The following is a 55,135-nucleotide window of genomic DNA, read 5'->3' as shown; positions in this document are numbered from 1 at the left end:
CCCGGCGGCTGCCGAAGGCGCTCACGATCGACCAGGTCGAGTCGTTGCTGGATGCCGCGGGCCCGGCGCCCGCGACGGACGGCGCTCCGGCGACCGGCGCGGCGCCCGGCGACGTGCTCGGACTGCGCGATCGCGCGCTGCTGGAACTGCTCTACGCCACCGGTGCGCGGGTGTCGGAGATCGTGCGGCTCGACGTGGACGACCTCTCGCACGGCGACGTCGTGCGCGTGCGCGGCAAGGGCAACAAGGAGCGGATCGTGCCCGTCGGGTCGTACGCGCGGGCGGCGGTCGACGCCTACCTGACGCGCGCCCGCCCCGATCTCGTCCGCCGTGGCCGCGCAACACCGAAGCTGTTCCTCGGGGCACGCGGGGCGCCGCTGTCGCGGCAGAGCGCATGGCTCGTCATCCACTCCGCCGCCGAGCGCGCGCATCTCACCGCGCACGTATCGCCGCACACGCTCCGCCACTCGTTCGCCACGCATCTGCTGCAGGGCGGCGCCGACGTGCGGGTGGTTCAGGACCTGCTCGGGCACGCCTCGGTGTCGACCACCCAGATCTACACGTACGTCTCCGTCGATGCCCTGCGCGACGTCTACGCGACCTCGCACCCGCGCGCCCGCTGACCGCTCCCGGGTGAGAGGCCGCACCGTGACTAGAATCGGTGCACGACATGGGAAAGTCAGGAGAGTCTGTGGCGGGCAGCAAGCGGGGCGCGGCGACGGCCTCAGACAACGAGACCCCGATCGGTCCCACCGGGCGTCCGTACCAGGGCTTCCCGACCCCGCCGAAGCTCGACGGCCACGGTCCCGCGCGCATCATCGCGCTGTGCAACCAGAAGGGCGGCGTCGGCAAGACGACGACCACCATCAACCTGGCGGCGTCGCTCGCGGGTTACGGACGCAAGGTGCTCGCGGTCGACTTCGACCCGCAGGGCGCGCTGTCGGCGGGTCTGGGCATCCAGACCCACGACATCCCGACGATCTACGACCTGCTGCTCGACAGCAAGCGCGACCCGTACGAGGTCATCGTGACCTCGCGCGTGGAGAACCTCGACGTCATCCCCGCGAACATCGACCTCTCCGCCGCCGAGGTGCACCTCGTCAACGAGGTCGCGCGCGAGCAGACGCTCGCGCGCGCCCTCCGCAAGGTCGCCGCCGACTACGACGTCATCCTCATCGACTGCCAGCCGTCGCTCGGCCTTCTCACGGTGAACGCCCTCACGGCGAGCCACGGCGTCATCATCCCGCTGGAATGCGAGTTCTTCGCGCTCCGTGGCGTCGCGATGCTCATCGAGACCATCGACAAGGTGCGCGACCGCCTCAACCCGACGATCGCTCTGGACGGCGTCCTCGCCACGATGTACGACGCCCGCACACTGCACTCCCGCGAGGTGCTGGAGCGGGTCGTCGACGCGTTCGGCGACGACGTGCTCGAGACCGTGATCGGTCGCACCGTGAAGTTCCCCGATGCCTCGGTGTCGGGCATGCCGATCACCGAGTTCGCGCCCGAGCACGCCGCCGCCCAGGCCTACCTGCGGCTGGCGCGGGAGCTGGTCGCCCGTGGCGCCGTCGCCTGACGAGGTCTCGGATCCGCAGCAGCCGGCTGACGGCTTCCGCGTCTCGGTCGGCGGGTTCGACGGGCCGTTCGACCTGCTGCTGACACTCATCTCGAAGCACGAGCTCGACATCACCGAGGTGTCGCTGTCACTGGTCACGAACGAGTTCATCGCGTACCTGCGCGAGCTCGGCCCCGAGGAGGAGCTGGAGGAGGCATCCGAGTTCCTCGTCGTCGCGGCGACCCTGCTCGACATGAAGGTCGCGGGCCTGCTGCCGCAGGGCGAGCTCGTCGACGCAGAGTCGGTCGCGCTGCTCGAGGCGCGCGACCTGCTGTTCGCGCGCCTGCTGCAATACCGCGCGTTCAAGGAGGTCTCGGTGTGGTTCGAGCGCTGCCTCCAGCGCGAAGACCGACGTCACGCGCGCAGCGTTCGGCTCGACGAGAAGTACCGCACGGCGGCGCCGGACCTCGTGTGGACGCTCAGCGTCGACGACTTCGCGGCGCTCGCCCTGCTCGCGATGACGCCGAAGGAGATCCCGCACGTCGGGCTCGACCACCTGCACGCGCCCCTCGTCAGCATCCGCGAGCAGGCGGCGGTCGTCGTGACGCTGCTGCGCAACGCCGGATCGCTGAGCTTCCGCGAGCTGGTCGCGGGGGTCTCGCAGCCGGGCGTGGTCGTCGCGCGCTTCCTGTCGGTGCTGGAGCTGTACCGCCACGCCGCCCTGTCCTTCGAACAGCTCGAACCGCTCGGCGAGCTGACGCTGCGCTGGAGCGCGCAGCGCTGGTCCGACGAGAACCTCGCCACTCTGGGAGCCGACTATGACCGATGAACCTTCGCAGGACCTCGAGGCGGGGGATCCCGATGCACCCGCGTCGCGGGCACGCGATCAACGCGAGAGCGCACCGCAGCTGCCGGCGGCCGACGTGGCCCGGCGGCTGGAGGCGATCCTCCTCGTCGTCGACGAGCCGCAGAGTCTCGTGAGCCTCGCCGCCGCCGTCGGCTCGCCCGTGCCCGCCGTTCGGCAGGCGATCGAAGGACTCGTCGCCGACTACGACGGTGAGGCCGGGGGACCGGTGCGGGGCTTCGAGCTGCGCGAGGTCGGCGGCGGCTGGCGCCTGTACGTGCGCGAGGAGCACGACGTCCTGGTGAGCGAGTTCGTCAATGCCCAGGCGCCGTCCCGGCTGTCGCAGGCCGCGCTCGAGACGCTCGCGGTGATCGCGTACAAGCAGCCCGTCACGCGCAGCCAGGTCGCGTCCATCCGCGCGGTGAACGTCGACTCGGTGGTGCGCACGCTGCTGTCGCGCGGCCTCATCACCGAGCTGTTCACGGATGCCGAGACCGGCGCCATCAACTACGGCACGACCGACGCGCTCCTGGTGAACCTCGGGATCAACTCGCTCGACGAGCTGCCGCACATCTCGCCCCTCCTCGACGACGGGGCCGACGGATTCGACGAGGAGGCGCGGCGATGACCGAGCACGATCCCTTCGCATCGCCGGAAGGCGTTCGCCTGCAGAAGGTGCTGGCGAACGCCGGCGTGGCCTCTCGCCGGGTGGCGGAGCAGCTGATCGTCGAAGGCCGGGTGCGCGTGAACGGCACGGTCGTGACCGAGCTCGGCTCACGCATCGACCCCGAGAACGACCTCGTCGACGTCGACGGCACCGCGATCCAGCTCGACCAGTCGAAGCGGTACGTCATGCTCAACAAGCCCACGGGCGTGGTGAGCTCGATGAAGGACGAGCGCGGACGGCCCGATCTGCGCCGCTTCACCAAGGACTGGGCGGAGCGGCTGTACAACGTAGGGCGATTGGATGCCGAGACCAGCGGCCTGCTCGTTCTGACGAACGACGGCGAACTGGCGCACGTGCTGGCGCATCCCTCGTTCGGTGTGACCAAGGTCTACATCGCGAAGGTCGAAGGACGCGTCACGCCGCAGACGATCCAGCGACTCACGCGCGGCGTCGAGCTCGAGGACGGGCCTATCGCAGCCGACAAGGCCCGGCTGCTGTCGTCGTCGGCCGAAGGCGGCGGCTCGCTCGTCGAGCTCACCCTGCACTCCGGCCGCAATCGCATCGTCCGCCGGATGATGGCCGAGGTCGGGCATCCGGTCGTCGAACTGGTCCGTCGCCAGTTCGGGCCGCTCCACCTGGGAACACTGCCAGCCGGGCACGCACGCGAGTTGACTAAGGTGGAGCGGGGCGCTCTGCTGACTCTCGCGCGTCGCGCGGCGGGAGACGCCCCCGAGCCCCGCGACAGCTCCGACCCGCGGAGCGACCAGGAGAACCAGTGACCGAGTCCACGCCCCCGTCTGCGCGCGCGCGTGCCCCGCGCGTCCAGGGCACGGTGCGGATCGTCGGCGCCGGCCTGCTGGGGGCGAGCATCGGCCATGCGCTCAGCGCGCTCGGGATCGACGTCGCACTCGATGACACGTCACCGGCCCAGCTGCGCCTGGCCGTCGACTACGGCGCCGGCCGTCGTGCCGCCGAGGACGACGATCCGTCCCTGATCGTCGTGGCGGTGCCGCCCGACGTCACCGCCGACGTCATCGAGCGCGAGCTCGCCCGCTTCCCGCGAGCGGTGGTGACGGATGTCGCGAGCGTCAAGCTGGAGCCGCTGCACATCCTTCGCGACCGCGGCGTCGATCTGACCCACTACATCGGCTCCCACCCGCTGGCCGGCCGTGAGCGCGGCGGTGCGATCGCCGCCCGCGCCGACATCTTCATCGGCCGGCCGTGGGTCGTGTGCCGCGACGGCGAGACGCCGCCGAGCGACCTCGCCCTCGTCGAAGGGCTGGCGCTCGACCTCGGCGCGATGCCGATCGAGATGAGCCCCGAAGACCACGACCGGGCCGTCGCGCTCGTGTCGCATGTGCCGCAGCTGGTCGCGAGCCTGCTCGCCGGCCGGTTCGTCGACGCCCCGGAGGGATCCCTGGGTCTTGCCGGCCAGGGCGTTCGCGACACGACGCGCATCGCGGCATCCGCCCCCGAATTGTGGGTGCAGATCCTCGGCGCGAACGCGACGCCCGTCGTCGATGTGCTCGACGCACTCTCCGCCGACCTGCGCGACGTGGCCGACGCCCTGCGCGCCCCCGACGCCCCTGGTGCACGCCGGGCGGTGGCCGACACGATCCGTCGCGGCAACGAGGGCGTCGAGCGGCTCCCCGGCAAGCACGGCCAGAATCGGCGCTTCGAGCAGGTCGTCGTGATGGTCGACGACACTCCGGGCCAGCTCGGCCGGCTGTTCGGCGAGCTCGGCGAGCTCGACGTGAACGTGGAAGACCTGCGCCTCGAGCACTCGCCGGGCGCCCAGTTCGGTCTGGCCGAGATCAGCGTCGTGCCCGGCGCCGTCCGACGCGCCGTGGAGGGCCTCGAGTCCCGCGGCTGGAAGATTGCGAGCACCACCAATGACTGACCCCGCGACGCACCCCGCCGAGACGGCGGCTGCGCCCGGTGCCCAGAGCGCCCCCGTCGTGGTGGCGATCGACGGCCCGGCCGGCAGCGGCAAGTCCAGCGTGTCGAAGCAGGTCGCCCGCCGCCTCGGCTACGGCTTCCTCGACACCGGCGCCGCCTACCGCGCCCTCGCGTGGCTCGCGCTCGAGCGCGGCACCGACACGTCCGACTCGACGTCCGTCGTCGACGTCATGGGCGACTTCGATTACGCCATCTCGCTCGACCCCGACGAGCACTGGGTGCGCGTCGGCGAGAGCGACGTGACGCAGGCGATCCGCGAGCCGCGCGTCTCCGAGGCCGTGAGCGGCGTGGCCCGCGTCCCCGCCGTGCGACAGGCGGTCAACGTGCTGTTCCGCTCGATGGTGGCATCCTCGGGTCGTCCGGGTGTCGTGGTCGAAGGCCGCGACATCACGACAGTCGTCGCCCCTGATGCGCCCGTGCGCATCCTCCTCACGGCGGCCCCCGAGGTGCGCGCGGCGCGGCGCAGCGCAGAGCTGTCGTCGCAGGATGCCGCGGCCGTCGCCGCCGCCCTGCACAAGCGCGACGCCTCCGATTCGACCGTCGTCGACTTCCTGACTGCCGCGCCCGGCGTCGAGGTCGTCGACTCGACCCACCTCGATTTCGACCAGACCGTGGACGCCGTCATCGGCGTCATCCGCACGAATGTGCCTGCACAGACAGGAGCGCACGATGTCATCTGACAACCGTGAGGCATCCGACGCCCGCAACGCCGAAGAAGAGTACGAGGGCGGCGAGGATCACCTCGCCGAGAACCTCGCCGACCTCGACGAGGAGCTCGCCGAGCAGCGGGCGAGCGCGCTGCGCGCGGGACTCGAGGACTACGAGCTCGACGATGAGGACGCGGCGCTGCTCGAGGGGCTCGCGCTGGGCGAGGACGGGATCGAGTACCTTCCCGCGCTGCCCGTCGTGGCGATCGTCGGTCGCCCGAACGTCGGCAAGTCCGCGCTTGTGAACCGCATCCTCGGCCGCCGCGAGGCCGTCGTGGAAGACACCCCCGGTGTCACGCGCGACCGTGTGACGTACAAGGCCGAGTGGATGGACCGCCGGTTCTCGCTCGTCGACACCGGCGGCTGGGAGCCCGACGCCCGCGGCATCGACCGCTCGGTCGCCGCCCAGGCAGAGGTCGCGATCGACCTGTGCGACGTCGTGCTGTTCGTCGTCGACGCGATGGTCGGCGCCACCTCGACGGACGAGCACGTCGTGAAGCTGCTCCGCAAGAGCGGCAAGCCCGTGTTCCTCGTCGCCAACAAGATCGACGACTCCCGCCAGGAGCCCGAGGCCGCCGCCCTGTGGAACCTCGGTCTCGGCGAGCCCTACCCGGTCTCGGCGATCCACGGCCGTGGCGTCGCCGACCTCCTCGACGCGATCATGAAGGTCCTCCCCGAGGTGTCGGCCGTGGCGAAGCACGAGATCGGCGGGCCGCGCCGCGTCGCGATCCTCGGTCGCCCGAACGTCGGCAAGTCGTCGCTGCTGAACAAGGCGGCCGGCGAGGAGCGGGTCGTCGTCAACGACCTCGCGGGCACGACGCGTGATCCGGTGGACGAGGTCGTCGAGATCGGCGGGCGCCTGTGGCGCTTCGTCGACACCGCCGGCATCCGCCGCCGCGTGCACCTGCAGCAGGGCGCGGACTTCTACGCGTCGCTGCGTACGTCGGCCGCCCTCGAGAAGGCGGAGGTCGCGGTCGTCGTCCTCGACGTCAGCGAGCCCATCAGCGAGCAGGACGTGCGCATCATCGACCTCGTGCTCGAGTCGGGCCGAGCGCTCGTCCTCGCGTACAACAAGTGGGATCTGCTCAACACGCCCGCATTCGAGGACATCGAGCGGCGCCGCTACCTCGAGCGTGAGATCGAGCAGGACCTCGCCCACGTGGCGTGGGCTCCGCGCGTGAACATCTCGGCACGCACCGGCCGCCACCTCGACAAGCTCGTGCCGGCGCTCGAGACCGCCCTCGAGTCGTGGGATCAGCGCATCCCGACGGGCAAGTTCAACGCGTTCCTGTCGGAGCTCGTGAACGAGCACCCGCACCCGGTGCGCGGTGGCAAGCAGCCCCGCATCCTCTTCGGGACACAGGCCTCGACGCGTCCGCCGACTTTCGTGCTGTTCACGACCGGCTTCCTCGACCCGGGCTACCGCCGGTTCATCCAGCGTCGCCTGCGTGAGCTGTACGGCTTCGAGGGGTCGCCGATCGTCATCAACATGCGGGTGCGCGAGCGCCGCCAGCGCTGAGCAGGAGCGGGCACGGGGCCGGCGCGGCGGTTCATGAGTTCATGACCGCGGCCGGTGCGCGCACGTGTGGAAGGGTGGCAGGGTGACGATCGAACCTCCCGCACCCGGTGAGCCGCGGCGCCCGCACGGGCCGCGCGACCCCGGGGACGCGTGGGTGGTCGCCCCGACGGGCGAGCGGTACTGGGGGCGCTTCGGCGCCGCCGGGCTGCTCGCCGTCGACGCCGACCGTGGCGTGCTGCTGCAGCACCGCGTGACCTGGAGCCACTTCGGCGACACCTGGGGGCTTCCCGGCGGCGCCCGACATGAGGGCGAATCGGCCGGCGACGGCGCGCTGCGGGAGGCGGCGGAGGAAGCGGGGGTTCCGGATGCCGCGATCCGCCCGCGTCTTCTCTCGGTGCTCGACCTCGGCTATTGGAGCTACACGACGCTGATCGGCGACGTCCTGCGCCCGTTCGAGCCCACCATCAGCGATCCCGAGAGCCACGCGCTGGCATGGGTGGCCGTCGACGACGTGTCGCGGCATCCGCTCCATCCTGGATTCGCTGCCTCGTGGGACCGCCTGCGCGCCCTTCTCGGTGTGCGCCCCGCGGTGGTCGTCGATGCTGCGAACGTGGTCGGCTCCGTGCCCGACGGCTGGTGGCGCGACCGCCCCGGCGCCGCAGGACGACTCGTCGAGAGCGTCGCGGGTCTGTCGAAGACAGGCATCCCGGCGGCATCCCTCGACCTGCCCGAAGACGTCTGGTTCCCGGACTGGGTCATCGTTCTCGAGGGGCAGGCCCGGGCGGCGGGTGACGCCCCCGGTGTCGACGTGGTGCGGGCCGAGGCATCCGGTGACGACACGATCATCGACGAGACGCGACGGCTGGTGTCGGCTGGGCGCACGGTCACGGTCGTCACCAGTGATCGCGACCTGGTGACGAGGGTGACGGATGCCGGCGCCGCCGCTCGCGGACCGCGCTGGCTGCACTCGCTCATCCGCCCGGCTGCCTGACGCTCGGGGCGCATCGGCAGGGTCGGCCGCGGTCAGTCGCGGCCGCGGAGGCGGTCGATGTCGCGGCGCTCGCGCTTGGTCGGGCGACCCGCGCCCCGGTCGCGCACCGGCACGAACGCGGTCATCTCGCGAGGCGGGGGAGGAGGCGTGCGATCCTCGACCGCTTCGGCGGCGAGAACGGCGCCGACGCGTTTGGTGATGGTCTGGCGCACGACCAGGATGCGATCGAAGCCGCTGATTCGCACACGCAGCTCGTCGCCGGGCCGCACGGGCTGAGCGGCCTTGGCCTTCTCGCCGTTGACCCGCACATGCCCCGCCCGGCATGCGGCGGTCGCGGCAGACCTCGTCTTGTAGACCCGCACAGCCCACAGCCACGCGTCGACGCGAGCCGAGGCATCCGTCATACGTGCTCTTTCTCGACGACCGCCGGGGCGGCGCCTTCCTTGGGTATGCGCAGGCGGCGCGCCGAAACGACCACGCCGGCCGCGATCAGACCCTGGCCGAGGCAGTAGGTGGCCATCACCAGCGGGCTCGACCAGTCGGGCAGGACCTCGGGCATGAAGAGGCGGAACGCGAGCACGGAGTCTGAGGCCAGGAAGAACAGTCCGCCCCAGGCGATGAGCGGGTGGCAGCGCGCCGCGCCGACCGCCGTCGCCCCGAGGACGAGACCGTAGACCGCGACCGGCCCGAGCAGGGCGCCGAGGCTCGGCCACAGCACGGCGAGGAGCGCGACGTACCAGACCGCATAGCCGAGCGTCCAGAGCGGGACGCGCCGCACCGGGAGCACATGCCAGAACAGCCAGATGTAGCAGAGGTGGGCGAGGCCGAAGAAGAGCAGCATCATCGGGACGGTCGGCAGCCAGTCGAAGAGGGGTCCGGCGCCGTCGCCCAGCCACGACAGCGCGATGGCGATCACGAGAAGGGTGTGTGCGTGCGTCCACGCCCGGTCCGCGCCCCAGACGACCGCGAGGGCCAGGAACGGCATCAGCATCAGCTTCGTCGGGTCGGCCGCGTCATGTGCGCCGGCGGCGAGGGTGGCCACGTGCACGAGCGACATTGCCACGTAGGGGATGAAACCGATCAGCAGCCGCGACATGGTCCTCCTCGTCGAACGTGGCGACGACCATCGTCCCACGTATGAGCAGCCGTCAGGTCGAGACCCGGGTGGGCAGGTCAGGCGCTCAGATCGAGCGCCATGATCGGCCGATCGGGTGATGGCCGAGCGACCTCGCGGAATCCGGCCGACAGGAACGTCGACACCACGCCGTGGTACAGGTCGTTGGACGATTTCTTGCGGCCCAGAGCGGGGTCGACCGGGTACGCCTCGATGACCCGGGCGCCGCCGTCGCGCGCGAACGCGAGTGCGGCGTCGAGCAGCCGGGCGTTGAGTCCGGCCCCCCGGTGCTCCTTGCGCACGACGAAGCACGTGACCGCCCACACCGTTTCGTCGTCCCAGGGCTCTTCGGAGGCGGCGAACCGCTTCGTGCGTGAGAGTCGGACCTGTGCGGTGCGTGGTCCGACCCGCACCCACCCTGCGGCCTCGCCGTCGACGTAGGCGATGAGCGCCGGTGGCGGCCCGGACTCGATCTCGTCGCGCAGCAGTTCTCGGCGCTCGTCGGTGGACAGGGCGTTGAACTGCGCGTTGGTGATCGTCCACCACTGGCACTGGCAGTGACGCCCGTCGCCTCCGCCGGTGAGGGCCTGCTGGGCATCGTCGAAGCGTGCGGGCGTGGCGGGCTCGATCGTGATCTGTGCCATGCCGCGACGCTACTCCTCGACACGGACACCGGCTGGAGGGATGCACGAGACGACGCGCCCGGACCGGTGGCCGGTTCGCGGCCGGTCCGCGGAGCGGGTAGCATAGGGGAGTTGTCCGCGCTCCGGCTCGGGCATCGGGATGTGGCGCAGCTTGGTAGCGCACTTGACTGGGGGTCAAGGGGTCGCAGGTTCAAATCCTGTCATCCCGACCGGAGAGTCCCGGGAACCTAAGGGTTCCCGGGACTTCTTAGTTGGTGAAGCATGACCCTGTCACCGAATTCCTACCTAATTGACCGTCTTCGGCGCCTCGGCAATCAGTCGGCATCGGCACGCGCGAGTTCGCGGCGGTTGTCTCCGATTGATCGTGCGACGCCCGGCGCACCTATCTGGTATGAACGCAGACGACAGCCTCTCCCTCGAGATGTGGGGCTTGGAGCAGCTTCTCGACATCAACGAGCTCGCCGCCTATCTTCGCGTTCCCGTCTCGACGATCTACGAGTGGCGGATGAAGGGTCGTGCACCGCGAGCTCACCGATACGGCAAGCATCTGACGTTCGCTGTCTCGGACGTGCGTGCTTGGGTCGACGCTCAGCGAGAGCCCGAAGCGTCGCCACTCGCCGATCGGCGGTGACCCGATGAGCCGGCAGCGGCTTGCGATCGGTACATTCGGTGAGATCGGATTTCTGCCGGCCGCCGGGGGCCGCGTGGTCGCGCGGGCTCGCTACCGCGACTGGGACGGCCGCACGAGGCAGGTCCAGGTCACTGCCGCGACGGCTGCTCTCGCCGAACGCACGCTGAAGGTGAAGTTCTCAACGAGAAGCTTCTTCCAGCCCTCTACTTCCGTGCTCACGCCCGACAGCCTGTTCTCACAACTCGTCGACTACTGGCTTGACGACGTGGATCAGGAGGGCCGGGTGTCGACGACCACACGGCAGTTGTACGAGCGCAACATGCGAACCCTCGTCATGCCGGCGATCGGCAACCTGACGCTGCGCGAGATCGGCGTCGCACGTTGCGATCAACTCCTCAAGCAGCTGAACAAGCGAAGCTACAGCCGAGCGAAGCACGCGCGCGTCGTGCTTCGCCTGGCGTTCGGCCTGGCGGTGCGACATGAGGTCCTGCCGCGCAATCCAATGGACCACGTCGCTCGACTGACTCGGCAGACAAGCACGCCCGATGCGCTGACCCCTGTCGAAGTGACTGCCATCCGCACGGCGATCGCCGTGTGGGAGGCTGGCCGCGCGATATCCGGACCAAAGCCCGACGGGCAGCTCAGCGCAATCGTCGAGGTCATGCTCGGAACGTCCGCGCGCATCGGCGAGGTGCTCGCCATTCGACGCCGCGACGTCGACATCACGAGCGCGGTGCCCTCAGTTCGCATCGCTGGCACGATCGTCAGCAACAAGGGTGAGCCCACCCAACGGCAGGACCACCCGAAGACCGCGAAGTCTCGGCGCACAGTCGCGATTCCGACGTTCACGGCCGAGGCCGTCCGTCGACGTCTGGCCCGACTCAGCGATGCGTCGCTCGACGCGCTGCTGTTCTGTACCCGAGAGGGCACGCCCCTCACGACGAACAACGTGCGACGCCAGCTTCGACGGGTCATGGAGCTCGCCGGCATCACCGGGGTCACGCCGCACGCATTCCGCCGCACGGTCGCGACGGCGATCAATGAGCGGGCCGGCGTGGAGCTTGCGGCGGAGCTACTGGGCCACACAGATCCAAAGATCACCGTCCAGCACTACATCCGGCGCAACGAGATGGTGAACCCGGCGACGGCTGAACTTCTGGAACGTGCGTTCTCGAAAGAGGCTTGATCGCCGCAGGGTGGGAGTGGTTCGCGCACCTACAGGTATGACCGATCGAGAGCATGTCGACGCCGTCCTCGAGCACGTTGCGGTGCTCGCCTTCCTCTACTACCCGGACATCGAGGTCGACGACCCCACGTACCATCTGGGCGAAGACATTGAGTGGTGCATGGCGCGACTCGGCGATGTGTCTGACGTCGAGCGGGCGCGGATGCGGGTGTTGGTCGCGCGCGCGATCATCGACCCGACGGCGACGCGCGAAGAACTGTTCACCGCCCTCGCTGAACTCAGCGGCGTACTTGCGGTGGGCCACGATGAGTGACCCGCTCGATCCAGACGAGCGCTCGGCCCGGCTGGCCGCGCAGAGGAGGGCATGGAACGACGCTCACCCGACCTACTACGCCGACTACCGGGAGCGAAACCGTGAGTACATCCGCAAGACGAACCGCGAGCGCGAGCGTCGGCGCGCGCAACGCGAGCGAGATGAGAAGGAGCGGCGGCAGAAGGGCATCGAGCGGGCAAAGGAATGGGCACGACAGCATCCGGAGGAACGTCAGCAGGCACGCGAGCGCTATAAGCAGAAGCACCCAGAGGCGTACAAGCAGGCGCAGCGCGAGTACTACTACCGAAACCGTGAAGCGATCGCCGAGCGGCGGCGGGAGCGAGAGGCCGCGGATCCCGAGAAGGCTAACGAGGCCCGTCGGCGCTCGGTCGCTCGGGCGCGCGCAGCCGGGCGCGCAACCGAGTGGTCACCCAGTCCCTCCCAGCAGGAGTCGTATCGACAGCGTGAGAACGAGGCCAGGCGTCTGCAGCGTCGTCGCGCTCGTGCCGGACTGCCAGACCGACGGCTCCACCGCGTCCTGGCAGCGGAGCGGCGCCACAACGACAGCGCCGCAGATGCGTTCTTCGCCCGCAGGCGCACCGGGGACGAGATGGCGCGGATCAGGGATCAGGACGTGCCTACTCCACCAGAGTTGGTGCACGCACTACAGCAACACTCAGAGGCGCGCCGGGTGGCCCGTGAGATTCTGGCCATCGCCGACGTGTACTTCGCAGATCACGAGCTTGAGCTGCGGGCGCGAGTCGCCGAGGTTTCGCGGGCGCGCTTTCGGGCGGGGCTGCTCCCTCTCGACGTGTATACCGAGCCGCGCCGCCGCGCCCTTGAGGTAGCGAATGCCCATTATCGCGGCGGCGTCGTTTCTTCGCTCACCTCATCGCTCCCCATGTTCCAGTGGATGACGGCGGACTTGGCCAAGCGCGACCACGACATCCAGCTCTGACGGAGCCGACTATGCAGGCTCGTCGCGAGAAGGTGGCTGGATCATGAGCACGTTCGTGATGCCGCCCTGATTGACGCAATCCTGGGCGAAGTCGTGCACGTGCCAATAGAAGTCCGTTGGCGGCTCGAGGACATTCACGGTCGTTTCGACCCGGGTGTAGCGGTGCAGTGGCACCGACACGCCCTCATAGGTGAAACCCATGTTGTCCGTCGTCAGGATCGTCAACGGTTGACCACCCGTCCACTGGATCCCGAGACGCAAGTCGTACTCGTCGTTGTCGATCGTCTCGGCTGTGGTCCGCGTGAGGGCCATGAGGTCGGCGATGGCGCACTCAATGGCGGCAGATTGCACCTGCCAGCCCTCGAAGTAGGCGTCGCTGCTCATACGATGCCCGCCGACCGCCGCGGCGATCGTCACGGAACCATCGTGGTGAATGCTCACCCAAGCTTCTTTCCAGAGAGAGCGTTCATCGCTTGCCTTGTTCATGGCGACCCAGCGGCGCAATCCGGGACGCGGGTTGTCGAGGTCGACGTTTTCCAGAGGGTGGACGCCTCCGCGCCCGGCGTAGATGAGGGCCAACCCTACGGTCTTTGTTAACACCGCTCGTGCTTCCTCGCGCGTGAGTCGGTCGCGGAAGCGAGGGATACGTGGGTGAGCCACCGCGATTAGCCATGCGCGGTTGTCGGTATCCCGTCCTGCTGCGGCCTCGTCGAACAGCGCGTCCAACGCCTCAGTGGCGTGTCGGCGTTCCTCGAAGCGAGCCCGGTACATCGCTTCTATCTGGCGTTCCTTCATCCACACGGTGTCAGAATCGTTCCGGACTGGGGCTGCGAAGTAGTCGTTCTTGAAAATCAGGTGTGGCCCGTCGATGCTCGCGGGCACTTCCACCACCACGGCGCGATTGCCTTCCACGCCGAGGCGATGGACGTTGAGTCCGAAGACAGGGGGCGAGATGGCGGTGATCGCCGCGCTCCGTATGGAACGCTCGTATGCCTCGTCGAGCTCTCCTACATCGACTCGCTCGGTAGCAGCCTTCTGCGACTCGCGCACGCCGAACACGATCACCCCGCCGCCGCTGTTCGCCATCGCCGCAACGTCCTTCGGAAAGTCCGTCTGCGGCAGGCCTTTCGCCGGCGGTAGCTCCGACTTCCAATCGAGATCGTTCGCTTCGGCGACCCCCGCCGCGATCGCACCATCGAGGATTTCGTCGGTCAGCGGGCACGGCGTGAGGCCGAGCGCCCGGTGCAGCGCGGTGAACGTCATGCTCCCAGCGTAGGGACGAGCGCCGACGCTTCTCAGACTTCGAATGCGTGAGCGACTCGCCCTCCTGCGCCGCCACCCGCCGCATCACGAGAAGCGTCGCATGCCACTTCCCGTTGATACGCCGGAATGGCGAGGAGGCCTCGGAAACTACTCTGGACGGTGGGTCTCAGCCGCGATGAATGCGTCCTCAACTGCGCGCCGACGCGCGACGTCTTCGACGACGAATCGGCGGAAGTCGGCTGCCCGGTCGTCGATCGTGATCTCTTCCACCGACGGCGTTGGATCCTCGCCTGGCCACGCCGTCTGACGTGTCGCCCGATCGCGATCGAGGCGGGAGCCGCAGGCGGCGACCCAGTCGTGCAGGCGATCGCGAGCCTCGCTGAAGTCACGGTGCCAGCCGAGAGGGGCGGAACCGTGCTGCTCTTCGTCGTAGGCGCACAGCCAGTGCAGGTGCAGGGCGGACAGCTCCCAGACGAGTTCTGCGTGGCGATGCCACAGCGGCGGGATGATCGATGGTCCGATGCCGTAGGTGCGGCGCAGCCAGTTCACCCAGCGGTCGAGCTCGACCCACTCGAATGCGGCTTGGTCGGAGGTGAGTAGATTCCAGTTCACCGGGCGGGGGACGTTCGGCAGGCCCTCGGGCTCAGCGTCGGGGCCGTCTGGCAGCGGTGGCTCGAACTCGTACCCGGGGAAGCTGAGAGGCTCGTCGACGGTCATCGGGTGTCTCAGCGGGCGAGCGGTTGGACAGCTGGCCTTGCGGGCGCAGGCGCGGCTGCCGCCACGGGCGGAAGCGTGTTGCGGCGGCGCTGCAGGGTGTAGTTCGTGCGGGCGGAGTCGTGTCCGAGGCGTTTCGCGACGAACTCCTCGGATTCGACCGTGGTGCCGTCCACTTCCCGGGTCGACGTGTGCGTGTAGCCCTCGGCGATGAAGGCATCGCCCTTGTTGAACATCGCGTAAGCCCGTTCCGCGTTTCGCCGGAACATGACGAGGTCGTGGTAGGTGGTCTCGGTCTGGGTGAACGTGCCGTCGTCGTTGCGTTCGAAGTGCTCCTGGCCGATGCGCGCCCAGAAGCGTGCTTCGCCTTTCGCGTTGAACGCGAGCTGCGGTTCCGACGCGAGGAACCCGGAGAGTGATTGCTGGGTGTGGATGGTCATCGGATGCTCCTACGAGAGGCGGCTGGTCGGCGTTTAGCGGGAAGGTGCGTCGGCTATCCCCGCTGAAGTTGTTCTTCGACTTGCGCCCGTTCGGTGCGCAGTGATGTCGCGTCGGGGCGCGCGGTCCACTCGCGCATGCGCGTGACGATCGGTGGTGCCGACCTCAGCAGCAGCAACGCCGTGCCGTATGGCAGCGTGCGGATGACGTCCGGCGGCATGATGGGCACCCGGCGTGTCGAGCGCTGGTTGGAGCGCATGCCACGTTCGCCGACGGTGATCGAGTCGGTGATCTCGTCGCGGTCACCGATCAGGGTGGCGATGTCTTGGAGATCTCGCGATCCCGACGCTCCGCCGAGCACGACCTTGGCGATACTGGCATCCCAGATCGCGGTAGCGGCGTTGTCACCCCACCGTTGCCGTGCCTGGGCGAGGGACTGGAGCACGGGCATCGTGGTGATGCCGGTGCCTCCACCTTCCGCCATTAGCACGGGGAGTGAGGGCAGGGGCGCGAGGTTGCCGACCTCGTCGAGCGCGAGCAGCAGTGGGGGGTCGAGGCGCGCGCCCGGTGATCGTGCGGCGACTCGGCGGGCTGTTTCGACGAGGTCTTCGACGAGCGCGGCAACGAGGGACGAGGAGGCCCCGGCGCCAGCTCCCGTTGCGAGGAGGTACAGGGTCCCGTTGTGGCGGAGGAAGCTCTCCGGATCGAACTGTTCGTCTTCGCTCGGGCTGACGGCGTCGAGGACGCGTGGGTCGGCCAGCGCACCCAACGCCAACGACACGCCTTGCCAGATCGAGTCTCGGGTGCGTGGGTCTGCGTCGATCATCGCCGCGAGCGACTCGGCCCATCCCGTCGCGGCTGCCGGGTGGGAGGTCAGGACAGCGACGGCATCCTTCGCCGCGGCCGGGTCGAGCGTCCAGCGGAACAGTTCTGCGGGTGAGCGCCCGTCGAGCGCCGCGGCATGCAGGAGCGCCTGCAGGGCGGTGCGAGTCTTGCCTTCCCAGAACCCGCCGTTCTCCACACCGGCGCCCGACAGGCCTGTACCGGCGGCAAGGCCGGAAGCGCGGATCATCGCGGTGAGGGGGAGTTCGCAGCCGCGCACTGGCGACCACCGTAGGCCTGCTGGTACGCCCGGCGCGAGGTGTTGCGGGTCGAACACCGCGACCGGGCCGCGTCTCATCCGTGCGCGAATGGTGGTCGTGAGGTTGTCGGGCCTGGTGGAGGTCGTGACGACCGCGCCGGGTGAGTCGAGGATCGAGTTAATCACGATGTGGGCGCCCTTGCCCGAGCGGGGCGGGCCGATCACGAGGATGGAGTCCTCCACCGATGTCCACACCTTCGTTCCCCGCGCGGTGCCGACGAGGTAGCCGACGTCTTCGGGCCGTGGCGTTGCGACAGATGCCCGGAGGTGCGCGGCCCTCGACAGGAGAGAGTGATCGGAGGCAGCGCGGCGAATCTCGGCCGCGGAGGCGATGCCGGCGATGTGGTTGGGGTCGGGCCCGGTGTGCCGCACGTGATTTCGGATGCCGCGCCACGCCCACCATCCCACGGCGGAGATCAGCGTCACGAGAACCGCCACGACGGCCCAGTAGGCCGCGGCATTGAGTCCGGGGGAGCCGAGCGCAACTCCCGGATCAGCGGCGGAGCCGAAGACACCCAGCCCGGCGGCAAGGCCCCCGGTCGGCTGCGCGGCACCTGAGAGGAACGCGGCGATGTTGCCCGCGACACGCAACACGCCGGCGACGGCGACGACCCCGACGAGGGCGAGGAGCGCGAGGTTTGTCAGGCCGTCGCGGCCAGAGACATTGACACCGCCACTGCCGGTCATGTGATGCTTCCGAACACGCACGTGCCGGAGATGCGCCCGGCCAGGACGACCTCGCCAGTGGCGCTCGCCCGGCAGAGGTCCGGTTCCAGCAGTGCGCGTGCGGATCCGTCTGCGGATGCCTTGACGTGCCGCACGATGATCGCGACGGCAACCTCTTCGCCGGCGAGGAAGCCCTCATCGCCCTGCACGACGCGAGGCGGCGCGATCAACGGCGCCGCCTCGATGAGCGGTTCGGGAGCGCAGACGAGCTCGCCCGTTGCTCTTCGCGCATCGCCCCGAGAACGCGGCGGTGCGCTCGACGTGATCGAGCCCCGCAGCGGCCGGGTGATGAGGTCGGTGAAGACCGCGCCATCCGTCTCGTAGATGACGACGCGCACCGGCGACCCGTGCGCCCGCAGCACCGTGTCGATGATCTCCGCGAAGGACGCGCGGTTCCAGGATGGTCCGAAGCGCGGCGGTTCGAACGGTGTCCCGTCGACGGCGACGGTCATCGTGCCGTCCGGCGCGATCGTCATCGTGATGACCGGAAGAGCCGCGGGGGCGCGGATGACGTCCGATCGATCTCGTACTGCGTGTGCTGTGCTCATCTCACGCCCTCCGTCATGCGGCTCGTTGTGTCGAACGCGGCGAGCTCTGCGGGATGCATCTGGTGCTGCACCACGAAGCTGCGGTCCTTTATCCGCCAGAGACCCTGACCGGTAGCCAGGCCCGGCAGCAGGCCCTGCTCGGTGCTCGTCAGGCCGAGCGCGGTCGCTGTCGCCCCGAGCTGATCCGCTTCCTGCCGATAGATGATTCGGGTCTCCGCGTTGGCGAGAAGCGATGAGGCGATGGCGCGCATCGCGGAGCCCTGGTCGCCGACGTTGTCGAGATCGGAGAGCTTGTGGAACACGAGGAGGTTCGCGATCCCGTAATGGCGGGCGAGGCGCCATTGCGCATCCATACGGCGCAGCAGCGCGGGATGTGACATGAGTCGCCAGGCTTCGTCGTAGACAACCCACCGCTGCCCGCCGTGCGGGTCGAGGAGAGCGGATTCCATCCACGCGGAGGAGCAGGTCATGAGCACCGAGACGAGCGTCGCGTTCTCTGCGACGCGCGAGAGGTCGAGCGAGATCATCGGAAGGCTGGGATCGAAAGTGACTGTGCTGGGCCCGTCGAACAGCCCGGCCAGGTCGCCAGCAACAAGCCGACGCAGCGCGTGCCCGACGACCCGGCCGTCCTCGACGAGCCGATGGTCGGCGCGTTGGGAGGCGTCAGGAGAGAGGATGCGTTCGACGACCATCGGCAGGATCGGTGTGTCGCACGAGCGGACGGTCTCGGCGAGAGCGAGGTCGATCGCCGTGTGCTCGAGTGGGCTGAGTGGTCGATCGAGCACTGTTTCGGTGAGCGCGCCGATGAGGTCGCGGCGACGCGCGGCGACTTGCCCGGCCCAGCTCTCGTCGGACAGGCCAGCTGGGCGATGCCCTTCATCGAGAGGGTTGAGCCGGGTCGCCATGCCGTGCCCGAGCACGATCGCCTGTCCGCCGACGGCTTCCGCCACGGCGGTGTGTTCGCCTTTCGGGTCCCCCGGCACGTAGACCCGGCGACCGAAGGGGATAGAGCGCGTGTACAGGCTCTTCACGAGCGACGACTTGCCTGAGCCGACGATCCCGGCCAGCACGATGTTCGGCGCGGTGATGATCCCGAGTGAGTAGAGCACCCACGGGTCGTAGACGAACGAGGCACCCGAGTAGAGGTCTTGGCCGACGAAGACGCCCCGCGACCCGAGGCCACCTTCGGCCAGGAACGGGTAGGCGCCCGCCAACGTGGCGCTGGTGTCTTGATGGCGTGGCAGACGTAGGTGCCCAGGAGTTCGAAGCGCTGCGGGCCGCGCCTCGCCGGATTCGGGAAGGTAAGTGGTTGCGCGCTGCTCCGCGCGTAATGCGTCCGCTTCGGCACGGCCCTCGGCGGTTGTGGCGGCGCGTGCGGTGGCGTTGAGGCGTCGGGATGCCTTGCGCCGGGCGTGACGCTCCTTTCGGCGTTCGCCCGCGGGATCCACGAGCACGGTCGTGTGGACGCGTTCGCCTTCGTGCGCGTTCATAGCGTCATCCCGTCGCGACGGTGCGGTCTCGGAACGGAGTGGTGGGTACCGAACAGGCCGGTGGGCTGGAACGAGTCGGCGGCGTTGACGCGCGGCACGAGTGACTCCGAGACCGGCTCGGGGGTCGAGAGGGAGTCCCACGCGATGCGGCCGGAGTGCTGCGATGCCCGGTCGAGGGCAAGGCCGGCTCTCGCGACCAGAGTGGATGCGCGGCGTAGCGCGAGGGCGGCGGCGTGGGCTTCCTCGACCCCTGCCCAGTGGTCGCCGTCGTCGGTGCGGGCGATCGCGTCGGCGTTGGTGTGCGCCAAAGCGAGCTGATCGAGCACCTGTTCGAGCGATCTGAGTCCGCCCAGCAGGTCGCCGACCACCTCGTACGTCTGTGCCGGGTTGTCGAAGGTGCGTGTGGCGTGGGCGAGGGCGCGCAGGGCCGTGCACGCTTCTGCGCCGTCGCTGACGGGGTCTTGGAATGAAGGCATTGCGTCCCCTTGCGAGAGAGTCGTCAGTCAGGTACTTCGTGCGTCCCCGCGCGTCACACGGATCGGCAGAGAGGCAGGGCGGCGGCGGCGAACGCTTGCGCCTGCTGCCCGACGAGCCGTCGCGTCTCGCAGGCGGCTTGCACGGCCGCTTGCTCGATGGCCGCGACCGCCGCATCGAGTTCGTCGACGGTCGGCGCCGACACGGCGATGAGCCCGGTGAATCGCAGCACGCCGTGTCCGGCCGTCAGATCGGACTCCTGCTGCAGCACGTCGTTGTACTCGGCGGTGCGCGCGGCATCCTCAATCTGGCCGATCTTCGCGCGCTGCGCGGCGTCCGAGAGCAGGCCCACCTTCTTCTTGCGGATGTCCCGGGCGGCAAGATCGGCACGGACCGGTGTGCACGTCAAGGTGAATGTGCGTTGGATGCCTGAGGTGAGCAGCAGCGGAGACAGGAAGCCGGGGTAGACCTGCGACCGCGGCCACTCCGAGATCCACAGCACCGCGTGATGGGCCGAGTCGCTGTGCAGCCGGTCCCAGGTTTCGGAGACCGCGAGGGGACCGGCGGTCGCGAGGGACCGGCCGATGTCACCGTGTCGCTCGAGCGCGGGAGCGGCTGCGGGATCGTATGCGGAACGCAGCACGACTGCGACCTCACCGGGTGTGAGCCAACCGGTGGGTGTCAGGTCTGCCGCGCGAAGGGCCGCGGCAAACGTCGTCATCTCCTGGCGGAGCACGCTCGCCGCACCCTTCATGCCGCCCCCGGCGGCGCGGATCTGCCGTGCGGCGGCCCTCATGTCGAGCGCGAGGGACACTGTCGTCGCGTGCCGTTCACCTGCCGGCCCGGCACGTTCGATGAGTTCCCTGTAAGTCACCGAGGGCCAGGATTCATCGTCGATGCCGTGCAGTGTCCACCATTCCGCCAGCCCGCTGCCAGAGCTGGGAACGGTCCGCTCCGAAACCTGGACGCGCGCGATGCGCCCCGAGCGGCACACCGTGGCGAGCACACGGCCCCAACCCGTCACGCGACGTTCCTGTTCGCCGCTGTCGAGCAGTACGAACGCCGGATGCGTGATGCCGGCGATCACCGTCAGCGTCTGAGCGTGAGGGTCTTGAATCATGGCAGCGCCCGTCTCAGGGTCGACCCACTCGCGTAGCGCCGCGGCGTCACCCGGGAGCGCGAGGGTGCCGGCAGGACGCGGCTTGACCAGGTCCGCACGGAAGTGCAGTTGCCCGCCGATGCTCCGCCACATCCATCGGACTGAGATCGGCACCCATTCGATGAGCTTGCGGCCGCCGACGGCGACAAAGGCGAGCACGACGCTGGTCACCCATATCGGGGCTGTGATGACGAAGAGGTTGCCGCCGCCCGTGCAGACGGCGCTGGTGAAGGCCACCAGTCCGATGGCGAGCGTCACGAGCTGCGCCAGCGAAAGCCCGAGCATCACGCCTCGCTTGGGGAGCCGCGAGAACTGAATCGGATGCAACTGGTTCGCCCGAGGGGCGTTGTTCGCTGTCATGCCGTCGTCCTTTCGAGCGGGGCGGGAGTCGATCGCGGAGGGGGTGTCGCGGTGCGGGGCGGCGCCGGTGTGCGCAGCTGTGCGGACGGTTGCTCAGCGACTCGCGTGCCCGACGGCAAGGGCGATGCCTGGACCGGGGCGGCGCCTTCGGCCTGGCCCATCGCTGATGCTCCGGCGGCATTGCCGAGCTTGGGGCCTGCGGCGGCTGCTTTGCCGACCACCTGGGCGCCGACGACGACCGCGGCGGCGGGGCCGGCCGCCGCCGCGGCGCCTGAGGCACCGGCGCCCGTAGCGGCACCGGATGATCCCGCACCGGTGGCCGCCCCCGACGCCCCCGCGCCGGCTCCGGACCCGGCGGCGGTGCCCCCGGCGCCGGATGCGGCGGTCGTGGACGCTCCTCCCGACTGGCCACCGCCGTCGAGGATCGACTTGGCCGACTGCGCCGTCCCGGGTGTCACCGGCACGGGCACGGGGCGGTTGAGTGCACCCTTTGCCTCTTGCTCGGTCGACATCGCGTGGTACATGTCGACGCCGACGAAGGAGATGAACTTGTAGGTCATATACGGGGCGAAGGCTGCGACGAGCATGAGCACGACGCCGGCGACCGGGTCGCTGATGGAGGCGAGGTCCAGATCGATCGGTGCGGCGGCCTGGTTGATCGCGACGAGGAACAGCACAACGAGGACGAGCTTCGAGAAGACGAGGGCGACGACGAACGCGACCCATTTGCCGAACCAACCGCGGGCAGCATCCCACGAGAATCCGGCGAGGGCGATCGGGGCGAACACGATCGCCACCAGCAGCAGAGCTTTGCGGATGAGGAGCGAGAACCACACGATCGCGGTCGCGGCGATCGCGAGCCCACCGAGGAATATGGTCATGATCGCGCCGACGCCGGGGCTTGCGATGTTGATTGCGACGAGCCCGGTCGCCATCAGAGCGATCCGGTCACCCATCCCTTCCATCGTGTTCCCCGTTGCTTGGACGATCCCGATCGCCAGCTGATCCGTGATTTCGAGCAGGGTCGCGGTGAGGGCGATCGCGACGAACGATCCGAGCACGGACTTGCCGAGGCCCACGGCAGCTCGTGACAGCGCGGTCGGGTCGCGGTGCGCGAGCCCGGTGATCAGTTGCAGGCAGAAGAACACCAGCATGACGAACAGGGCGACGCCAAAGAGCAGGTTGTAGACCTGCACGTACTGGGCTCCGGTGACGTCGACGAGGGTGGTCGTATCGAACACCGTCCAGACGGCTTGAAAGAACCACGCGGCCGTCGACGCGAGTGTGTGTGCGAGCCAGTCGAAGGGCGCGGCGACGAGAGAGGTGACCCCTGCTCCTACGGCTTGACATACCTCGGCGATTGCCGGGATGTCGCACACGCCATCCACGCGGGTCGTCCTTCCCGATCGGTCGCGCCCTGCTCAGACGGACTGGCCGACGCCCCAGAAGAAGTTCACGAGCGTGACCGACGCGCCGCAGATGATGGCCGCGCCGCACGCCACGAGAACGCCGAGCTTGCCGCGAGATGCGAGGTGCGGGTTCGAGGAGTTCGCTCCGTACCCCCACGCAACGGCGGCGATGATAAGGGCGAGGACCGCGAGGATGAGCCCGACGGTCATCACTGCGCCGACGATCACGCGGAGTTGCTCGATGCCGGGAAGTCCCGACGCGTTGGGGTCGATGTCGATCATGACGGTGCTCCTTGTCTGCGCAGAAAAGAACCTGCGTACAAGGTGCGTGCGGCATCCCCGCGGTCGAGCGATCCCGCTTTCACGCGCGTGCTCGGCTCAGAGTTGCTGGCCGACCCCGAGGAGGAAGTTCATCCACCCGACACCCGCGCCGGCGAGCACTGCCGCGCCGATGGCAACGAACAGCCCCGCGCGGGCTCGCTGGGACGACTGGTAGTTGCCGCTCGCCGACGCTATCGCCCAGGTGACGGCACAGACGAGGATCGCGAGCACCGCGAACACGAGAACATACATGAGGAGCGCGCCGACGATGGCGCGGAGCTCACCCGCACCGCCCACTGCTCCCAAGTCAGGGAAGATGTCCATTCCGATCACCTCACGCGCACGCCGCAAGGCCAGAAGTGGCGGCATCCAGGCCTTCGGCGCCGTGCTGGGCGAGCCACGTGTTGGAGTCGATCGATGACTTGAATGAGCCGCCCGGGCGGATCTCGAAGTGCAGGTGCGACCCCGTGGATTTGCCGGATGATCCGACGTCGCCGATGTGCTGGCCAGCAGTGACACGTTCGCCGACTGACACGTGGATGCCGGTTGCCCACATGTGGGCGTATGCCGACGCGACCCGTTCGCCGCCGACCGTGTGTTCGATGAGGATCAGGTTTCCGTACCCGCCGTTCGGGCCCGCCCACGTGACCACCCCGTCCGCGATGGCCAAGATCGATGTGCCGTCGGCTGCCGCGTAGTCGGTGCCCGCGTGGAACGCCTGCAGGCCGGTCACCGGGTCGGTGCGCCTACCGAAACCACTTGCCCGCACCCACGTGCCACTTGGCAAGGGGAATACGACTCGGGTGGTCTCCGGCACCGAATCGAGCGATGTGCTTCCCGTGTTCGACGATGCGGGCGGTCGGGTCAGCGCCGAGATGATGGCCTCGGCGACGGGCTGGTACTGCTGGTATCGGTCAGGGAACGCCGAGCGTTCGACGGCCTGCGCCGCGGCGCCGGGATCTGCGGACTGCCAGCCCGCAATGTCGAGAAGCCCGGCGGGTGAGGGGAAGTTGGGGCCGGTCTCGCCGCCGAAGAACGCGCGCGCCTGGTACTTCGGATCCATTAGCTGGTCGACGCTGCCCCAGCCCGAGGTCGGCCGCATCTGGAACAGGCCGAGTGAGTCGTGGTCGCCCCCGACGCCGTCGTTGGGCAGCTCGAGGGATGCCGGGTGGGCGGCATTCGCCAGCATCCGCAGAGTCGACTCGGTGAGCGCGGCCATTAACCCAATGAGCACGCCCTGCCGTCCAACGCCCTCGATGCCGCTGCCGGTTGTAATGATCGTCGCGGCATGCGTGAGCTGCGTGTGGTCCAGCGTCACCGATACGCCGTCGCTGCGCACCGCGGTGAGTCTCTCCGGGACGCCTGTCACGACCAGCCCGCCAGCGGCCTGACACGTTGCCAAAGCCGCAGTCGAGAAGACGAGCGGAACCGCGATCAGGCCAGCGAGCGGCAACGCAAGCACGGCGATACCGAGAACGATCAGGAGCTTCTTCATGCTCATGCCCCGTCAAGGGAGCGGGTTGTCCACCTCAGAGAGCCGAAGCAGACGGCACACGTCGAAGCTCGGCTCGCACGCGATGAAGAGCGTGAACGTGATCGGTCGCGACGTCTCTTGCGGCTGTGTTCCCACGACGCCGGCGCGGTTTCGCGTTCCCTTGACCGTGTACGCGATCGTCCCCGGGAGCAGCTGCCCTGGTGCCGCTTGAGCTTCTGCCTCGGGCCAGGACGCCGGGACGAAGACCTCATCGATGGTGATCCACTGCCGGGTGCTGTAGGTGCGCAGGGTCGACCAGGCCGCCGCGGTCGGCAGGTAGCTGCGAACGTCGGCAGCAAGTCCCGCGGTCTCCGTACCCGAAGGATCCCCGGCATCGACGACGACCTGCGCGTGGTCGGCAGGGGTGAAGTCGGTCGCGGTGTCCCAGTCGATGAGAGCGCGAGCGGCATCGCGTGCGAAGGACTCGGCATTCGTCGTTGATCGGATGGGGGGAAGTGTGGCGCTGGGGGATGTCGGACCCGCAACGCTGGTCGAGGGGGAAGCAGGCGTCGGATCATCGGCGGTCGTCGGCGTCGTGGGTGCCGGTGCCAGCACGAGTCCGTACAGGCCGACACCGACGAGGGCGGCCAGAACAGCGAACCCGATCGAGACGAGCACGACGAGGCGCTTTCGGGGGCGAACAGTTGCGGTCATGAGGCGATCTCTTGTGTGAGCTGGGCGCGTGCCCTCCGTAGCGCCGCGAAGAACTCCACCGTCGCGGTGAGCGTCGATTCGAACTGCTCCAGCTGTTCGTCGGTCAGTCCGGTCGCCACAGCATCGACGTCGAAGTGGGTCCACCACTGATCGAGGTCCTCCCACACCCGCACGAAGGCCCGGACGGGGAAGACATGCGCGGACGCAGCACGAGCGCGGTTCGCTCGGCGACCGCGCTTGGCTTCCCTAACCCGCGCAAGTGCCGCGTTCGCCAATTGCTCGAGTTCGTCGGGAGGTTCGAAGTCGTCCGGTGCCTCGAAGTCCTCGAACTGCTGTGGCGGCTCGGGATCTATGAACTCACGGATCCGCGCGTGGGCCGCAGTGACGCTTCCACCCTGGTCGATGAGTCGCAGCTCCTCGGCGGCCCTCTCCTTGAGCACGGGGTCGGCGACCGGGTTGGCGACAAAGCGTTGCAGTTCGGCGATGCGTTCCAGCGTCGTGTACGACGCGCGGCCCGTTACCATCTGCGCGGCTTGCGTGCGGGTCTTGCCGGGCTTGAACTGCGGTGGTGCCACGGTGGCACCACCGCCCTTTCCGCCCTGCGGATCCGGACCACCGAAGCGCGTCGCGACCTGGCGGCGAGCCGCGTCGTCGGTGATGTAGGTCTTCAACTCGGTGTACAGCGCCGCGGCCTCGGTCGGCGTGAGCGGCTTGTGCAGGACGTTCTCAGCCTGCTCGGCCAGCAGTTCTGCGAGGCGATCCGAGATCCCGGCTCGCACCCACACTTTGATCGTCTTCTCGCCCAGCCGTTTCAGGGCTTCGAGCCGTCGTGCGCCGCACACCAGCACGCCTTCGGGTGTCACCGTGATCGGCTGCAGCAGCCCGTCACGGGTGATCGACTGGGCGAGCTCATCGATATCGCCGTACTCGCGGCGGTGACGCCTCCCGACGATGATCGACTCGATCGATCGCTCGAGCTCGATGTGGCCGACGCTTGTTCCCATGGTCATCGCCTCGATCGCTCGGTAGGGGCGGCGAGACTGACCGCGAGGACGAGGTCGTCGTCTGTCAGAAGAGAACGCAGCGGTTCGCCGATCAGTAGCCGGAGCAGGATGCCGCGGCCCGCTGTGGTCCGTGCGACCTCTGGTTCCGGGTTGCCGAGGACGGCGCGCAGCAGCCCGTTCCACGATGCTGACGACAGGTCGAGGAGTGTTCGTCCGTGGACGTCGCGGCGCAGGGACTCCCACGCGGTCGCGCGGGAGGGAACTTCGCTGAGCCGGGCGCAGATGTACTCCATGGCGGTGCGGGCGGGCGTGCGCGGCCAGCCGAGGAGTGCCATGAACGCAATCGCGTTCTCCACCGCCTCAGTGATGCCGACACCGTCGGATGTGGTGCCGTCAGCCGCGGAGTCTCCGGCGGGATCCACCCGAAGCGCAGGGTGGTAGTCGCTCAAGGGGTTCTCTCGGTCGCTGAATCGCTCGGGGTCGTGGAACGACGAGAACTCTGGCCTGCGCGCCTGGTACACCGAGCACAGCAGGCCGTTCGCACGTTCTTCGGCGATCAGCGTCACTTGCACCGCTCTGGTGACCACTGCCCAGGGATCTTCGGCATTGCGCACCGCGGCCGAGCGCATCGCATCGAAGGCGGCCGCGGCTGCGTCCCAGGGATCGAGCCCGTGCTTGCGGGCGAGCTTCGCGTACCGCCGGACGACGTGCCGCATGAGTGCTGCCGCTTCTGCGTCGCGGCGCCACGCGCCGTGATCTTGGTCGGCGAGGCGAGTCAGCAGGTCGCGCAGACCTTCCGAGCTTTCAAAGGCGGCTGGCGCCTCCGCCGACTCGGAAGCGACCGCTGTAAGCGGCGGGCGCTCAGTTGCGTCGACGGCCGGCTGGGAAGTCTGGGGTGACATGGCAACCTCGCTACCGACCGATTCCCGAGCGGCGGACGGCGCGATGGACCGTGCGACTGTTGCCGAATGCCTCCGCTGGCGGGAGGTGAAGAGCCCGTTCGCGGATCGCGCGGCGAGTGCTCGCAACTCCCTGAGTGGGAAGCGAGCGCATTCTGCGAGCGAGGGAGGTTTCGAGGTCGATGCCCTGACCCGCCACCCGCCCGGTGACGGCGGGAACGAGTTCCGTGGGCCGCATCCACACGACTTCGCTGCGAACTCGTTCGCTCCCGTTCAGCACGAGCGGCTGCTTCGCGAGTGACGGATCGCCGTGCCGCGCCAGCTCTGAGACTTCGTCGGAGGCCCGCTTGTTGACGAGTTCTCTCTCTGCGGTATCCACACCAAGCGGCGCGTGGGGGTGTTCGACGTGTTCGTATTCGTTCATGGCGTGGCTCCCTTCTGAACCTCAGGTGTGCGGATCGTCCCCGCGAACCATCGGCCGACTGTCGACGGGTGCACTCCGGTGGCACTCGCGATCTCCTTGTTCGACATCCCGCGCTGACGCATCACCACGGCGATGTCCTTGCGGGCACCCTGCTCCGAAACGTCCATCGGCGGGCGGAGCTGCATGATTTCCGTGGAAAGGTCTCGTGCCGCCTCACCTGTGGAGGACACGTCAAATCGGAATCGCTGAGTGAGGACAACGGTGAGGTGCGTGATCGCGAGCAGCACCAGCGGAGGGACTGCGGCGACGGATGCGGCGAGCACGGGTGGCACATCGGCATCGGCTGCGACGATCGCGTGGATCGAGTTCGCGGTGACCGACACTGCGGCACCGGCCACCAGCAGCATCCACGGATACCACGCACCCCGTTGCCCGGCGAGCGCGACGACGGCGACGGTTCCGACGACGATGATCCCGTCCACGATGAGCGGCCACGCCCAGGCTTGCGTCGGTGCGATCCCGGAGCGGCGTGCGAGATCCGCGAGAGAAGTGAAGGACAACCAGAACGCGCCGGCGGCGATGAAGACTGTGCCGATGATGGCCGTCCACACCGCAGTCCGCGCCGATCGCAGGTCCGTGGTGCCGGGGATCATAGGGCTATCTCCCCGTTGAGCGCGCGGGAACCTGTGCTTCCCGCGCGGATGCGAAAGGGCGCCACCTGCCCCACCCCCGTTCGGTACGCGGAGCGGATCGTCGCCACGATCTCGGCCTGGTGCAGCCCCGCGCGTTCGGCTGCCGGCCCGAGCGCGTGGCGCGCGTTCTGATCGGTGATCCCGTTCTCCGCGAGCCGGCAGGCGGCCCAGTACAGGGCACGGTTCCGCTCGCCCTCTCCACGAGTAGCCAGCCAGGACGCGATTCGTTCGACGTCGACCTCGCGTTCGGCCCCCGCAGGTGCCCGGATGGCTGGCGTCGGCCGCGGGTCCAGGAACTGTCGAAGTGCGGCGCCGTCGATAGGGGCGGCATCCCCACGTCCGGCACCGATCAGCTCATATGTCGACCTGTTGCCTTCGAACAGCACCTGCGACGGCGGCACGATGACGTAGGCGCCCTCGCCGCGGAAGTCGATGCCGGCACAGGCGGCCTGCCACGACGGCTGAACACGGTCGGGTTCCGCGGGGTAATAGGCATGCATCCCACCGGACGCCGTCTTGACCAGCGCCTGCCAGCGGTCGACGAGACCCTCCCGCCGCGCGAGCTCGAACGCGGCGAACCCCCGCACCCGACCGTGCACGTCTATGTCGACGACTTCGATACCGGAAGCCCGTCCGGTCGGCATGCCGATGTTCGCCTGGGGCCACCGCGCCCACCATCGGGCGACCTGGTCGCTGTCAGAGGTGGCGTCATGGAACCCGTGCTCGGTGAGCGGGCGCTTCTCTGCGGGCTTGCAGGGGAAGATCGGTACTCCGGCTGCAGAGAGCCTCTCCGCTCCCTCGCGCGGTGAGAGGCCGATCACTCCGGCGAACAGCGCGACGGTATCCATCAGAGATCCCGGATCGAGGCTGTGGGGCGGTCGGAGGCGTGCCGATCGTTCGCGAAGCGGGCACGGCCGAAATGTTCAGCCCGACCCGCGGCGGTCGGCAGGTGGGCACCGTGCTGCGTCGCTCTTGTCAGACCGGGCGGGTCGCCCGACCCGACCTGCACTGTCGGCAGTGCTTCCAGGATCGCGACCGCTGTCGCCCGCACGCGCTCACCCGTTGCTTGCACGACTTCCACAGGCGTCTTTCCATCGACGGACGTCGCCCATGTCGCCACGTAGGGGATGGTGTATCCCGCAGTGTCGAGACCGTGGGCTGCTCCGATCATCAATGCGACGGACTCCGCTTCGACCTCGCCGATCCCGCGATGGAGCACGGCATCCGGGTTGTCGGGGCCGTGCAGCATGACGTGGGCCAGTTCGTGAGCGAGCGTCTTCGTGCGCGCGGCCGGATCCATGTCGGCCCGTACGGCGACGCTCCGGGTGAGGTAATCAGTCATGCCGTTGGCTCCGCCGAGTTCGTGACCGCTCGCAACAGTGCGCAGCGAGTACCCATGACTGCGCACCAAGGACGCCAGCCCATCCCAGAGGCCTTCCGGGGCGTCTCCCGCGAGCAACTTCGGAGTCGGCCGGTGCGGGATCGGCGCGCCGCTCGTCTGCGAGGCATCCCACACGTATGTGGGCCGCACGCCAACAAGCCGTGAACGTACGACGTCGTTGGGCCTGGCAGACTCGCGGGGTGCGAGACGACGCCACGACTCCGCAACCTGCGGGGTGGGCGAGGCGAACCGCGCGAGGATCGGCGCGAAGATCATGTAGCCGGTCTGGCCGCGGTCGACCGACCTCCCGAGAGCAAGCCACTGCCGAAACCCTGCGACGTACGTCGGCGCCGGTTCCGTTACCCGCCCCTGCTCGAATGCTGTCAGGTGCTGCAGCCAGATCAGCATGGTGTTGTTGAACGAACGAGCGCGGAATCGAGCAGCGAACTCGAGAGCCCGAACCCAGTCGCCGCCCGTCACTAGCGTGGCCACGGCTTCCGCGAGTTGCGCGTGTAGCCGTTCAAGCTTCGCCTCAGTGAGGTCCTTGCGAGTCATGGTAAGGGCGCCTCCTCCGTCTCAGCCGGCTTTGGCGGCTTCGTGTGGGAGGTACGCGTCAACTCACCGTCGCGTCGGCGGCAGGCGGGGGAGTGGACATCGGGGGTATGCGTACATAGGTGCACCATACGCCTCGTGTGCTGAATTAGGTAGCAACAGGTGCGGAATGCGTATAGCGATACCCTGCTGTCGTGGGTAGAGGTTCCCAGGGTGAGGCTGGCGCATGGTCAATGGATCTCGTGCGCGCAGTGTCGACGCTTCGAGATGCCGCCGGGATGACGAACCAGGAACTGATCGACCGGGCGGGGATGTCGGCCACATACTTCTACGGGCGACTGCGGGGTGCCGCACCCTTTGATGCGAACGACATCGAGAAGCTCGCGCAGGCACTGGGGACTCACCCACACGAGATCTCGCGTGTGGCAGCATCTATCGGCGACGCTCGCGAGATCGAGCCGATCGTCGACACGGACGCCAAGGAACTGGGTCGCCGGCTAACCGCGGTATCTCGCGCGCCTCGCCTGGACGGATCCGCATTCGATATCGACGGTCTTGTCAGTGAGCTCGCCGAACGTGGAGTCGCGCTGGATCGCGAAGAGTGGTCTAGCCTGCTCGCGGGTGACTCCAGCACACCTATTCGTGTGAGGGTGCTTGAAGGCGTCGGGGCGTATGCCGGGGTTCCTACGGCGTACCTGCTCGACCTGGCTGACGCTGCCGCAGTAGAAGCAGCGGAAGCGAACTTCGAGTTCCGCGAGGCGCTGAAGGCGTCGGGCGCGGACTCGGTGTCAGCGCGCGCGGTCGGCGAGATCTCGCCCGCCGCATTGCGGGCCATTGCGCAGACCCTCAGGTCGATCTCTGCGCGTTAGCGCATTCACCTGACCTCTACTGCGCATCGGCGTACAGTGGAGAGCATTCGAGCGATCGCTGTGCCGAGGTCGTGATCGGAGGTCGGGCGTCATGAGCTATCGCGCATCTCGACATCATGAAGAGTTGCGCGCCCGCGCCGAGGCGCAGCTCGAGCGCCTCCATCTCCCAGCCGACGTAGAACTGCAAGACATCGTGAGGCAGGTCGCGGCAGCGACCGGTCGACGAATTGACATCGAGCCGGTCGGCGATCGGGACTGGGAGAACATCACCGGGCTGGTGCTACTGACAGCCGATTCGGCCAAGATCCTCGTGCGGAAGTCCGACCCTCGCTGGTACCAGTTCCACACAGTGCTGCACGAGCTGTCGCATGTTCTGTTCGAGCACGCCGGGTGCGCGACTCTGCCCGTCAAGCATCCGGGATCTCGTCATGTGCGCGCAGGTCAGACCGTGCTCGCGCGCGGCATCGTCACTCCGGACTTCGAGGTCGACCTGGACTTCGCCGACACTGAACTCGTGATCGAAGCCGAGGCGGAGAAGCTGTCGCAACTCCTGTCGCGGCTGCTGCTTCGACCTCGCCACGGCCATGACGAGGCGGTGTTCGGCTGATGGTGCTCAGTATCGAAGCAGTTGCATTCCTCGCACTGCTGCTTCTCACCCTCATCCGGTTGCCGTCCGCGATCCGCGAGCCATCGAGTCGACTGACCTGGATCGCCACGATCACCGGGCTCGCAGCAGTCTTCATGGTCGGAGTCGTCGTTCCGTTGCCGATCATCGACGGCTGGCTCGGCGGAACGAACGTCGCAAACCTCGTCCAGAACATCCTCGCGACGACCGCATTCTGGTTCGTCATGCAGGCGGCGCTCACGCTCGATGGCAGCAGGTTCAATCCGCGCAGTCTTTGGGAGCTGCCCGCGATGTTCCTCTCCTTCACCATTCCATTTCTGTTGATCGCCGATCGTGGATCGACGACGGACGACTTCATAAAGGAGACCGCGGATCAGCTCGGCCTATGGGCATACGCATCGCTCTACATGGGATGCGTCGTCTTGATCATGACCCGGATGCTTCGCGGCATCCACGGGCGCACGCCTCGGCCGTACATCCTCATCCGCATCGGCGCCTGGGGAATCCTTGGGGCGAGCCTCATCGAGATCGTCTACCTCACCCTGCGCGTCGCCGGCCTGGGGCGCACGCAGCCCGTCGAAACAGTCGGGGCTCTGTTCACGATTCCGTTCTACGGGGGTGTCGTCCTGGTGTGCGCCGGGATCATCGTGTTCGCCGTCGCCCGAGCCGGCAGAAGATCGATGAACGCGACCCTTGGACGGCTCCTCGCGAAGGCGAGCCTCGATCGCGGGATGATTGTGAAGCCCATTCCCGACGAGGACCCCGTGCACGAGACATACCGGCTGGCGGTTCGCCTGACGGACATTGCCAACAGCCAAGAGTTGACGAAGCGCGAACGAGTCCTTCTTCGCGCTGCAACTGAAATGCTCGATCGACAGATGCGGGCGCCAGCAGTAGTCCGGATGTCAAGCGTTGCGGGGACGGTGAGGGCACCTTGAAGACAATCGGCACTTTGGCCGCGGTCTTCGTCGTGCTGCTAGCGGCTGCCACAGGAGTGATCTGGCTGCTGGCACGTCGCATTGTCGGCGTCGAGCCGCGACGCAAGACTGTGACCGCTCGTCGCGTCGGCGACGATCTCGAGTTGCCGCAGAGCGACCTCACGGCTGTTGACGGGAGCTACGGCCTCTGGTTCGGAGAACGTTTTGAGCACCACGCGTTGATTGGGCCCGTGGTGTCGTCGGACGAACACCGCGTCATCCGTCGTGTGCTCAAGACGACTGCACCGATCAGCACGGAGCCCTTCGAAGCGCAGTGGACCGGACACACCATGAGCGGTCCTGCGGAAATCGACCCCGACTGGGAGGACGTGGCGGTACCTCTTCGCGACGGCGCATCAGCCCCGGCGTGGCTCTTCCGACGCACTGCCCTCGATGGGCCTTGGGTGATCCACGTTCAGGGGATTCGAACGTCGAGACTCGTGACACTGCGCTCGGTCGAGGTGGCGCAGACCGTCGGCCTGACGTCGCTGGTGATCACCTACCGAGGCGCCGGAGATGGGCCGAAGGCATCCGCGTCGACACTCGGGCAGCGCGAGTGGACGGACCTGGCCGACGCCATCGCGTACGCCCGAGCTCACGGAGCTACCGCCGTGTACGTAATTGCGTGGTCGATGGGCGCGGGGCTCGCGCTGGAACTTCTTCGCCACGACCCCATGGCGTTCGATCGACTTGCTCTGATCGCTCCTGCGACCAACTGGCGAGAGATCATCCGGCAGGGTGTGAAACGCGCTGGACTCCCGGGTTTCGTTGCTTCCGTCGTGACTTGGGCGCTCGGCTCACGCGTCGCGAGTCGACTGGCCCGGATGCCAGTTCCGCTCGACTTCGACCGGCTTGACTGGAGTCGGAACGTCACGACTGACATCCCGACGGTCGTTATCCATTCGAAACGGGACGAAGAGATTCCGTTCGAACTCACCCGCGCGTTCTCCACTCGCTCGAACGTGACGCTTGTCCAGACGGCAGATGCTCCACACGGGTGGGAGGCCAACGTCGATCCTGAGGGATTCCGATCTGCACTCCGGTCCGGGCTCCGGTGACGATAGATCGCGGCCGAGTTCGACTCGATGCTGCCGAGGCACAGTCACTGCGGTGATCCGCACTCGGCGGTGATCGATGACCAAGGCATCCGGGGGTGTCGGCGGATACTTCCGCCAACGGAGCGGCGATGTCAGTTGCGTGCCTCCTGCGAGAGTCGGCGAACGCTGGCTTGGACACGGTCGCGGAGGTCTCGGACTCCGTCGATGCCCCAGTTGGCGGGGTCGGGAAACTCCCACTCGATCAGTTCGCCTGGCACCGGGCCAGGCAGGGCGAGTCCGGGCTTCATGGTGACGACGATGTCCGCGGCCGCGAGATCCTCGACGGTGACGGCGCGAGGATGAGCGGTGGTGGTGTCGATGCCGAGCTCGGCGAGGGCCTCAGCGACCACCGGGTTGATCTGCTGAGCCGGGGTGATCCCGGCGCTGGTTGCGGTGAACCGTTCGGGCGCGGCGTGGGCGAGAAGGTGCGCGCCGAGCTGGGAGCGGCCGGCGTTGTGCTGGCAGAGGAACAGCACCGTGGGGGCGGTCATGACGGGACTCCCGCGGGGGTGAGCGCGTGCGCGCGCGACCAGGCCTGGGTCGCGGCCTGGATGGCGTCCCACGGGGAGCCGAGCGGGGGCGTGTAGGAGAGGTCGAGGTCGGAGATCTGCTCGACGGTCAGGCCTGCGTGGAGGGCGGTGGCGTAGGTGTCGACGCGCTTGGCGGTCTCGGTGCCGAGCCGGCCGACCAGCTGTGCGCCGAGGAGGCGCCCGGTGGTGGTGTCGCCGGTGATGCGGATGCTGATCGGCTGCGCGCCGGGGTAGTAGCGCTTGTGGTCGTCCGCGACCGACCCGATCGTCGACGGGGAGAACCCGGCGGCTGCGGCGTCCTGGTCGCGCAGGCCCGTGCGGGCCGCGACCAGCTCGAAGACCTTCACGACCTGGGTTCCGACCGACCCTGCGAACCGTGCACCACCGCCCAGCGCGTTCTCCCCGGCGATGCGGCCCTGTTTGTGCGCGGTGGTGCCCAGCGGCAGGTAGGTGGTGCCGAGGAGGCGGTGGTGGGTGATGACGCCGTCGCCGGCGGCGAAGACGTGCGGCAGTCCGGTGCGCATCTGCTCGTCGACGACCACCGCGCGGCCGGCGCCGATGGTGGCCCCGGCCGACTCGAGGAGGGTGGTGTTCGGGTGGACGCCGACGACGGCGAGGACGAGGTCGGCGGTGTGGGTGACCGGCTCGCCGTCTTGGGTGGCGTGGACGGTGAGCCCGTTCGTGGTCTTCTCGACGGCGTGGACGGTGGTGTCGGTGTAGACGAGCACGTCGTGGTCCTCGAGCTCGGCGCGGACCAGGGCGGCCAGTTCGGGGTCGAGGGTGGAGAGCACTTCGGGGCCGCGCTGCAGCTGCGTGACCTGGATGCCGCGCGCGGCGAAGGCTTCGGCCATTTCGAGGCCGACGTAGCCGGCGCCGATGATGATCGCGGTCTGCGGGTCGCGGCTGGTCAGGTGCTCGTCGAGCGCGAAGGTGTCGCCCATCGAGTGGATGACGTGGACCCCGTCGTCCGGGCCGAGCCGGTCAAGGCCCGCGATGCCGCCGTGGGAGGGCAGGGCGCCGGTGCCGACGACGAGCTCGTCGTAGCCGATCACGTCCTCCCTGCCGAGCCGGTCGCGGACGGTCAGGTTCCGGTCGGCGACGTCGATGCCGGTGGCGAGGGTGTCCAGCCGCAGCGACATGCCGGTCGCTTCCAGGTCGGCGTGGGTGCGGTGCGCGAGGGACTGCCACGGAGAGACTTCCCCGGTGAAGTAGTACGGGATGCCGCAGATGGAGTAGTTCGGGTAGGCGTCCGCGACGATCACGGTGACATCAGCGGTGGGGTCGAACTCGCGGGCGCGCAGCGCGGCGGAGATCCCCGCGTCGCTGCCGCCGATCACGGCGATATGGGTCATCAGGAGGTCTCTTTCGTCTCGGTCAGAACGGGCTCGGCGACCAGGTCGCCGGCCTCGGTGGCATGCGGGAACAGCAGGACGGCTAGCCCGATGCCTGCGGCGGCGCCGACCAGCTGGGCGCCCAGGAACGGCAGCACCGAGCCGGGGGCGATGCCTGCGAACGTGTCCGTGAAGATCCGGCCGATGGTGACGGCGGGGTTCGAGAACGACGTGGAGCTCGTGAACCAGTACGCGGCGCCGATATAGGCGCCGACCGCGGCCGCCACGACCGGGACGGAGCAGCCGGCGCGAGCCAGGCCGATGATCAGCAGCACCAGCCCTGCGGTCGCGACGACCTCGGCCAGCACCGTCGCAGGGGTGGCCCGGCCGGTCGTGGAGATCGCAGTCGGAGTAGCGAACATGGCGTTCGCGAGGACTGCGCCGCCGATGCCGCCGAGGATCTGCGCGGAGATGTATAGGGCGAGCAGCGGAAGCGAGAGCCCCGCGCGGGTGCGGCGCCCGAGGAGGGCATCGGCGAGGGACACCGCGGGGTTGAAGTGCGCGCCGGAGACGGGGCCCAGCAGCAGGATCAGCACGCCGAGGCCGAAGGCGGTGGCGATGGAGTTCTCGAGCAGCTGTAGGCCGGTATCCGATGAGAGCCGTTGCGCGGCGATCCCGGAGCCGACCACGACCATCACCAGCAGCCCGGTGCCCAGCATTTCGGCCCCGGCCCGGCGGGCGAGCGCGCCGATCGTCGCCCGCGTTTCGGTGCGGGCGGGTGCGGGTGCGCTCACGTCCCGGCTGCTGTCAGGTCGGGGGTGAGCTCGGTGAGCAGCTGTTCGACGTGCTCGCGGATCTCGTCGCGTACCGCGCGGACGCCGGCGAGATCCAGGTCGGCCGGGTCGTCGAGCTGCCAGTCCAGGTACCGCTTGCCGGGATACAGCGGGCAGGCGTCGCCGCAGCCCATCGTGACCACGGCATCCGCGGCGCGCACGACGTCGTCGGTGAGCGGCTTGGGGAACTCGTCGCCGACCGTGATGCCCTCCTCCTCGAGGACCGTCAGCACGGAAGGCAGCAGCCCTGCGGCGGGCTGGGAGCCGGCGGAGCGGACGTGGACGCGGTCGCCGCCCAGGTGCCGGGTGATCGCCGCGGCCATCTGGGAGCGGCCGGAGTTCTGGACACAGACGTAGAGGATCTCCGGCACCCGCTTGGCGATCAGGCCGCGGGACTGCGCGAGAGCGGTGAGCCGGTCGCGGGCGAACTTCTCCGCCAGGCTCGCCAGATGCGTCGAAACGCTCGCGGTGCGCGCCAGGGCCGCGTAGGACTCGAACACCACCCGCTCGACGGTCTCCTCGCTGACCATGCCGGCGAAGTTGTGGGCAAGGCGCTCGGACGCGCGGTGCAGCACGGAGTCGGGGAACAGCAGCGCCTCCTGGCCGCGGTGCTCGTTCATGCCGTCCTCCTAGCGGGCAGGAGCTCGTCGATCAGCGTCTCGACGCGACCGCGGATGTCGTCGCGGATGGGCCGGACGGCCTCGATGCCCTGACCGGCCGGATCGTCGAGCTCCCAGTCCTCGTACCGCTTGCCGGGGAAGATCGGGCAGGCATCGCCGCAGCCCATCGTGATCACGACGTCGGACTCTCTGACGGCGTCGACGGTGAGGATCTTCGGGATGTTCCCGGCGATGTCGATGCCCTCCTCGGCCATCGCCTGCACCGCGACGGGGTTGATCTGATCCTTCGGCGCCGACCCGGCCGACAGCACCTCGATCCGGTCGCCGGCCAGGGCCCGGAGATAGCCGGCAGCCATCTGGGACCGGCCGGCGTTGTGCACGCAGACGAACAGGACGGTGGGCTTGTCGTTCATGGGGTCTCGCTTCCTCTTGAGAAAAGCATAGACCGAAATCTATTGATTAGCGACAGAGATCGTGGGGAGAAGCTCGGGGAGGAGCTCGCGCACGCGCCGGTCGATGTCGTCGCGGATGCGGCGCACCGTCGCCGGCGGCTTGCCGACCGGGTCTTCGAGATCCCAGTCCAGATAGCGCCGGCCAGGGTAGACCGGGCAGGCGTCGCCGCAGCCCATCGTGATGACGTAGTCCGCCGCCTGCACGACGTCGTCGGTGAGCGGCTTGGGGAACTCGCCGCCCAGCGGCACGCCGATCTCGTCGAGAGCGGACACGATCGACGAGCGCACGTCGTCGGCCGGCGCGGAGCCTGCGGTGCGGACAGTGACGCGATCGCCCGCCAGATGACGGAGGATGCCGGCGGCGAGTTGTGACCGGCCGGCGTTCTGCACGCAGACGAACAGCACCGTGGGCACTGTCGTTTCGGTGTCCGTTGCGTCGCGGCCGAGGTCGTCGAGTCGCGCGGCCGCGAACGCTGCGGTGCGGGACGCGAGCAGCGGGGTGTGCTCCCTGGCCGACAGCAGCCGGTACGAGTCGTGGACATACTGCTGCACGGTCTCGCGGCCGAGCGTGCCGCGGTAACGGGCGGCGAGGTCGTCGACCACCCGCTCGAGGTCCGGATCGCCCCCTGCCGCCGAACCGCCGAGCAGGGCGGTGACGCGGTCCTCGTGGTCGGGGTTGATCGAGTACCAGACCCGGCGCCCCTCGGGTTCGCGCACCACGATCCCCTCGGCGTGAAGGGCGCTCATGTGATGGCTGACGGTGGGCTGGCGCAGCCCGAGCTCGTCGGCGAGCCGCCCCACCAGCGCCCGCCCGTCCTCGGCATCGCGGATCAGCTGCACGATGCGCGCGCGGGTGGGGTCGGCGAGCACCGTCAAGGGTGGGTCACCGACTACTTCCGCCTTCACTGAACGCATAGACACAGGTCTATCTTAGAGGTCGCTTCGGCCACGAGTCCGCTCGTCGCGCTGCGTTCACTCCCTGTGCCGGCGGGGTGAGAAGGCCGACGTACGCTTGAGGATGAGATTCACCCGCGCGTCAGGAGCGAGCGCGGGAACGGTGACGACGGGGAATGGCAGTTCCCGGTACACCTGCCCGAGCAGGTCGTGGATGCGCCGCTGCGCGGCGGGGTCCTCGGTGCGCAGCGTAGTCGGGCGCCAGTGGGAGCAGGTCCAGCAGGAACACCGTCGCGTACTGGGCGCCGGCCAGCGCGCCCAGCAGGGCGGGGTCGGGGTCGATGCCGAGGAACCGGTAGTAGGCGAGCGAGTCCGGGAGGGCGCGGTCCAGGAACACGGTCTGCTGCGGATCGAGGGCGCGCTCCTGCTCGATCTGCATCTCGACGACGGCGCGCTGGAACTCGCCCTGCCGAGCGCGGATCTCCTCGGTGCTGCGTCCGGTGATCCGCTGCAGGTCGATGTAGTGGCGGGGGTGCTCGATCGTGGTCGTGTATCCGCGGTCGCGTAGCAGGTTGACCGTGGTGGTCTTGCCCGAACTGGGACCGCCCGTCACGACGTGCCAACGGGTGGTCTGTGCGGGCCGCGTCTCCTGGATGCTGGTCATGACCCCACCCTATACCCTGTACCCCTACAGGGTATGGTAGGTTGTGGTGTGGAGGTGCGAGATGGCACACGGGTATGTGGACAACAAGCCGGCGCTGCTGGCGCGGCTGAGCCGCGCGGAGGGTCAGGTGCGCGGGATCGCGCGGATGATCGACGAGGACGTGTACTGCATCGACGTGCTGACCCAGGTGTCGGCGGCGACGAAGGCGCTGGAGTCCGTCGCGCTGGCGTTGTTGGAAGACCACCTCGCGCATTGCGTCGCGCAGGCCACCGCCGAAGGCGGCCCGGTCGCGGAGGAGAAGCTCCGCGAGGCGAACGCCGCGATCGCCCGGCTGGTCCGTTCCTGACCGCCCCTTGCACGTCTTGGTTTTTCGATCGAAAGGAAAGAGCACATGTCTGGTTTCGAGTCTCGTGATCTGGGTCTGACGCAGTCCGGCGGCGGGTGCGCCTGTTGCTCCGGGCACGCCTCCGCGCAGGCCGCGCCGGCGGCGGTGGCGCAGCCGGCCGTGGTCGCGGAGTACCTGGTGGAGGGGATGACCTGTGGTCACTGCGTGTCGAGCGTCACGGAGGAGCTGTCCGAGCTGTCCGGCGTGGGCGCGGTGGATGTCCAGCTGCACGCCGGCGGGCTGTCGAAGGTCACCGTCGGCAGCGCCGCGCCGCTGGACGCGGATGCGGTGCGGCAGGCGGTGGAGGACGCCGGGTACCGGCTGGCGCCGGTCTCATGAGCGTCCGTGATGTCGAGCTCGACATCACGGGCATGACGTGCGCGTCGTGCGCGACCCGGATCGAGCGGAAGCTGAACAAGCTGCCCGGCGTGGAGGCGACCGTCAACTTCGCCACCGAGAAGGCACGCGTACGCACCGACGCCACTCCCGACAGCGAGCTGATCGCGACCGTCCAGGCCGCCGGGTACGACGCCGTCGTGCCCGGCCCGCCCGACACCGCGGCCGATGTGGCGCCGGCGCGGGATGAGGAGCTGGTATCGCTGCGGCACCGGCTGATCGTGTCGGCGGCGCTGAGCCTGCCGGTCGCGGTGCTGTCGATGGTGCCGGCGTGGCAATTCCTGAACTGGCAGTGGCTGGTGCTGATGCTCGCGGCGCCGGTCGCGGTGTGGGGGGCGTGGCCGTTCCACCGTGCCGCGGCGGTGAACATCCGGCACGGCGCGGTCACGATGGACACGCTGATCAGCCTGGGCGTGCTGGCCGCGTTCGGGTGGTCGCTGTACGCGCTGTTCTTCGGCGGCGCGGGGATGCCGGGAATGCGGATGAGCCTGCAGCTGTTCGGCACCCCGCAAGCCGGCGGCCATGAGCTGTACCTGGAGGTCGCGGCGCTGGTGACGGTGTTCATCCTCGCCGGCCGGTACATGGAGGTCCGCGCGAAGCGGCAGTCCGGCGAGGCGCTGCGCGCCCTGCTCGAGCTGGGCGCGAAGGATGCCGCCGTGCTCCGCGACGGCACCGAGCAGCGGGTCCCCGTGGCCCAGCTGGTGCCGGGGGATGTCGTGGTGGTGCGGCCGGGGGAGAAGATCCCCTCCGACGGCCTGGTCCGTGAGGGCTCCTCCGCGGTGGACGAGTCGATGCTCACCGGCGAATCCGTCCCGGTCGAGGTCTCGCCCGGGTCCCGGGTGGTGGGGGCGACGGTGAACGCCGGGGGCCGGCTGCTGGTGGAGATCACCCGCACCGGCGCCGACACGGAGCTGGCCCGGATGGGCCGGCTGGTGGAGGAGGCGCAGACCGGGAAGGCCCAGGTGCAGCGCCTCGCCGACCGTGTCTCGGCGATCTTCGTGCCCGTCGTCATCGCCCTCGCCGTCGCCGCGTTCACCGTCTGGATGCTGGTCGGCGCACCGCCCGAGGTCGCGTTCACCGCGGCGGTGACGACCCTGATCATCGCCTGCCCCTGCGCGCTCGGGCTCGCGACGCCCACGGCGCTGCTGGTCGGTACCGGCCGCGGGTCGCAGCTGGGCATCCTGATCCGCGGACCCCAGGTGCTGGAGCAGACCCGCCGGATCGACACCGTCGTGCTGGACAAGACCGGCACCGTCACGACCGGCACCATGACCGTCACCACCGTCCACCCCGTGCCCGGCACCGACCCGGAAGAGCTGGTGCGGGTGGCGGCGGCCGTCGAGGACGCCTCGGAGCATCCCATCGCCCGCGCGATCGTCGCCGCCGCCGGGGGCGAGCCTGCCGCGGCCGAGGGGTTCGTGGCCCACCCGGGCGCCGGGGTGCAGGCGGTCGTCGACGGGCGGGCCGTGGTCGCCGGGCGCGCCGGGTGGCTGGCCGACCAGTGGGCGCTGAGCGTTTCCGGCGAGCTCGCGGCACGGATCGCCTCGGACGAGGACGCCGGGGCGACGGTGATCGTGGTGGCGTGGGACGGGGCGGTGCGCGGCGCGATCAGCATCTCCGACACCCTCAAGCCGCACAGCGCCGAGGCGATCGTCCGGCTCAAGAAGCTCGGGCTCACCCCGGTGCTGCTCACCGGCGACAACCCGGGCGCGGCCCACGCGATCGCCGCGCAGGCGGGCATCGACGACGTCCGCGCCGGGGTCACCCCCGCCGGCAAGCTCGATGCGATCCGGGCACTGCAGGAGGCCGGGCATGTCGTGGCGATGGTCGGCGACGGGGTCAACGACTCCGCCGCGCTGGCCGCGGCGGATCTGGGCATCGCGATGGGCACCGGCACGGACGCGGCGATCACCGCGTCGGACCTGACGATCGTGTCCGGGGACCTGCTGGTGGTGCCGGACGCGATCCGGCTGGCCCGCCGCACCCTAGGCACGATCAAGGGGAACCTGTTCTGGGCGTTCGCGTACAACGTCGCCGCGATCCCGGTCGCGATGCTCGCCCTGCTGAACCCGGTCGTCGCGGCCGCCGCGATGGCGTTCAGCAGCGTGTTCGTGGTGACCAACAGCCTCCGGCTGCGCCGCTTCCGCCCCCTGCCCGGCGTCCCCACTCCGGCACCCGCCGCCGCCGAGCGCGTCCCCGCGTCGGTGGCCTGACCACGCGAGAAGAACGGAGAACCCCGATGACCGCCCACACCCACACACACGACCACGACCACGACCACGACCACGACCACGGCACGCATCATCACCATGAGCCGGCGCCGGGCGCGAGCGAGCTGGTGCGTTGCCCGGTGATGCCCGGCAACCTGGTCAACCCGCAGGACGCGGAGTTGAAGGGCCTGTACCGCGACTATCAGGGCATGCGGTACTGGTTCTGCTGCGCGGACTGCGGTCCGCTGTGGGACGCCGACCCTGCCCGGTACGCCGCGGCCGCCTGACCCGCCCACGAGCAGCGCGAAGACGAGAACCCGGAGCGAGGTGAGCAGGGATGGATGTCGCGGTGGCGGTGGTGCAGGCCTACCTGCGGGTGAACGGGTATCTCACCGTTGCCGAGTACCCGGTGCTGGATGCCCCGACCCGTCCTGCGCGCACGGTCACCGACCTGGACATCCTCGCCGTCCGCCTGCACCGCACCCCCGGCCCGGCCGACGCCCCGCTGGATCCGGCGCTGGGCGCGGTGACCGGCGCGGCCGACATGATCGTCGGCGAGGTGAAGGAGGGCCGTCCGCACCCGAACCCCGCGATGCGCCACCCTGCCGTGCTGGAGGCCGCGCTCACCCGGTTCGGCTGCTGCCGGCCCGCCGACGCGCCACGGCTGGTCGCGGAGTTGCTGCGCACGGGGCGGGTCACCGCCCCGGAAGGGCACACGATCCGCGCGGTCGTGTTCGGCAACCCCACCTCCGCCCCCTCACCGCGCACCCCCTGGCACATCGTGCCGTTCGCCCAGGTGCTCGGGTTCCTCGAAGAGCACGTCTCCGCGCACTGGCAGGTGATCGGCAGCACCCAGATCAGGGACGACACGCTGGGGCTGCTCGCGCTGCGCGAGAAAGCTCGCCGCGCCGGGGCCCATCCCCCTGTTGCGGCTACCCTGGACTCTGAGGGGGGGTCCCGGTGATGCTCGCCCTCCGCTCGATCGTGCACCGCCACCGGCTCCCCGTGCGCACCCTGGCCGCCGTCCTCCTCGCCGCCGCGGTGATCGTCGGGCTGCTGGCCATGCACGTGCTCAGCAGCGGCACCGCCGACCACGCCCCCGCCGCCCCGGCCGCTGCCGCCGTCTCCGAGATGGCACCGGCCCCGCCGTCGCACGACGCGGCGCCCGCCGCCGGCCATCCCGGCACGGCGCAGGCCGGTGCCGCTCAGGCCGCCCCCTGTGACTGCGATGCACCGATGGCGCCGATGGCGGCGCCGGATCACTCGATGCTGATGATGGCGTGCGTGCTCGCCCTCCTGGTCGGCCTGCTGCTGATCGCCGCGCCCGTCCTCACCGGCGTGCTTGCGGTGCTGGCCTGCACGACCGACACCGGGCTGCAGGTGGCCCGTCGCGGGGTGGCGCGCGCCCGCGCCCCCTCCCTTCTCGTCCTCTCGATCAGTCGGACCTGATTCGCCGCCGCCTCTTCCCCGGACCCGATCCCCGGGGGGAGTGCTCCGCCCTGCCCGGGCACCGAATCACCTCTGTACTCGACTGACACGAAAGGACCCTCCGATGAGGAGACTGCGCACTATCGCACTGACCAGCTCCGCCCTGCTCGCCACCGCCCTCGTTCTGGCCGGCTGCGCTCCGCAGGACGGCACCATGCCGGGCATGGACCACGGACCCGGTGGGATGACCGCGACCACCGAACCCGCGGCGGAGTTCAACGCCGCCGACGAGATGTTCGTCACGATGATGATCCCGCACCACCAGCAGGCCATCGACATGGCCGACATCGTCCTGGCCAAGACCGACGTCGCCCCGCAGGTGACCGCGCTCGCTCAGCAGATCAAGGACGCCCAAGGCCCCGAGATCGAGACCATGCGCGGCTGGCTCCAGGACTGGGGCGTCGACTACGACGACTCCATGGGCGGGATGGGACACGGCGACGGGATGATGTCCGACGACGACATGACCGCCCTCGAGGACGCCTCCGGCCCGGAGGCCGGCCGGCTGTTCCTGGAGCAGATGATCGTGCACCACCAGGGCGCGATCGAGATGGCCGAAATGGCGCTGGAGTCCGCCCAGAACCCCGACGTGACCGCCCTCGCCACCCAGGTGATCGAGGACCAGACCGCCGAGATCGCCACCATGCAGGACCTGCTCGCCACCCTGTGACCGCACCGGGCGTGCGGGAACCCATCCTCCCGCACGCCCGGCCCCTTCTCGCACCGCTCTCGAAGCGGACCACGAGACCCACTGCCACACCCTCATGGAGGTTCCCCTTGATCACCCGATCCGCGGCCGTCGCCGCGGCCGCCGCCCTGACCGCCGGCATGCTGCTGCTGACCGGCTGCACCCCCGACCCGCCACCGCATCCCGCGGCCGACCCGGACCCCTTCGAACACGTGCACGCGATCGCCGCCGACGGGGAGGGCGTGCTGCTGGCAACGCATACCGGCATCTACCGGGTCGACGAAGACGGGCAGGTGACAGGCCTCGTGGGCGGGCACGACTTCGACGCGATGGGGTTCACCGTCACCGACGGCACCTGGTTCGCATCCGGGCACCCCGGCCCGTCCACCCCGGCCGAGCTCGGCGCCCCCAACCTCGGTCTGATCCGCAGCACCGACGCAGGCCAGACCTGGGAGCCGGTCGCGTCCACCGGTGCGGAGGACTTCCACATCCTCACCGCCGCCGCGGACGGCACCCTCTACGGGGTCGGGTCGACCGGTCCCGCACTGCGCCGCAGCAGCGACCGCGGGCTCTCCTGGGACAACGGACCCATCCTCGCCGGGCTCGCCGGGCTCGCCGTCGCCGACGAGACGGTGTACGCCGCGACCGAGGCAGGACTGCAGGCCAGCATCGACGGCGGCGTGACGTTCACCCCAGTGCCCGACGCACCGCTGCTGTACACCGTCGCCACCGCCGGTCAAGTCCTCGTCGGGGTGGACACCGACGGCGTCCTGTGGCGCCTGATACCGACGGGCACATGGGAACAGGTCGGCACCGCCGCCGGGCGGGTGCAGGCCATCGCCACGACCGCCAACGGGACCGTGCTGCTCGTCGACGACCGCGGCATCGTCCGCCTCGGCCCCGCCCCCGACGAGACCACGATCCTCCGCCCGGCCACCGCTTCGACAGGAGAACACCCATGACCATCACACCCGCATCGGCCCGTTGGGCCCACCGCGCCAAAGACCCCACCCCGGAGCGGCTGGCGGGGGTGGATGCGTGGTGGCGGGCGGTGAACTACCTCAGCATCGGGCAGATCTACCTGCTCGACAACCCGCTGCTGCGGCGCCCGCTGACCAGGGAGGACGTCAAGCCGCGGCTGCTGGGCCACTGGGGCACCACCCCGGGCCTGAACTTCCTGTACGCGCACCTGAACCGCGCCATCGCCGACCGGGACCTGGACACCCTGTATGTGACGGGGCCGGGGCATGGCGGGCCGGGGATGGTCGCCAACGCCTACCTGGACGGCACCTACACGGAGCTGTTCCCCCGGATCACGCGGGACGAGGACGGGGTGCGGGCGCTGTTTCGGCAGTTCTCGTTCCCGGGTGGGATCCCTTCGCATGCGTCGCCGGAGACGCCGGGGTCGATCAACGAGGGCGGTGAGCTGGGCTACTCCCTGGTGCACGCCTACGGGGCGGCGTTTGACAACCCGGACCTGCTGGTGGCGTGCGTGATCGGTGACGGGGAGGCCGAGACCGGGCCGTTGGCGACGGCGTGGCACGGCAACAAGTTCCTCAACCCGGTCGCGGACGGGGTGGTGCTGCCGATCCTGCACCTGAACGGGTACAAGATCGCCAACCCGACGGTGCTGTCCCGCATCCCCGAGGAGGAGCTGGTGGCCCTGCTGCGCGGCTACGGGCATGAGCCGTTCGTGGTCACGGTCGGGTTCGACGACGAGACCCCGCAGGAGTCGCACGCCCGGTTTGCGGGGGTGCTGGATGCGGTGCTGGACCGGATCGCGGACATCAAGGCCGCCGCCGCGGCGGGCACCTTGGAGGGGCGTCCGGCGTGGCCGGCGATCGTGCTGCGCAGCCCGAAGGGCTGGACCTGCCCGAAGGTGATCGACGGGCTGCCGGTGGAGGGCACCTGGCGCTCGCACCAGGTGCCGCTCGCGGAGGTCCGCGACAACCCAGAGCATCTGCGGATCCTGCAGGACTGGCTGGCCTCCTACCGGCCCGACGAGCTGTTCGACGCGGCCGGCGCCCCGCTGCCCGGCACGGTTGCGGTGGCGCCGGAGGGGGTGCGGCGGATGAGCGCGAACCCGGCCGGCAACGGCGGGCAGCTGACCGTCCCGCTGCGCCTGCCGGACTTCCGGGCGCACGCCCACCCGGTCGACCCGGAGGCGCGCGGGGCGGGAACGGCGGAGGCGACGCGGGTGCTGGGCGAGTGGCTGGCGGGGGTGATCGAGGACAACCCGGACAACTTCCGCATCTTCGGGCCCGACGAGACCGCCTCCAACCGGCTCGCCCCAGCCGTCTACTCGGCGACGGGCAAGCAGTGGAACGCGGCTATGGAGCCGGTGGACGAGCACCTTGCGCCGGCGGGGCGGGTGATGGAGGTGCTCAGCGAGCACCAGTGCCAGGGATGGCTGGAAGGGTACGTGCTGACCGGGCGGCATGGGCTGTTCAACTGCTACGAGGCGTTCACCCACATCGTCGACTCGATGTTCAACCAGCACGCCAAATGGCTCGAAGCGGCCCGTGACGTGGCCTGGCGGGACCCGATCCCGAGCTTCAACTATCTGCTGTCCAGTCACGTGTGGCGACAGGACCACAACGGGTTCTCCCACCAGGACCCCGGGTTCATCGACCTCGCCCTGAACAAGAGCCCCGACGTGGTGCGGGTGTATCTGCCGTTCGATGCGAACACGCTGCTGTCCACCTACGACCACTGCCTGCGCTCGACCGGCTACATCAACGTGGTCGTCGCCGGCAAGCAGCCCGCCCCGCAGTGGCTGAGCATGGACGAGGCGATCGAGCACTGCACCCGCGGGCTCGGGATCCTGCCGTGGGCGGGCACCGAGACCGAGGGCACGGAGCCGGATGTCGTGCTCGCCGCCGCCGGCGACGTCCCCACCCTGGAGACTCTGGCCGCGGCGGCCCTGCTGCGCGAGCACATCCCGGACCTGAAGGTGCGGGTGGTCAACGTCGTGGATTTGACCCGGCTGCAGTCCGAGGACCAGCACCCGCACGGGCTGCCGGATCGGGAGTTCGACGCGATCTTCACCCCCGACAAGCCGGTGATCTTCGCCTACCACGGCTACCCGTGGCTGATCCACCGGCTCACCTACAAACGCACCGGGCATCAGAACCTGCACGTGCACGGCTTCCAGGAGCGCGGCACCACCACCACCCCGTTCGACATGGTCATGCTCAACGACCTCGACCGGTACCGGCTCGCCATCGACGTCCTCGACCACGTCCCGGGCCTGGCCGCCCGCCACGCAGGTCTCCGACAGGAGCTGCAGGACGCCCGCCTGCGCGCCCGCGCCCACACCCGCGAGCACGGCACCGACATTCCCGCGGTGACCGACTGGCAATGGCCCCACACCGACACCGATCCCCGCTCCACCGACCCCGTTCCCGGGAAGGAACTGTGATGAACGACACCAAGACCGTGACCCTGCAGGTGAGCGGCATGATCCGCGCGACCTCCAAGAACGTCACCGAAGCCCACCTGGGCCGCCAGCCCGGCGTGATCGCCGTCGACGCGAACCCCGTCTCGCAGACCGCGACCGTCACATACGACCCGCAGACCACCTCGGTCGCGCACCTGCAGCAGTGGATCATCGAATGCGGCTACCACTGCGCCGGCCAGTCCGTCCCCGACCACATCTGCGACCCTGCGCACGACCCGCACGGCGACGGTACGCACGACCACAGCGCCCACCACGGCCACGCGGCTCACGACGCGCAAGAAACGCGTGCGGGTCACGCCGAGTACCAAGACCACGCAGATCACACGGGTCATGCGAGCCACGAGGGTCATGCAGACCATCACGACAACCCCGTCCACGACCACGCTGCTGGCCACGACCACGCGCACCCGGTCGCACCACAGGGCCATGCCCCCTCGGCGACGGCGGATACCGGCGAGCACGCCGGTCACGACGTCGAGCACGCCGGTCCCGCCGCGGCCCCAGGCGGGCACGATCACGGTGCGGCGTCGGGGCACAGCGCGCAGGAGATGATGGGTCACGGCGGGCACGGCGGCGGGATGTCGATGGACGCGATGATCCGGGACATGCGCAACCGGTTCCTGGTCGCGCTGATCCTGTCGATCCCGATCACCTTGTGGTCCCCGATCGGGCGGGAGGTGATCGGGTTCGAGGTCCCGGCGCCGTTCGGGCTGCGCGATGACGTGTTCATGCTGACCCTGTCGCTGCCGGTGATCTTCTACTCCGCGTGGATCTTCTTCGACGGCGCCTACCGGGCCCTGCGCGCCCGAACCCTGGACATGATGGTGCTCGTCTCGGTCGGTGTCGGCGCCGGCTGGCTGTACAGCCTCGCGGTCACCCTCACCGGCGGCGGCGAGGTGTTCTACGAGGCCGCCACGGTTCTCGCGACCTTCGTGCTGCTGGGCCATTGGGTGGAGATGCGCGCCCGCGGCGGCGCGAACGACGCGATCCGAACGCTCCTCGAGCTTGCCCCGTCGCAGGCGGTCGTGATCCGCGACGGGCAGGAGAGCGAGATCCCCACCTCCGAGGTCGTCCCGGAGGATCTGATGTTGGTGCGGCCGGGGGCGAAGATCCCCACGGACGGGGTCGTGGAGTCCGGGGAGTCCGAGGTGGACGAGTCGATGGTCACCGGCGAGTCCATGCCGGTGGAGAAGTCGTCCGGGTCGGAGGTGATCGGCGCGACCGTGAACACCGTCGGAACGCTCCGGGTGCGGGCCACGAAAGTAGGGTCCGATACGGCGCTGGCGCAGATCGTGAAGCTGGTGCAGGAGGCGCAGAACTCCAAAGCGCCGGGTCAGCGGCTCGCTGACCGGGCCGCGTTCTGGCTGGTGCTGGTCGCCCTGATCGGCGGCACCCTGACCTTCCTGGTGTGGCTGCTCGCGGGCGCCGAGGTGCCGATGGCGATCCTGTTCGCCATCACCGTCGTGGTGATCACCTGCCCCGACGCCCTGGGACTGGCGACCCCGACGGCGATCATGGTCGGCACCGGCCTGGGCGCCAAGCGGGGCGTGCTGTTCAAGAACGCCGCCGGCATCGAGACCGCCGCACGCATTACCACGGTCGTGTTCGACAAGACCGGCACCTTGACCAAAGGCGAACCAGAGGTCACCGACTACCTCACCGCCGGGGGAGACGACCTCGAGCTGCTCAGTCTGGCAGCGTCCGCGGAGCGGGAATCGGAGCATCCCCTCGCCCAGGCGATCGTCGCGTACGCCGACGCCCGCGACATCCCGCGCCGCACCGCGACCGCGTTCCGCAACGTCACCGGGCAGGGGGCGGTGGCGACCGTCGACGGGAGGCAGGTCGTGCTCGGCAATACGCGCCTGATGGCCGCGGAGGGCATCGACATCACACCCGTACGCGCCGCGCAGGAGGAGCTGGCGGGGTCGGGTCGCACGGCGATCCTGTTCGCCGTCGACGGGAAGATCGCCGGTGTGATCGCCCTGGCCGACGCGCCCCGGGAGAGCGCGAAGACCGCGATCGACGCGTTGCACGAGCAGGGCATCGAGGTCGCGATGCTCACCGGCGACAACAAGCCCACCGCCGACCGCATCGCCGCCCTGCTGGGCATCGACACCGTGATCGCCGAGGTGCTCCCCGAAGACAAGTCGCAGAAGGTCGCCGAGCTGCAGGCGGCGGGGAAGAAGGTCGCGATGGTCGGCGACGGCGTCAACGACGCCCCCGCCCTCGCCCAGGCCGACCTCGGCATCGCGATCGGCGCTGGCACAGACGTCGCCATCGAGACCGCCGACGTCGTGCTGATGCGCTCCGACCCCCTCGACGTCGCGATCGCGCTGAAGATCGGCAAGGGCACGCTCCGCAAGATGCGGCAGAACCTCGGCTGGGCCATCGGCTACAACGCCGCCGCCCTGCCGATCGCCGCCGGCGTGTTCTACCCCGCGTTCGGGATCATGCTCTCCCCGGAGATCGCCGCACTGTCCATGTCGGGCTCCAGCGTCATCGTCGCCGTCAACGCCCTCCTGCTCAAGCGGCTGCGCCTTCCCGAACAGGCTCCCGAGGAGACCAGCACCGTCTCCCCAGCGAAAGAGCCAGAACCCGTGTGACCCGTCGTCGTCGTCGTGCCTGGTGTCCGTCGAGACACCGCGCCATGAAGTACGCCTATGTGATGGCTGACGGTGGGCCTGTCGCAAACCCGAGCTCGTCGGCCATACGCCCCCACCACGCCCGCCCGCCCTTGGCGTTGCGAACCACATGCCCGATCCGTGGGTGGGTGGGGTCGGCGAGCACCGCAAGCGCGGAAGCCTCCACCACATGAATTAAGATGCGAGGTCAATTTCACGCGGGTGGCAGGGATCGTGTCGCGCCAGCCTCGTCGGGTGTCGACCTCTAATCTGCCGCCGCAATCGGGGGTGCCCACAACATGCCAAAATCCGCGTGAATCGAGAGATATTCCTTGGGGCGGAGCCGCGCTGGTCGGGCCCACAATCCCATGCGACCCTCGCCACGCGACTTAGCGTCTCGATAGCGGATCGCTCATCGGACGGCCATCGCGCGTGCGGGGCCGTGGCCAGTGGTTGGAGTTGTCTGACTCCGGCGAGTTTCACCACGTCCTGGTACCAGCATGCGCAGGCCGTTGAGGATGATCAGGGCCGCGCTGCCTTCATTCAGAAGGAGGCCGGTGGTCAGGGACATCCACCCGCCGAGGGCGGCGACGATCAGGATGGCCACGACAGTCAGGCTGAGCACGATATTGATCTTGATGTTGTTCCGCGCTCGGCGGGAGAGGCGGATCGCTGCGGGGAGCCGGTCGAGCTCGTCGGCCATGAGGGCGACGTCGGCGGTCTCCAGGGCGACATCGGTGCCGGCGGCGCCCATCGCGATGGCAAGGTCGGCGTTGGCCAGGGCGGGGGCGTCGTTGACGCCGTCACCGACCATGGCGATCAGGCCGTGCGTCTGACGCAGTTCAAGGACTGCGGCGGACTTGTCCTCGGGCAACAGCTCGGCGCGGTAGTCATCCAGCCCGAGGGCGTCGGCGGTCGATCGGGCAACGGTCGTGCTGTCGCCGGTGAGCATCATGACACGTGTGATTCCCAGTGCGCGGAGCTCGTCGATGCTGTACTGCGCATCTGGGCGCAGTTGATCGGCCACAGTCAGCACGGCCAGTGCAAGGGTTTCGTCGCGGAGCACGACAGCTGTCCGGCCTTCTGACTCGGCTTGGGAGACCACCAATCCGACATCTGACCTTGCACGGTCGGCGGCTGTCGGGCGACCGATGTGCACGGGGCGGCCGTCGACAATGGCCTCCATGCCGGCACCGGGCAGGGCGCGAGCGCCCATTGCGGCGGGAACGACGAGGCCGCGAGCGTTCGCGCCAGTGACGATCGCGGTGGCGATGGGGTGTTCGCTGCCCGCCTCGACCGCGGCCGCCAATGCTAAGGCCTCGTCCTCGGTGAGGTCGCCCACGGGGATGACGGTGGTTAGCGTGGGTCTGCCGCGGGTCAGTGTCCCGGTCTTGTCGAAGGCCACGGCCTTGATATCGGCGAGGCGCTCGAGGTAGACCCCGCCCTTGATGAGGATCCCATCCCGTGCACCGCGGGCGATCGCGGTGACGACGCTGACGGGCACCGAGATGATGAGCGCGCAGGAGCACGACACGACGAGGATGACCAGTGCCCGGTAGATCGCCTCACGCCACTCGAACCCGAACAGCGGCAGGAGCAGGGCCGCGGCGATGGCCAGGATGAACATCGCCGGGGTGTAGACGGCACTGAACTTGTCCGCGAACCGCTCTGCTCCGCTCCGGTTGGCCTGCGCTTCCTCGACCTGCTCTATCACCCGGGCGAGCACGGTGTCATAGTGCTCCTTGGTGACCCGTACCCGCAGCACCCCGTTGCCGTTCATACTTCCCCCGAAGACCTCGGTGCCGGCAGTGGCCTCGACCGGCACCGATTCTCCGGTGACTGGGCTGGCATCCACCCATGAAGCACCGTCGGCGACGATGCCATCGGTGGGGAGGCGTTCGCCGGGACGCACGAGCACGACATCGCCGGGGTGCAGCTCCTCCACCGCCACGGTCTCGCTCCGGTCGCCGTGGGAGAGGCGGGTGGCAGTCGGGGGTGCCAACTCCATCAGCGCGCCGATGGACCCGCGCGCCTTGTCGGTCGCGTAAGCTTCCATCGCTTCACCCAGGCTGAAGATGACCACGAGCATCGCCGCTTCTTCGACGACACCCAGCGCAATCGCGCCGATCACGGCCACCACCAGCAGCACGGTGATCGTCAGCCGCTTGTTGCGGACCGCCCGAACCGCGCTGCGCAGCGGATAGACACCCCCGACAATGATCGCGGCCCAGAACATCGCCAGCGAGACCGGCTCGAGATGGGCTGACCACTCCACGACCAGGCCCGCGACCAGCAGCACCGACGCAACCCCCAAGGTCACCATCGCTGGCTCCTGCCACCACCGACGCCGGACAGCCCGTGGTGTCACGGGTGCCACCTGTGTCGGTGGGTTCGCGCCAATACTCATCCGTTGTCCTTCTTCCTGGGAGTGACGTTCCGGGGAGCGGTTAGCCGCGGAGGGGACGCGCAGGACCTGCCGCGGCCAGGGGCAGCCCGGCCTTCTGGGCGGCCTCGATCACGGCAGCGTCAGTCACGGAGCCGTCATGCGTGACCAGCACGACACCGGAGGCCAGCGCGTCGACGTCCTGCACGCCCGGCACAGACTGGATCGTGGCGAGGTCGCCGGAGCAACTCACGCACCCGCCTTCGAGGGTGCGGTACTTGGAACGAACAAGCTGGATCGGTGCACTCACGGGTGTCTCCTTCAGTCGAGATGACTTCGATCAACTTCGAAGTCCGGCTCCCATCCTACGCAGATATCGATATTCGTCAAAGTATCGAAGTGTGGGACACTGGAGGCATGTCAATGCCCCTGACCCTTTCCCCGGGCAGCGCCCTCGGGTACTGCACACCGTTGTCCCGGGAGCCGATCACCCCCACCCAGGCGGAGCCTCTGTCTCGGATGCTGAAGGCCCTCGCAGACCCGGTGCGGCTACGGCTGATGTCGATGGTGCTTTCGCACGAGAGCGGCGAAGCGTGCGCCATGTGCGACCTGACCGAGGGCTTCGACCTATCCCAATCGACCCTCAGCCACCACCTCAAGATCCTGCACGACGCCGGACTCGTCGACCGGGAAAAGCGCGGAGTGTGGGTCTACTACAAGGCACGCCCCGATGCCATGACCGCGCTACGCACCGTATTCAGCACCGACCTCTGATCCCGCGGCTCATCCCGAACGCCACGGCTGTCGGCAGCGCCGCGCAGAGATGACCGTTCCTCGCGCTACTTGTGGTTCCAGACCTTCCACGAGGACAGCACGAGCAGCAGAGCGAGCAGCGGGACTATGACGACGCTCGGGAACACGCCCAGCAGCAGTCCGCCGATGATGGTGCCGACGATCGACCCGGCGGTCATGGCGATGAGGAATCCGGGGTTCTGCCGTAGGACGGTGAAGCTGTTGTCGCGACTGTAGCGGGCGAACGCGACCAGCATCGTCGGCAGCGATACCGCCAGCGACAGGGTGCCGGCAATCTTGATGTCGATGCCGTAGAGGAGCACGATCGTCGGAATCAGCAGCTCACCCCCGGCCACGCCCATCAGGGCGGCGACGACGCCGATCGCGAACCCGGCGACCACGCCGATCAGCCACTGCCACGTCACAGGCAGATTCAGCGGGTTGGCGCCGATGAAGTGCGTGAGCACGAGGACGACGGCGATCAGGACGAGCAGGACCCCGAGGACGCGGTAGAGGGTCTTGCTCGCGATCTTCGTCGCCCAGTTCGCCCCTACCCACGCGCCGATGAGGCTGCCGATCAGCAGGTTCACGATGACGTACCAGTACGGGGGCACCTCGGCCAGCGGAACGCCGAGGAGACGGGCGGGCAGGGCGATGATGACGACGATGAGGCTCATCGCCTTGTTCATGATGATCGCCGGCAACGCTGCCAGCCCGAACAGGCCGATCAGCAGCGGCAACCGGAACTCCGCACCACCAAGGCCGATCATTCCACCCAGCACCCCGACCGCGGCTCCGATAAGGAAGACCAACGGCAGCGACTTTCGCCAACGGCCCGGCGAGGTCCCAGCCGTCAACCCGGAGACCGTGCCTTGTGGGTCCCGGCTCATTCGCTCACCCTATCCACCGACCCCAGCGACTGCCGAGCCTACAACGGCTGCACGGGGCGCAGCTGTCCCCCAGCGAGGATGAGAAGTATGGATGCTCTCAGGCGTGTGGTGCTGATCGTCGCCGCGCTGAACCTGGCGTACTTCGGCATCGAGTTCGCCGTCGCCCTCACGATCGGATCGGTCTCTCTCTTCGCCGATAGCGTGGACTTCCTCGAGGATGCCGCGGTCAACCTGCTCATCTACGCGGCGATCCCCTGGCCGGTGCGCCGCCGCGCGATCGCGGGAAGCGTCTTGGCGTTCGTGATCCTCATCCCGGCCGTTGCGACGATCTGGACTGCGATCGTGAAGATCCTCGACCCAGTCGCGCCCGACCCCGCCGCCCTGTCGATCACCGCGCTCGGCGCCCTCGCCGTCAACCTCGCCTGCGCGACCATCCTCGCCCGGCACCGCCACCAAGCGGGCAGCCTCACCAAAGCGGCCTGGCTTTCGGCACGCAACGACGCCCTCGCCAACCTCGCGATCATCGCCGTGGGCGTGCTCACCATCTGGTTCGTCACCGGATGGCTGGACATCGTCGTCGGCATCGCCATCGGCCTGCTCAATGCAGATGCCGCCCGCGTCGTCTGGAAAGCCGCCCGCCAGGAAGCCTACGCCCAACC

The 55,135-nt window shown here is 69.0% G+C and carries 60 protein-coding genes and 1 tRNA gene (2 of these 61 only partly in view); 30 read left to right on the top strand and 31 right to left on the bottom strand.

What is annotated here, in order from left to right:
- The 9 genes from xerD to ACFC1W_RS12280 all read left to right on the top strand — a co-directional run.
- On the top strand, window positions 1–623 hold the 3' portion of the coding sequence (xerD, locus tag ACFC1W_RS12320) for a site-specific tyrosine recombinase XerD (RefSeq protein WP_375992841.1). It extends 322 nt beyond the left edge of the window; the window shows 623 of its 945 coding nt (coding positions 323–945); the start codon falls outside the window, past its left edge; it ends in the stop codon at window positions 621–623.
- Window positions 624–670: 47 nt separating this feature from the next.
- Window positions 671–1,576 (top strand): ParA family protein, encoded by a 906-nt coding sequence (locus ACFC1W_RS12315; RefSeq protein WP_375992838.1) that lies wholly within the window; start codon window positions 671–673, stop codon window positions 1,574–1,576.
- Window positions 1,560–2,384: a segregation and condensation protein A gene (locus ACFC1W_RS12310; protein ID WP_375992835.1), complete on the top strand. Its 825-nt coding sequence runs from the start codon at window positions 1,560–1,562 to the stop codon at window positions 2,382–2,384. Before ACFC1W_RS12315 ends, ACFC1W_RS12310 begins: the two co-directional genes overlap by 17 nt.
- Entirely contained in the window at window positions 2,374–3,027 is a 654-nt protein-coding gene (gene scpB, locus ACFC1W_RS12305; RefSeq protein ID WP_375992832.1) for an SMC-Scp complex subunit ScpB, read from the top strand. The genes ACFC1W_RS12310 and scpB overlap by 11 nt, the downstream gene beginning before the upstream one ends.
- On the top strand, window positions 3,024–3,845 hold the full coding sequence (locus ACFC1W_RS12300; RefSeq protein WP_375992829.1) for a pseudouridine synthase: 822 nt from the start codon (window positions 3,024–3,026) through the stop codon (window positions 3,843–3,845). Before scpB ends, ACFC1W_RS12300 begins: the two co-directional genes overlap by 4 nt.
- Window positions 3,842–4,966, top strand: a complete 1,125-nt coding sequence (locus ACFC1W_RS12295) for a prephenate dehydrogenase (RefSeq protein WP_375992826.1) — start codon at window positions 3,842–3,844, stop codon at window positions 4,964–4,966. Before ACFC1W_RS12300 ends, ACFC1W_RS12295 begins: the two co-directional genes overlap by 4 nt.
- Complete coding sequence (cmk, locus tag ACFC1W_RS12290) at window positions 4,959–5,705, top strand: (d)CMP kinase (protein ID WP_375992823.1); 747 nt, start codon at window positions 4,959–4,961, stop codon at window positions 5,703–5,705. The genes ACFC1W_RS12295 and cmk overlap by 8 nt, the downstream gene beginning before the upstream one ends.
- Window positions 5,695–7,251 (top strand): ribosome biogenesis GTPase Der, encoded by a 1,557-nt coding sequence (der, locus tag ACFC1W_RS12285; protein WP_375992820.1) that lies wholly within the window; start codon window positions 5,695–5,697, stop codon window positions 7,249–7,251. Before cmk ends, der begins: the two co-directional genes overlap by 11 nt.
- 82 nt (window positions 7,252–7,333) lie before the next feature.
- Entirely contained in the window at window positions 7,334–8,242 is a 909-nt protein-coding gene (locus ACFC1W_RS12280; protein ID WP_375992817.1) for an NUDIX domain-containing protein, read from the top strand.
- Between the two features lie 32 nt (window positions 8,243–8,274).
- Here the strand turns inward: ACFC1W_RS12280 and ACFC1W_RS12275 are convergent, their stop codons facing one another.
- The 3 genes from ACFC1W_RS12275 to ACFC1W_RS12265 form a co-directional block, all read right to left on the bottom strand.
- On the bottom strand, window positions 8,275–8,646 hold the full coding sequence (locus ACFC1W_RS12275) for an RNA-binding S4 domain-containing protein (protein ID WP_375992814.1): 372 nt from the start codon (window positions 8,644–8,646) through the stop codon (window positions 8,275–8,277).
- Window positions 8,643–9,338, bottom strand: coding sequence for a lysoplasmalogenase (locus tag ACFC1W_RS12270; protein ID WP_375992811.1), 696 nt, complete (start codon window positions 9,336–9,338; stop codon window positions 8,643–8,645). Before ACFC1W_RS12270 ends, ACFC1W_RS12275 begins: the two co-directional genes overlap by 4 nt.
- A 77-nt stretch (window positions 9,339–9,415) precedes the next feature.
- Window positions 9,416–10,000 carry a GNAT family N-acetyltransferase gene (locus ACFC1W_RS12265; RefSeq protein ID WP_375992808.1) on the bottom strand — a complete coding sequence of 195 codons (585 nt, stop codon included), beginning with the start codon at window positions 9,998–10,000 and terminating at the stop codon, window positions 9,416–9,418.
- A 135-nt stretch (window positions 10,001–10,135) separates the two neighbouring features.
- Between ACFC1W_RS12265 and ACFC1W_RS12260 the strand changes: the two genes are divergently transcribed.
- From ACFC1W_RS12260 to ACFC1W_RS12240, 5 genes are all read left to right on the top strand, one after another.
- Window positions 10,136–10,209, top strand: a tRNA-Pro gene (locus ACFC1W_RS12260).
- A gap of 182 nt (window positions 10,210–10,391) precedes the next feature.
- On the top strand, window positions 10,392–10,631 hold the full coding sequence (locus ACFC1W_RS12255; RefSeq protein ID WP_167626542.1) for an AlpA family transcriptional regulator: 240 nt from the start codon (window positions 10,392–10,394) through the stop codon (window positions 10,629–10,631).
- Between the two features lie 4 nt (window positions 10,632–10,635).
- Complete coding sequence (locus ACFC1W_RS12250; RefSeq protein ID WP_060960683.1) at window positions 10,636–11,817, top strand: site-specific integrase; 1,182 nt, start codon at window positions 10,636–10,638, stop codon at window positions 11,815–11,817.
- 82 nt (window positions 11,818–11,899) lie between these two features.
- Window positions 11,900–12,130, top strand: a complete 231-nt coding sequence (locus tag ACFC1W_RS12245; RefSeq protein ID WP_375992805.1) for a hypothetical protein — start codon at window positions 11,900–11,902, stop codon at window positions 12,128–12,130.
- Window positions 12,123–13,088 (top strand): hypothetical protein, encoded by a 966-nt coding sequence (locus ACFC1W_RS12240; RefSeq protein WP_375992803.1) that lies wholly within the window; start codon window positions 12,123–12,125, stop codon window positions 13,086–13,088. Before ACFC1W_RS12245 ends, ACFC1W_RS12240 begins: the two co-directional genes overlap by 8 nt.
- A 9-nt stretch (window positions 13,089–13,097) precedes the next feature.
- Here ACFC1W_RS12240 and ACFC1W_RS12235 read toward each other — a convergent pair whose 3' ends face one another.
- The 18 genes from ACFC1W_RS12235 to ACFC1W_RS12150 all read right to left on the bottom strand — a co-directional run bounded on the left by ACFC1W_RS12235 (window position 13,098) and on the right by ACFC1W_RS12150 (window position 30,274).
- The gene (locus ACFC1W_RS12235) at window positions 13,098–14,351 is read right to left on the bottom strand and encodes a helix-turn-helix domain-containing protein (RefSeq protein ID WP_375992801.1); all 1,254 of its coding nucleotides are present in this window, start codon (window positions 14,349–14,351) and stop codon (window positions 13,098–13,100) included.
- A gap of 147 nt (window positions 14,352–14,498) precedes the next feature.
- Window positions 14,499–15,068 (bottom strand): hypothetical protein, encoded by a 570-nt coding sequence (locus ACFC1W_RS12230; RefSeq protein WP_174524690.1) that lies wholly within the window; start codon window positions 15,066–15,068, stop codon window positions 14,499–14,501.
- An 8-nt stretch (window positions 15,069–15,076) separates the two neighbouring features.
- Window positions 15,077–15,505 carry a single-stranded DNA-binding protein gene (locus ACFC1W_RS12225; protein ID WP_060960679.1) on the bottom strand — a complete coding sequence of 143 codons (429 nt, stop codon included), beginning with the start codon at window positions 15,503–15,505 and terminating at the stop codon, window positions 15,077–15,079.
- 53 nt (window positions 15,506–15,558) lie between these two features.
- Entirely contained in the window at window positions 15,559–17,331 is a 1,773-nt protein-coding gene (locus ACFC1W_RS12220; RefSeq protein ID WP_375992798.1) for a type IV secretory system conjugative DNA transfer family protein, read from the bottom strand.
- Window positions 17,328–17,846, bottom strand: coding sequence for a hypothetical protein (locus ACFC1W_RS12215; RefSeq protein ID WP_375992795.1), 519 nt, complete (start codon window positions 17,844–17,846; stop codon window positions 17,328–17,330). The genes ACFC1W_RS12220 and ACFC1W_RS12215 overlap by 4 nt, the downstream gene beginning before the upstream one ends.
- Window positions 17,847–17,914: 68 nt before the next feature.
- Window positions 17,915–19,408 (bottom strand): ATP-binding protein, encoded by a 1,494-nt coding sequence (locus ACFC1W_RS12210; RefSeq protein WP_060960676.1) that lies wholly within the window; start codon window positions 19,406–19,408, stop codon window positions 17,915–17,917.
- Complete coding sequence (locus ACFC1W_RS12205) at window positions 19,405–19,884, bottom strand: hypothetical protein (RefSeq protein WP_060960675.1); 480 nt, start codon at window positions 19,882–19,884, stop codon at window positions 19,405–19,407. The genes ACFC1W_RS12210 and ACFC1W_RS12205 overlap by 4 nt, the downstream gene beginning before the upstream one ends.
- Window positions 19,885–19,937: 53 nt before the next feature.
- A complete protein-coding gene (locus ACFC1W_RS12200; RefSeq protein WP_375992792.1) occupies window positions 19,938–21,401 on the bottom strand; it encodes an SCO6880 family protein in 1,464 nt (487 codons plus the stop codon).
- Window positions 21,398–22,789, bottom strand: coding sequence for a conjugal transfer protein TrbL (locus tag ACFC1W_RS12195; RefSeq protein WP_082808095.1), 1,392 nt, complete (start codon window positions 22,787–22,789; stop codon window positions 21,398–21,400). The genes ACFC1W_RS12200 and ACFC1W_RS12195 overlap by 4 nt, the downstream gene beginning before the upstream one ends.
- A gap of 33 nt (window positions 22,790–22,822) precedes the next feature.
- Complete coding sequence (locus tag ACFC1W_RS12190; RefSeq protein WP_060960673.1) at window positions 22,823–23,092, bottom strand: DUF6112 family protein; 270 nt, start codon at window positions 23,090–23,092, stop codon at window positions 22,823–22,825.
- A 96-nt stretch (window positions 23,093–23,188) separates the two neighbouring features.
- On the bottom strand, window positions 23,189–23,455 hold the full coding sequence (locus ACFC1W_RS12185) for a DUF6112 family protein (RefSeq protein WP_375992788.1): 267 nt from the start codon (window positions 23,453–23,455) through the stop codon (window positions 23,189–23,191).
- A gap of 10 nt (window positions 23,456–23,465) precedes the next feature.
- Window positions 23,466–24,626, bottom strand: a complete 1,161-nt coding sequence (locus tag ACFC1W_RS12180; protein ID WP_375992786.1) for a M23 family metallopeptidase — start codon at window positions 24,624–24,626, stop codon at window positions 23,466–23,468.
- A gap of 12 nt (window positions 24,627–24,638) precedes the next feature.
- Entirely contained in the window at window positions 24,639–25,319 is a 681-nt protein-coding gene (locus ACFC1W_RS12175) for a hypothetical protein (protein WP_375992784.1), read from the bottom strand.
- Complete coding sequence (locus tag ACFC1W_RS12170; protein WP_375992781.1) at window positions 25,316–26,323, bottom strand: ParB/RepB/Spo0J family partition protein; 1,008 nt, start codon at window positions 26,321–26,323, stop codon at window positions 25,316–25,318. Before ACFC1W_RS12170 ends, ACFC1W_RS12175 begins: the two co-directional genes overlap by 4 nt.
- Before the next feature lie 2 nt (window positions 26,324–26,325).
- Complete coding sequence (locus ACFC1W_RS12165; protein ID WP_375992779.1) at window positions 26,326–27,351, bottom strand: hypothetical protein; 1,026 nt, start codon at window positions 27,349–27,351, stop codon at window positions 26,326–26,328.
- Window positions 27,352–27,642: 291 nt separating this feature from the next.
- Window positions 27,643–28,299, bottom strand: coding sequence for a DUF2637 domain-containing protein (locus tag ACFC1W_RS12160; RefSeq protein WP_375992776.1), 657 nt, complete (start codon window positions 28,297–28,299; stop codon window positions 27,643–27,645).
- Window positions 28,296–29,186, bottom strand: coding sequence for a bifunctional DNA primase/polymerase (locus ACFC1W_RS12155; protein ID WP_375992773.1), 891 nt, complete (start codon window positions 29,184–29,186; stop codon window positions 28,296–28,298). Before ACFC1W_RS12155 ends, ACFC1W_RS12160 begins: the two co-directional genes overlap by 4 nt.
- A complete protein-coding gene (locus ACFC1W_RS12150) occupies window positions 29,186–30,274 on the bottom strand; it encodes an ArdC-like ssDNA-binding domain-containing protein (RefSeq protein ID WP_375992770.1) in 1,089 nt (362 codons plus the stop codon). Before ACFC1W_RS12150 ends, ACFC1W_RS12155 begins: the two co-directional genes overlap by 1 nt.
- A gap of 230 nt (window positions 30,275–30,504) precedes the next feature.
- Between ACFC1W_RS12150 and ACFC1W_RS12145 the strand changes: the two genes are divergently transcribed.
- The 4 genes from ACFC1W_RS12145 (at window position 30,505) to ACFC1W_RS12130 (ending at window position 33,800) form a co-directional block, all read left to right on the top strand.
- Window positions 30,505–31,140, top strand: coding sequence for a helix-turn-helix transcriptional regulator (locus ACFC1W_RS12145; protein WP_082734260.1), 636 nt, complete (start codon window positions 30,505–30,507; stop codon window positions 31,138–31,140).
- Window positions 31,141–31,264: 124 nt separating this feature from the next.
- Entirely contained in the window at window positions 31,265–31,747 is a 483-nt protein-coding gene (locus ACFC1W_RS12140; protein WP_060960666.1) for a hypothetical protein, read from the top strand.
- Window positions 31,747–32,703, top strand: coding sequence for a hypothetical protein (locus ACFC1W_RS12135; RefSeq protein ID WP_375992766.1), 957 nt, complete (start codon window positions 31,747–31,749; stop codon window positions 32,701–32,703). Before ACFC1W_RS12140 ends, ACFC1W_RS12135 begins: the two co-directional genes overlap by 1 nt.
- Window positions 32,704–32,717: 14 nt before the next feature.
- On the top strand, window positions 32,718–33,800 hold the full coding sequence (locus tag ACFC1W_RS12130) for an alpha/beta hydrolase family protein (RefSeq protein ID WP_375992763.1): 1,083 nt from the start codon (window positions 32,718–32,720) through the stop codon (window positions 33,798–33,800).
- 131 nt (window positions 33,801–33,931) lie between these two features.
- Here the strand turns inward: ACFC1W_RS12130 and ACFC1W_RS12125 are convergent, their stop codons facing one another.
- From ACFC1W_RS12125 to ACFC1W_RS12095, 7 genes are all read right to left on the bottom strand, one after another.
- Entirely contained in the window at window positions 33,932–34,330 is a 399-nt protein-coding gene (locus ACFC1W_RS12125; RefSeq protein WP_060960663.1) for a low molecular weight phosphatase family protein, read from the bottom strand.
- Window positions 34,327–35,721: an FAD-dependent oxidoreductase gene (locus ACFC1W_RS12120; RefSeq protein WP_375992760.1), complete on the bottom strand. Its 1,395-nt coding sequence runs from the start codon at window positions 35,719–35,721 to the stop codon at window positions 34,327–34,329. Before ACFC1W_RS12120 ends, ACFC1W_RS12125 begins: the two co-directional genes overlap by 4 nt.
- The gene (locus ACFC1W_RS12115) at window positions 35,721–36,494 is read right to left on the bottom strand and encodes an aquaporin (RefSeq protein ID WP_375992757.1); all 774 of its coding nucleotides are present in this window, start codon (window positions 36,492–36,494) and stop codon (window positions 35,721–35,723) included. Before ACFC1W_RS12115 ends, ACFC1W_RS12120 begins: the two co-directional genes overlap by 1 nt.
- On the bottom strand, window positions 36,491–37,153 hold the full coding sequence (locus ACFC1W_RS12110) for an arsenate reductase ArsC (protein WP_375992754.1): 663 nt from the start codon (window positions 37,151–37,153) through the stop codon (window positions 36,491–36,493). The genes ACFC1W_RS12115 and ACFC1W_RS12110 overlap by 4 nt, the downstream gene beginning before the upstream one ends.
- Entirely contained in the window at window positions 37,150–37,566 is a 417-nt protein-coding gene (locus ACFC1W_RS12105) for an arsenate reductase ArsC (protein ID WP_375992751.1), read from the bottom strand. Before ACFC1W_RS12105 ends, ACFC1W_RS12110 begins: the two co-directional genes overlap by 4 nt.
- Before the next feature lie 39 nt (window positions 37,567–37,605).
- Entirely contained in the window at window positions 37,606–38,520 is a 915-nt protein-coding gene (locus tag ACFC1W_RS12100; protein WP_375992903.1) for a metalloregulator ArsR/SmtB family transcription factor, read from the bottom strand.
- Window positions 38,521–38,641: 121 nt separating this feature from the next.
- A complete protein-coding gene (locus ACFC1W_RS12095) occupies window positions 38,642–39,163 on the bottom strand; it encodes an AAA family ATPase (protein WP_375992748.1) in 522 nt (173 codons plus the stop codon).
- Window positions 39,164–39,224: 61 nt separating this feature from the next.
- Between ACFC1W_RS12095 and ACFC1W_RS12090 the strand changes: the two genes are divergently transcribed.
- The 10 genes from ACFC1W_RS12090 to ACFC1W_RS12045 all read left to right on the top strand — a co-directional run bounded on the left by ACFC1W_RS12090 (window position 39,225) and on the right by ACFC1W_RS12045 (window position 50,393).
- Window positions 39,225–39,509, top strand: a complete 285-nt coding sequence (locus ACFC1W_RS12090; RefSeq protein ID WP_056207405.1) for a metal-sensitive transcriptional regulator — start codon at window positions 39,225–39,227, stop codon at window positions 39,507–39,509.
- Window positions 39,510–39,554: 45 nt separating this feature from the next.
- Window positions 39,555–39,887 carry a heavy-metal-associated domain-containing protein gene (locus tag ACFC1W_RS12085; protein ID WP_375992745.1) on the top strand — a complete coding sequence of 111 codons (333 nt, stop codon included), beginning with the start codon at window positions 39,555–39,557 and terminating at the stop codon, window positions 39,885–39,887.
- On the top strand, window positions 39,884–42,157 hold the full coding sequence (locus tag ACFC1W_RS12080) for a heavy metal translocating P-type ATPase (RefSeq protein ID WP_375992743.1): 2,274 nt from the start codon (window positions 39,884–39,886) through the stop codon (window positions 42,155–42,157). Before ACFC1W_RS12085 ends, ACFC1W_RS12080 begins: the two co-directional genes overlap by 4 nt.
- 26 nt (window positions 42,158–42,183) lie before the next feature.
- A complete protein-coding gene (locus ACFC1W_RS12075) occupies window positions 42,184–42,441 on the top strand; it encodes a hypothetical protein (RefSeq protein ID WP_375992741.1) in 258 nt (85 codons plus the stop codon).
- 50 nt (window positions 42,442–42,491) lie between these two features.
- Window positions 42,492–43,118, top strand: coding sequence for a hypothetical protein (locus ACFC1W_RS12070; RefSeq protein ID WP_375992739.1), 627 nt, complete (start codon window positions 42,492–42,494; stop codon window positions 43,116–43,118).
- Window positions 43,118–43,603, top strand: coding sequence for a hypothetical protein (locus ACFC1W_RS12065; protein WP_375992737.1), 486 nt, complete (start codon window positions 43,118–43,120; stop codon window positions 43,601–43,603). Before ACFC1W_RS12070 ends, ACFC1W_RS12065 begins: the two co-directional genes overlap by 1 nt.
- A gap of 103 nt (window positions 43,604–43,706) precedes the next feature.
- Window positions 43,707–44,312, top strand: a complete 606-nt coding sequence (locus ACFC1W_RS12060; protein WP_375992735.1) for a DUF305 domain-containing protein — start codon at window positions 43,707–43,709, stop codon at window positions 44,310–44,312.
- Between the two features lie 107 nt (window positions 44,313–44,419).
- Entirely contained in the window at window positions 44,420–45,292 is an 873-nt protein-coding gene (locus ACFC1W_RS12055) for a F510_1955 family glycosylhydrolase (protein ID WP_375992732.1), read from the top strand.
- Window positions 45,289–47,751: a phosphoketolase gene (locus ACFC1W_RS12050; RefSeq protein WP_375992729.1), complete on the top strand. Its 2,463-nt coding sequence runs from the start codon at window positions 45,289–45,291 to the stop codon at window positions 47,749–47,751. The genes ACFC1W_RS12055 and ACFC1W_RS12050 overlap by 4 nt, the downstream gene beginning before the upstream one ends.
- On the top strand, window positions 47,751–50,393 hold the full coding sequence (locus ACFC1W_RS12045; protein WP_375992726.1) for a heavy metal translocating P-type ATPase: 2,643 nt from the start codon (window positions 47,751–47,753) through the stop codon (window positions 50,391–50,393). Before ACFC1W_RS12050 ends, ACFC1W_RS12045 begins: the two co-directional genes overlap by 1 nt.
- A gap of 430 nt (window positions 50,394–50,823) precedes the next feature.
- Here the strand turns inward: ACFC1W_RS12045 and ACFC1W_RS12040 are convergent, their stop codons facing one another.
- Together ACFC1W_RS12040 and ACFC1W_RS12035 are read right to left on the bottom strand one after the other, a co-directional pair.
- A complete protein-coding gene (locus ACFC1W_RS12040; protein WP_375992724.1) occupies window positions 50,824–52,734 on the bottom strand; it encodes a heavy metal translocating P-type ATPase in 1,911 nt (636 codons plus the stop codon).
- 124 nt (window positions 52,735–52,858) lie between these two features.
- Window positions 52,859–53,104, bottom strand: a complete 246-nt coding sequence (locus ACFC1W_RS12035; protein ID WP_375992721.1) for a hypothetical protein — start codon at window positions 53,102–53,104, stop codon at window positions 52,859–52,861.
- Between the two features lie 209 nt (window positions 53,105–53,313).
- Between ACFC1W_RS12035 and ACFC1W_RS12030 the strand changes: the two genes are divergently transcribed.
- The gene (locus ACFC1W_RS12030) at window positions 53,314–53,568 is read left to right on the top strand and encodes an ArsR/SmtB family transcription factor (protein ID WP_375992719.1); all 255 of its coding nucleotides are present in this window, start codon (window positions 53,314–53,316) and stop codon (window positions 53,566–53,568) included.
- Window positions 53,569–53,633: 65 nt separating this feature from the next.
- Here the strand turns inward: ACFC1W_RS12030 and ACFC1W_RS12025 are convergent, their stop codons facing one another.
- On the bottom strand, window positions 53,634–54,398 hold the full coding sequence (locus ACFC1W_RS12025) for a sulfite exporter TauE/SafE family protein (protein ID WP_375992717.1): 765 nt from the start codon (window positions 54,396–54,398) through the stop codon (window positions 53,634–53,636).
- Between the two features lie 165 nt (window positions 54,399–54,563).
- Here ACFC1W_RS12025 and ACFC1W_RS12020 point away from each other — a divergent pair, with 165 nt between their 5' ends.
- A protein-coding gene (locus ACFC1W_RS12020) for a cation transporter (RefSeq protein WP_375992715.1) crosses the window boundary here: on the top strand, window positions 54,564–55,135 show its 5' portion. 4 nt of this gene lie beyond the right edge of the window; only the first 572 of its 576 coding nucleotides appear in the window; it begins with the start codon at window positions 54,564–54,566; its stop codon lies beyond the right edge, outside the window.

This window comes from Microbacterium sp. NPDC056003, from assembly GCF_042274785.1.
Classification (GTDB): Bacteria; Actinomycetota; Actinomycetes; order Actinomycetales; family Microbacteriaceae; genus Microbacterium.
This window is presented reverse-complemented; position numbering and strand designations above follow the sequence as displayed.

Coding starts and splice junctions, on each gene's coding strand:
- ACFC1W_RS12070 (WP_375992739.1), top strand. CDS start 42,492: ATGGATGTCGCGGTGGCGGTGGTGCAGGCCTACCTGCGGGTGAACGGG.
- ACFC1W_RS12170 (WP_375992781.1), bottom strand. CDS start 26,323: ATGGGAACAAGCGTCGGCCACATCGAGCTCGAGCGATCGATCGAGTCG.
- ACFC1W_RS12135 (WP_375992766.1), top strand. CDS start 31,747: ATGGTGCTCAGTATCGAAGCAGTTGCATTCCTCGCACTGCTGCTTCTC.
- ACFC1W_RS12160 (WP_375992776.1), bottom strand. CDS start 28,299: ATGATCCCCGGCACCACGGACCTGCGATCGGCGCGGACTGCGGTGTGG.
- der (WP_375992820.1), top strand. CDS start 5,695: ATGTCATCTGACAACCGTGAGGCATCCGACGCCCGCAACGCCGAAGAA.
- ACFC1W_RS12200 (WP_375992792.1), bottom strand. CDS start 21,401: ATGACAGCGAACAACGCCCCTCGGGCGAACCAGTTGCATCCGATTCAG.
- ACFC1W_RS12175 (WP_375992784.1), bottom strand. CDS start 25,319: ATGACCGCAACTGTTCGCCCCCGAAAGCGCCTCGTCGTGCTCGTCTCG.
- ACFC1W_RS12275 (WP_375992814.1), bottom strand. CDS start 8,646: ATGACGGATGCCTCGGCTCGCGTCGACGCGTGGCTGTGGGCTGTGCGG.
- ACFC1W_RS12205 (WP_060960675.1), bottom strand. CDS start 19,884: ATGCCTTCATTCCAAGACCCCGTCAGCGACGGCGCAGAAGCGTGCACG.
- ACFC1W_RS12075 (WP_375992741.1), top strand. CDS start 42,184: ATGACCGCCCACACCCACACACACGACCACGACCACGACCACGACCAC.
- ACFC1W_RS12300 (WP_375992829.1), top strand. CDS start 3,024: ATGACCGAGCACGATCCCTTCGCATCGCCGGAAGGCGTTCGCCTGCAG.
- ACFC1W_RS12315 (WP_375992838.1), top strand. CDS start 671: ATGGGAAAGTCAGGAGAGTCTGTGGCGGGCAGCAAGCGGGGCGCGGCG.
- ACFC1W_RS12220 (WP_375992798.1), bottom strand. CDS start 17,331: ATGACCGGCAGTGGCGGTGTCAATGTCTCTGGCCGCGACGGCCTGACA.
- cmk (WP_375992823.1), top strand. CDS start 4,959: ATGACTGACCCCGCGACGCACCCCGCCGAGACGGCGGCTGCGCCCGGT.
- ACFC1W_RS12085 (WP_375992745.1), top strand. CDS start 39,555: ATGTCTGGTTTCGAGTCTCGTGATCTGGGTCTGACGCAGTCCGGCGGC.
- ACFC1W_RS12105 (WP_375992751.1), bottom strand. CDS start 37,566: ATGAACGACAAGCCCACCGTCCTGTTCGTCTGCGTGCACAACGCCGGC.
- scpB (WP_375992832.1), top strand. CDS start 2,374: ATGACCGATGAACCTTCGCAGGACCTCGAGGCGGGGGATCCCGATGCA.
- ACFC1W_RS12145 (WP_082734260.1), top strand. CDS start 30,505: ATGGATCTCGTGCGCGCAGTGTCGACGCTTCGAGATGCCGCCGGGATG.
- ACFC1W_RS12155 (WP_375992773.1), bottom strand. CDS start 29,186: ATGGATACCGTCGCGCTGTTCGCCGGAGTGATCGGCCTCTCACCGCGC.
- ACFC1W_RS12100 (WP_375992903.1), bottom strand. CDS start 38,520: ATGCGTTCAGTGAAGGCGGAAGTAGTCGGTGACCCACCCTTGACGGTG.
- ACFC1W_RS12120 (WP_375992760.1), bottom strand. CDS start 35,721: ATGACCCATATCGCCGTGATCGGCGGCAGCGACGCGGGGATCTCCGCC.
- ACFC1W_RS12060 (WP_375992735.1), top strand. CDS start 43,707: ATGAGGAGACTGCGCACTATCGCACTGACCAGCTCCGCCCTGCTCGCC.
- ACFC1W_RS12240 (WP_375992803.1), top strand. CDS start 12,123: ATGAGTGACCCGCTCGATCCAGACGAGCGCTCGGCCCGGCTGGCCGCG.
- ACFC1W_RS12065 (WP_375992737.1), top strand. CDS start 43,118: ATGCTCGCCCTCCGCTCGATCGTGCACCGCCACCGGCTCCCCGTGCGC.
- ACFC1W_RS12225 (WP_060960679.1), bottom strand. CDS start 15,505: ATGACCATCCACACCCAGCAATCACTCTCCGGGTTCCTCGCGTCGGAA.
- ACFC1W_RS12045 (WP_375992726.1), top strand. CDS start 47,751: ATGAACGACACCAAGACCGTGACCCTGCAGGTGAGCGGCATGATCCGC.
- ACFC1W_RS12090 (WP_056207405.1), top strand. CDS start 39,225: ATGGCACACGGGTATGTGGACAACAAGCCGGCGCTGCTGGCGCGGCTG.
- ACFC1W_RS12050 (WP_375992729.1), top strand. CDS start 45,289: ATGACCATCACACCCGCATCGGCCCGTTGGGCCCACCGCGCCAAAGAC.
- ACFC1W_RS12210 (WP_060960676.1), bottom strand. CDS start 19,408: ATGAACGCGCACGAAGGCGAACGCGTCCACACGACCGTGCTCGTGGAT.
- ACFC1W_RS12185 (WP_375992788.1), bottom strand. CDS start 23,455: ATGGACATCTTCCCTGACTTGGGAGCAGTGGGCGGTGCGGGTGAGCTC.
- ACFC1W_RS12030 (WP_375992719.1), top strand. CDS start 53,314: ATGCTGAAGGCCCTCGCAGACCCGGTGCGGCTACGGCTGATGTCGATG.
- ACFC1W_RS12250 (WP_060960683.1), top strand. CDS start 10,636: ATGAGCCGGCAGCGGCTTGCGATCGGTACATTCGGTGAGATCGGATTT.
- ACFC1W_RS12180 (WP_375992786.1), bottom strand. CDS start 24,626: ATGAAGAAGCTCCTGATCGTTCTCGGTATCGCCGTGCTTGCGTTGCCG.
- ACFC1W_RS12265 (WP_375992808.1), bottom strand. CDS start 10,000: ATGGCACAGATCACGATCGAGCCCGCCACGCCCGCACGCTTCGACGAT.
- ACFC1W_RS12095 (WP_375992748.1), bottom strand. CDS start 39,163: ATGACCAGCATCCAGGAGACGCGGCCCGCACAGACCACCCGTTGGCAC.
- ACFC1W_RS12255 (WP_167626542.1), top strand. CDS start 10,392: ATGAACGCAGACGACAGCCTCTCCCTCGAGATGTGGGGCTTGGAGCAG.
- ACFC1W_RS12110 (WP_375992754.1), bottom strand. CDS start 37,153: ATGAACGAGCACCGCGGCCAGGAGGCGCTGCTGTTCCCCGACTCCGTG.
- ACFC1W_RS12190 (WP_060960673.1), bottom strand. CDS start 23,092: ATGATCGACATCGACCCCAACGCGTCGGGACTTCCCGGCATCGAGCAA.
- ACFC1W_RS12270 (WP_375992811.1), bottom strand. CDS start 9,338: ATGTCGCGGCTGCTGATCGGTTTCATCCCCTACGTGGCAATGTCGCTC.
- ACFC1W_RS12215 (WP_375992795.1), bottom strand. CDS start 17,846: ATGACGATCGCGCCGGACGGCACGATGACCGTCGCCGTCGACGGGACA.
- ACFC1W_RS12040 (WP_375992724.1), bottom strand. CDS start 52,734: ATGGTGACCTTGGGGGTTGCGTCGGTGCTGCTGGTCGCGGGCCTGGTC.
- ACFC1W_RS12235 (WP_375992801.1), bottom strand. CDS start 14,351: ATGACGTTCACCGCGCTGCACCGGGCGCTCGGCCTCACGCCGTGCCCG.
- ACFC1W_RS12150 (WP_375992770.1), bottom strand. CDS start 30,274: ATGACTCGCAAGGACCTCACTGAGGCGAAGCTTGAACGGCTACACGCG.
- ACFC1W_RS12230 (WP_174524690.1), bottom strand. CDS start 15,068: ATGACCGTCGACGAGCCTCTCAGCTTCCCCGGGTACGAGTTCGAGCCA.
- ACFC1W_RS12080 (WP_375992743.1), top strand. CDS start 39,884: ATGAGCGTCCGTGATGTCGAGCTCGACATCACGGGCATGACGTGCGCG.
- ACFC1W_RS12125 (WP_060960663.1), bottom strand. CDS start 34,330: ATGACCGCCCCCACGGTGCTGTTCCTCTGCCAGCACAACGCCGGCCGC.